Consider the following 57,671-nt stretch of genomic DNA (forward strand, 5'->3'; position numbering starts at 1 on the left):
TTGATCCACCAGCTCGATCGTGGTGTCGCGATCGTCCTTGTCGCCGCGGTTGGCGATGACATCTGCTTCCAGCTGGCGCAGCTTTTCTTCCCCGTACGTTTTCTTCGCATAGGCATACAGTTCTTCGTAAGTCATGACGGAAATGGACAGATCGCGCGGGCTAAAAGGCGCAAAGTTGGCAAACTGGCTCGCGTGTTTGAGATAGTTTTGTTTCATGCGCTCTGCGACATTTCTTGCGGATTCCAGCAGCGGCTCTACGACATCCTCCATTTGCTTTTCCAGCAGGAACAGGTTGAACAGTGTCACAGCACGATGCGGAATTTGCACAGAGTACTCTTTTTTCAGATCCTTTTGAATCAGGTTCGTCGGCGGAGGAGATGCTTCTCCCTCGACGACCTCGCAGAAGGATGTGTTCAGCTCCAGCTCACATGTCATTTGAGAGGCCATGTAATTGCCGTTTAACCCAGCAAAAGGCTCGCCGACATGTGTTTCTTTGCCGTAGCAGAGGAAGCCTGGCAGCACTTTTCCGATGGAGCCTGTGTACAAGTACGTATTCGTATCCCCTGGATAGCGGGTAAACATCGGCTCGGAGTTGAGCACGGTCGTGTAGCTCAGGTCGAACTCTTCGGCGATTTTCAACAGTGCTGGGACTGCTGCACGCATCCCGACAGAATTCACCTCTTCGTCAGGGACGGTCAGAAGCAAAATGTTGCCGTCGAACTCTCCCGCAATCGCTTGCTCAATCATCGACATGTGCAGCGTCAGTCCGCATTTCATATCCATGGTGCCACGGCCAAACAGCCAGTTGCCGGTACGAATATCCTGTTGAACGTCTGCTGGCATATCCGCTTGGTTTTGCAGGAAGAGAGGAGTGAGGGTCTTCGGATCAAAAGCATGCTTCATCCAAGCACCGTAATCCTCGACATCGACCACATCAAAATGGCTGACGAGAATGACGGTGTCCCGTACACCTTCTTTTTTAACCAGAGCAGTGACAAAATGGCGCCCGTCCCCGGTCGGATTCGCACGCACATGATCGGGATTGGCTTGATAATAAGGCAGGGTGCGCAATTGATCGACGACGTAGCTAGGCAAGTCCTTCTCGGCAGCTGATCCTGTAATGCTTGGAATGCTTACCAAATTGCACAAGAGATCAACGAGCTGCTCTTTTGTTTGCCATTTTTGCATAAAAAACGCCTCCGTTTTCCGTATAGTGAAAACTGTTTCCGTTTAGTGGGCAAAAAAATTAAGGTAAGGCACCGATCTTGTGGGAAATTTCTTGGGCACTTTGTTGGGTTTGTTCAATGAGTGAGGACAACAGTTGTTCGTTGATCCGATAGCTCGGAACGCCGATACTCAAAGCGCCCACGACCTTTTGGTTGACACCGAAGATAGGAGCGGCAATGGATGCGGTACCCTCGGTTTTCTCACCGTAGCTTGCTGCATAGCCGTTTTGTCTGATTTCTGGCAGTCGTTCTAACAGCTCGCGACGTTTTTCTGCATCCGGGATTAAATCGGTCACGATTTGCTCTGCTTCGGTCGGATTCATGCTGGCGAGAATCGTTTTGTTTGCCGCACCGATATGTAGCGGAATACGCTCGCCCAGATTATCCATGCTTCTGACAGACATGGGACCTTCTACTCGTTCGAGTACGATGGCATGAGAGCCCTGTGGAATGTTCAGATAGACGGTTTCTCGTACATCTGCTGCCAATCGCTCCATGACAGTTCGGGCGACAGCGCGCATGTCCATCTTGTCCAGGATACGCAGCCCGATTTCCATCCACGTATAGCCGACCTTGTACTGCTTGCTCTCAGGAACCTGGAGGATGAGTCCATGCTTGATGAGGCTGCTTATTAAACGGTGTACGGTACTCAGTGGCAGGTTCGTTTGTTCAGCAATTTCCGAGATGGACCAATGCTGCTTGTTTGGATCTGATACCAGGACGGAGATGATGCTCATCGCCCGGTCAATCGATTGTACCAACGTACGTTACCTCCTGGCTTTGTTGCATAGTGACTGCTTTTCGAATGTCACGCCAGCTTAATATGACCTCAATCTATCAGAATTTTTCAGCCGAATCAATATAATTTAGACCAGATAAAAATTCGTTGACAAAAAATTTGAAACTATTTTACATTAAGAGTGTAATTTTGTATTGCAGAAGCGATTCCACAATGCGGAATATTTCTGAGTGATTGCTCAGAGGAGAATGAATGCAACATGGTGGCGATGAACAAGCAAAAGTAGCAGAAGCGGAAGCGTTTACATGCTCGTTTCTCCGTCGCCCACTGTTAGACAAAAGCAAGATTCGAAAACAGAAGGGAGATCTATCATCATGAAATTTTCACGTGCGATTGTAAGAAAACCGGGAAATAGCTATGTAAATGGTTTGACGACTTCTGATTTGGGTACACCTGATTTTGAACTTGCTCTTAAACAGCATGCCGCTTATGTAGAAGCGCTGAAACAGACAGGTCTGGATGTAACCGTTCTGGAAGCGGACGAGCGTTTCCCGGATTCTACGTTTGTGGAAGATTCAGCTGTCCTCACGGAAAAGTGCGCCGTCATCACCAATCCCGGTGCAGAAAGCCGCAATGGTGAAATTGAGGATATGAAATTGGTGCTTCCTCGTTTCTATGACACGATTGAATATATTCAGGCCCCTGGCTTCCTCGATGGTGGAGACGTTATGCAGGTAGACAACCATTTTTATGTCGGTCTGTCGACACGCACGAATGAAGAAGGAGCGATCCAGTTCCGCGAGATTCTCTCCAAATACGGATATGAGGTCACGATTGTCCCGTTGAAAGAGTTTTTCCACCTGAAAACAGGTATTGCCTACCTCGGCAATGACTTGCTGGTTCTGGCTGGGGAGTTCATCGATTCTGAAGTGTTTAGCCAATACAAGCATCTGATCGTGGAAAAAGAAGTCGAGTACTCTGCGAACTGCATCCATATCAACGACTACGTCATCATTCCAAAAGGCTTTGAGAGCACGAAAAAGCAAATCACTGACGCTGGCTACAACGTGATTGAGCTGGATATGTCTGAATTCCGTAAACAAGACGGAGGATTGAGCTGCCTGTCCCTGCGTTTCTAGCGCAGGCAGTTCTCTCTTCTTTTATAGACCCCTGATAGACCTCTTAATAAGCTGGTGAAAGAGAGGAATCATATGAACACTGGGAATGAAAGAGACACACAGCTACAACGCTCCATGAAAAGTCGCCATTTGTTTATGCTGTCGTTAGGTGGCGTGATCGGGACAGGGCTCTTCCTCAATGCTGGCTTCACGATCAATCAGGCTGGACCTGGTGGGGCGCTTCTCGCCTATATTGTCGGCGGGGTTCTGCTGTATCTGGTCATGACGTGCCTGGGTGAGCTTTCTGTAAAAATGCCAGTAACAGGCTCTTTCCAAGCTTATGCCAGCAAGTATATTGGTCCGGCGAGTGGGTTTACACTGGGATGGATGTATTGGCTAGGGTCAGCTACAACGGCCGGGGTAGAGTTCACTGCCGCGGGCATGGTCATGCAAAGGTGGTTCCCGGATACGCCGATCTGGATTTGGTGCGCGCTCTTTATCGTTTTGCTCTTTGCCTTCAATGCGCTAACGACAAAAGGGTTTGCAGAAACCGAATACTGGTTTGCCGGAATTAAAGTATTCGCTGTACTTATGTTTATTATTGTCGGACTAGGTGCTATATTCGGTATTGTCAATATGGAAGGAAGACCCGCTCCGTTTCTCTCCAACTTCTCGGCAGATGGGGGACTATTCCCGTTTGGCATTGCGATCGTCTTTGTGACGATGATGAACGTCGTATTCTCTTATCAAGGCTCTGAATTGATCGGAATTGCAGCCGGTGAAGCAGAAGACCCGCAGAAGACCATTCCGCGGGCGGTTCGCAACGTTGTGTTTCGCATTCTCGTGTTCTATGTGGCGTCAGTCACGATCTTGTCTGCACTCTTTCCATCGAGTGAGCTGGGACTCTTGGAGAGCCCGTTTGTGACGGTATTTGATGCAGTGGGGATTCCTTTTGCAGCGGATATCATGAACTTCGTCATCTTGACGGCTTTGTTGTCTGTCGGTAACTCATGCTTGTACGCAGCCACTCGCTTGTTGTGGTCACTTTCCCATAGCAATATGGCGCATCCTGTTTTTGGGAAGTTGACCAAGCGTAAAGTGCCCTTGAACGCACTCTTAGCGACGCTGGCGTTCTCGCTTCTGTCTCTGTTAACCAGCGTGGTTGCAGCGGATACGGTATACGTGCTGCTCATGTCTGTATCCGGTATTGCGGTCACCTTCACGTGGATGGGGATTGCTCTCTCTCAATTTAATTTCCGTCGTCAATACTTGCGAGAGGGTGGAAAAATAGAAGATTTGCAGTTCGTAGCCCCGTTTTACCCGGTGATGCCGCTCCTGTGTCTGGCTCTTTGTACATTCATTCTGATCTTCCCTGCGTTTGACCCGACACAGCGAATTGGACTCTTCTACGGAATTGGTGCGCTCGTGCTGTTCTATACCTTCTATTATGTGCGCTATGGACGCAAAAAGGCGCATCAACCGAATCTCCCAACGCAAGGCTAAGTCTTCCTGCTCAATAGAAAAATGCCCCTGCCATGATGATATGGTCGGGGCATTTTTGTGGCGTAAGGTTTGTCTTCAGGAGATGCCGAACAGCTCGGCTAAATACGGGTTCACGAACAAACCGTCAGGGTCGAGCACAGAGCGAATGGCGAGGAAATCAGACAAGCGAGGATAGACCTGATGGAGCTGTTCGGCGGTCATGCTGTGCATTTTCCCCCAGTGTGGACGTCCGCCATATCGGGCGAAAATCTCCTCCATCCGGGCAAAGTATGCTTCGTACGGCATGCCCTTGTACATGTGGACGGCAATGAAGGCACTATCCCTTTCGTAAGCGGGACTGAGCCAGATGTCGTCCTTTTTGACGTACCGGCATTCCAGCGGAAAATGAACGGCAAAGCGTTCCTGCTCAATCGCCTGACGCAGCTCCAGTATGGCATCGCCCATATGCTCAGCGGGTAGGCAGTATTCCATTTCGTAAAAACGAACAAGGCGAGGGGTGGCGAAAAGCTGATGGCTGTAGCCGCTCTCATGGACAGAGGGAACGCTTTGGGCGGACAGCCTGCTGACGCTTTTGGTGAGAGAAGGGCGCAATCGGCAGCTCTCGGACAAGAGCCAAAATAGCCCATTTTCCACCACCATTTTTTTCAAATAGCTCCATCGTTGATTGCCGCTGGGGGGATCGTTGGTCTCGTTCATGAATTTCACCTGAACGGTATCCGAATAGGGGAAGATAAAGAATTCGAAATGCCGATGCTCGGTTTTAAACGTCTCCAGAGAGGACAGGCACTCCTCTAGCTGCATGCGACGGCTTTGGTAGCGCAGGCGATAGGCTGGGAGGACACGCAGCTTGACGCGTACGATGATGCCCAAGAGACCAAGAGAGACTTGCATGGCTTTGAACAGCTCCGGACGGGATTGCTCAGATACTTCCAAGACTTCGCCGGAGGCGGTCACGACTGTCAGCCCGACGACTTGCGTGGAGATGCTGCCAAAATGAATGCCTGTGCCATGCGTTCCGGTGCTGACGGCCCCTGCAATGGACTGGGCGTTAATGTCTCCGAGGTTTTCTTGGGAGTAGCCCGCTTGATGCAGGAGGTGTCCGAGTGTCTTGAGCTTGGTGCCTGCCCAGACTTCAACGGTATCAGAGGCAGGATCTACACTGACGATTCCTTGGAGATGATCTAGGGATAGCAAGCAATCTTCTGTCTGGACGAGCCGCGTGAAGGAATGACCGGAACCGACGACTCGAATCCGTGTACCTGCCTTTTGGCAAGCAAGGACAAGCTGCACGACCTCATCTACGGACTCTGGCATCGCGATTTGCTTTGGCTGGCTTTGTACATTTCCTGTCCAATTGGCCCAGTGATTCGCGTGCTTCTTTACAGTGAGCATAATCCATCCCCCCGATAGGTGGTCACTTCCTCGATGATTTTCCCGCCAGAGATGCAATACAGCCGGGTAAAACGTTCGCAGAGCTCTCCTGCTTTGGCATGGCGGAAAAAGATCGGGTCTCCCAACTCCAGCGTTTCCATGCCTTGATAGTGGATCGGTGTCTGTACTTCACCTGCTCCTTCGTTGGGGAACAGCTTTGCTCCCGTTGGCAAGTAAGGCTTGGGGAGTCTGTCACGCCCAGCAGAACCAGAGGCGATGTAGCCTCCGCCGGCACATGTGTAGATATGCTCTGTGGGCTTGCGGATAATCTCCAGAGCAAATCCGGCAGCAGGATGAAACCGAAAATCTTGAAAGTAGTCAAAGAGCCCAGGCGAAAAAAATCCGGAGCCTGCTGTCACCTCTGTAACAGCGTCTTCTTTCCCGGTCAAGTGCAAGCTGCCCGTTCCTCCACCGTTTACGAAGCGCAGAGAAATGCCTAGCTCGCGAATGGCATGCACCAGTGTGGCACGTCGAGCAGCCACTTCTTTCACGGAATATTGCTTGAGAAGACGAATGATGCTGTTTTTCAGGAATTGACGAGGGTATCGATCACCTACGCCAGCAATTTGAGCTTCGTACCCCATGACACCATCTAGGTAGAGATGATCGGAGGAAGCAACGCGCTTGGCAAGGGAGAGGGACGCCTCGAGAGAGCGAAGAGGAGAGCGCCAGACGCCGAAATGCAGCCCCAACACATCTGACGACATGTCGATATCGAGACAGACCGGCAGTCTGGTTCCTGTTTCCCGGGCGATTTGTTCGAGCTGTTCGACATGAGGGAGAGAGTCGATCATCAAAGTAATGGAGCGTCCGTTTTTAATCTCAGAGGCGATGGACAAAAGCCAGCTTTTTTCCCAGAGGGGATAGCCAAGCAGCAGGTCATCGAAGCCTGCCTCGCACAGGTGAAGCACCTCAGGAGCGGAATAGCACATGAGACCACGAAAGCAATCGTCCAACTGCAATACATGTTTGAGAATGGCAACGCTTCGGATCGACTTGCTCGCGATTCGAACGGGTTTTCCATTGCTTTGCAAACTGATTTGCTCCGCATTTTCCTCCAGCAGATCTAGGTCGACGAAAGCGAACGGCTTGGGAACACCGGCAAAGGCAGACTGATAATAGCGATAATCCCGCATGTACAGGCCTCATCCTTTTTTAAGAGGTTGTTCAAAAAGTCGTCTTTTGATCATGGAGTAGTCCTGAAAGCTGATTCGACTTCGAAAGAGACATTCACCTTCGAAGTCCGGTGCTCATGTAGGTTCCCTACACTCCGCTCCTCCTTCTTCAGGTTCTCGCCCCTTTCTCGATGCTGAAAAGACGACTTTTTGCACTCGATTTGAGTGAAATAATGATCAGAAATATTTCTTAAAATTCTTTCTATTCTATTCGTTTGTGATTGATTCCTTCCTGAGCAGATGAGCGTCATGTATAGAAATAACGAATGTTCGCTTTTAAATGTTCGGGTTTTGGTGTGTTAGCGGATTGTAAAGTCATGTTTACGATAAAAATAACTTTAAAAGACGAATAAATAGGCTGTTTTCGGTTGACTTGATTCACCTTATAAGCTACTATACATATTGTTGTGAAGAACAACACAGGCTTGACGAATGAAATAGTGATTTGTATTCGTATATCCTCAGAAATATGGTTTGAGGGTCTCTACAGGGAACCGTAAATTCCCGGCTACGAATAGGGCAGGTTTGGTATACCCTATTCGTCGGCCGGGAATTTTTTGCATTTTTTTGGGGAGGGAACGAAATGAACAAGTATGATGTGATCGTTGTAGGAGCAGGACCAGCAGGGATTTTTACATGCTACGAGGTAATGCGAAAAGCACCGAATGCCAAGGTGCTGTTGATTGATAAAGGGCATGACATCTATAGCAGACGCTGTCCGATCTTGGAAGAAAAGATCAAGCTCTGCCCGCCGCCAGCAGGAAAAAAAGAATTCGCAGGCTGTTTGCCGGCCTGTTCGATTACCAGTGGTTTTGGTGGAGCAGGCGCCTATAGCGATGGCAAATTTAACATCACCACCGAATTTGGCGGTTGGATGACAGACTATCTCAGCCCTTCCGCTGTACTTGGGCTGATCAAGTACGTAGATGAAATCAATTTGGAGCATGGGGCTACCCACTCGATTACGGACCCGACCACAGAGACGATCAAGAGCATCGAGCAGCGCGGCTATGCAGCAGGACTCAAGCTGTTGCGAGCACAGGTACGTCACTTGGGAACGGAGCAAAACCTGGAGATTCTCCAGTCGATCTTCGAGCATTTGAAAAAGCATGTCGACATGATGTTCAAGACGGAGGTCGAGGACATCATTACGGTGAAAGAAGCAGACGGACATCAGGTAAAAGGTGTCGTCTTGAAAAACGGCCAGGAGTATGAAGCTGATTACGTGGTAATCGGACCAGGACGCGATGGCTCCGCTTGGTTGACGGATATCCTGAAAAAGCGTCGCCTGAAAATGTACAACAATCAAGTCGACGTAGGCGTACGTGTGGAGACGTCCGATGTCGTCATGCGCGAAATCAATGAACACTTGTACGAAGGAAAATTCATTTTCAATACATCTGTCGGAACGCGTGTACGGACGTTTTGCAGCAATCCATCCGGTCACGTAGTCGTGGAAAACCATAGTGGAGTGATGGCAGCAAACGGGCACTCTTACAAAGACCCAGCGCTGGGCTCGATGAATACGAACTTTGCGCTCTTGGTATCGCATACGTTTACAGAGCCGTTTGACAAGCCGAATGAGTACGCGAGAGAAATTTGCAAGCGAGCGAATGATCTGTCAAACGGTGGGGTCATCGTACAAAAGTACGGCGATATCTTGCGCGGTCGCCGTTCTACTGAGTCGCGTATTAAGGAAGGCTTCTTGGAGCCTACTCTGAAGGAAGCGGTACCGGGTGATTTGGGACTCGTGTTGCCTTACAATACGATGAAAAGTTTGATCGAGATGGTGGAAGCTCTGGACAAGGTAACACCGGGAATTGCCTCCGAGCACACATTGTTCTACGGAGTGGAAGCAAAATTCTACTCGGCACGTCCGAAACTGACGGAGGAATTCGAAACGGAAATCAAGGGATTGTTCTGTGGCGGGGATGGTGCCGGAATTACACGTGGTCTGGCACAGGCCGGAGCTGCTGGGGTCTGGATGGCTCGCAATATCGCAAAACGCATGCAATAACGAATACGATCATAACGAATAGGCTTCTTGCTGGGCACGAGTGTGCTTGGTGGGGAGCCTTTTTGCATGACAGAACAACATCAGGAAAGTAATGATCCCGATGTCACGAGGAATTAGGCAGAAGCGTATTGTATAGAAGGGCCACTTATCAAACCACGACCTTTTGTTGGCATGGAGGTATCTATGTTTTTTTGTGATGATGATGATACCGCTGTAATAGCACTTTGGATTATTTCGATTGGCTTTGTCATACTCGCCATTGATAAAACAACCAAATTAAGTCAAAAGCCTGCCTGCGAAAATGCGACTTCGGCGCAACCGCTGATCCAATCGAACAAGAAAGCCAATGGGAAGAATAAGAATGGCAATGACAATGATAACGATGATGATAGGCAATTCAAACGAATTGAACAGCAAATTGCTCAATTACGAGACAGTATGCAAGATATAAAGAAGAATTTGCAGGAGAAGCCATCCAAAAACGGAGGGAAGAAGGATGATTGACAAAAATCTGGCGAATGAGCTGGTAGCGGTAGGCGGGTGGATTGCAGTTCTGGGTGCCTTCCTCACTGCTATAGGCTCGACTGGACAGGTGGAACCGGACCAGGATACTTCTACAGCGAAAGAGGCAAATGACAAAGAATCAAATGATTTGAAAAAACAAGTGCTGCAACAGAAAAAACAATTGCAAAAGCAACAGATACAGCTTGAACTGATTCAATTGGAACAAGAGCTCAACACCATCATCCATAGCACAAGGAAAAATGGCTAACAAAAAATGACTTCACCAAACTGCTTTTGGGAGAAGTCATTTTTTACTTGCTACAATGGCTGCAAATTATCGTTCATTTTCTTCAGTACGCGGTTAAAGATAGCGAGTTCTGCTTCGTCAAGGCCGCGGAGTGCCAGTTCCTCTTGCTCTTTGGCAGCTTCCAGCCATTCCGGGAAACGTTCGACTGCTTGCGGAGACAAGGACACATAGCGCTCACGCTTGTCATCACCCTCTGAGCGAATAATCCAGCCCATCTCTTCCAATCGGGTGAGTGTCCGGGTAATCGTCGGCGCTTCCACATTCAGGTAGTTACTCAATTGAACCTGGGTGAGCGATTCACGGTAATGCAAGCAAAGGATAATCCCCCATTGCGAACTGTATAATCCCATGGGAGACATAGTCCCATTTAACGATTTACTGAATATTCTTGCGGTTTGGCTAATTCGATGACCATAATATTGCATGAATATATACCTCCAGGAAAGCTGGTCCGATATATCGTACACTTTATTGCTTAAGTAAATATGTACAATAACATACTAGCAGTTCGGGACATATAAGTAAACGTTTATTCGGTGGCGAAATAATGGATTTTCTGACACAAATAGAATCAGGCGACTGTCATGGAAGAAGACACTCACCTGGCTGAAAAATATGGTGATGCATTAATCTGCGGATAAGATACTCAATGGTCCTTTTTCATTGATGAGCGGCTCCAGTTCATAAACCGAAATGGGGAACATGGGGAAACCGACGTAGTAAGGCGTAATTTCGTACAACTGGAAGTAGATGACCAGTGCTTTGTCGGCTAGGTAATAATCTTGATCGGGCTTAATCGAAGTAAAGCCATTGAGTGTGGGGATGCTTCTTTCTTTGATTTGACGCTTGATGTTTTCAGAAATCACCTTGACGTAATCGCTTCCTGGCTTGAATAATTCACGCAGCGTATACAGCTTGCCTGTTTGGATATCTGCGGTGATTGACCCGAGGAAGGTCATGCCGTGAGCCATTTGCGGTGTGTAGGCGTAGTTGCTCAACACGACACTGAAAATGCCGCGTTCGTTTGTCTTGATTTCGTAGCTTCCTTGCATTTCTGTATTTCCTGGTACCTGGACCCGTTGCTGCTCGTGAATTAAGCCTTGAACCGTTTGATAAATCGCCCGGTTGATATCTTTTTCCGCTTGCTGGTTGGCTAGGCCTGCCAATTGCGGGTAGTAAATGGTGGTGTTCGGTCGGCTAATTGTCCGTGTCAGCACGGTGGCTGGCAATTGATTGAGTTCCACTTTTCTCCGTTTGCCTCCTGTACGTGTGAGTTGTGTAATAGCCTATTCGAAATTGTTTTTGGCTGTTCTCACTTTTTTCACAAATTTGGCAAAGGTTTGGCTATATAATGGGGAAAGAATCCGATACATAAGTAAAGAGGAAAAGGGGGGCAATTATGATTCAATTGATTCGCAATACCTTGACTGACAAAGAAGGCTTTATGATTTTCATCCTATGGAATCATTTGTGGATGGCGGGACTCATTGCCTACCAAGTGGATGTGAACTTCTGGAAAGTGACGTCCTTGGGATTGCTGGTCACTTTAATTGTTTCGCCGTATTATTTCATTCGCAAAGATAGTCATGTCATTCGTTATCTGGTAGCAATCGGACTTATGTTTTATGCTATTTCCTTCGATCACTTTACCGATTACCAGGAGGTTACCTTCCTCGCCTTTATCGTCATGGGCTTTTTGGCAGCCTATTTGGACTGGAAGCTGGTAGTTACAGCGGGAATTGCCCAAATCATCGTTACGATTGTTGGATTTTATACGGGAACCTACGAGATTTTCGAAGGTGATTTTTCGGAGCTCAATTTGCTTATGCGTATTGTCACGATTCTCATGATGATGGGAGCCGTCACGTATCTATGTCTCGCCGGACAAGCCTCCTTGCGAAAAGCTGATGACGCAAGGCAGGAAGCGGAAGAGAAGGAGCGCCGTCTGGGAGAAATGCTTTTGAACATCCAGCAAATGACGGAACAGCTGGATCGTACGAGCGATCATGTGCATGAGCATGCGGAAGGTACGAAGCGCAATACAGATGAAATGATGGTGGCCTTTAAGGAAGTCGCTACAGGTATGGAATCGCAGGCGAATTCTACGGTGAAAATCGAAGAAGAGGTTCAATCCATCGACCAGGAAATCGAGGCAGTCACAACACAGACCAACGCAATGAAAACGGAATCGCAACAAAACAACCGTCGTCTGACAGAAAGCGTTCAGATGATGAACGAGCTGTCCTCGCAGATGGAGCAAATTGTGCAGGCAGTCAATGTAGCAGCCTCCACGATTCACCAGCTCAATCGGCAGGCGAACCGTGTAGAGGAAATTGTTGGCGCTATTAATCAGATCGCGACACAAACGAATCTCTTGGCGCTCAATGCGGCGATTGAATCGGCGCGTGCAGGCGAACATGGACGGGGATTTGCTGTTGTAGCGGACGAGGTACGAAAGCTGGCAGAACAAAGCGCGACAGCTACGCAGGAAATTACCGACATTCTGAAATCACTCCACCAGGAAAGTGAGAATGCGGTGCAGCATATGAACAATGGGGAAACGTCTGTTGCAAAAGGCCAAGAACTGGCCGTGAAAACAGTGGCCTCCATCGAAGCAGTGCGTGCCGGGATGATGGCCTTCCTGCAAGCAGCTGATCAAGTAAGCTCCAGCATGGACCGGGTAAAAGTGCGTTCCGGAGAAGTTGCCATCGAGATGTCGACCATTACAGCCGTAACCGAGGAATCGGTAGCCAACTTAGAAGAGCTGTTTGCGACAGCAGAAAACCAGCATCAAAAAGTGCGTGAGATTACGGAAGAGCTGGGCGAGCTGAATACGTTGTCTCATCGTCTCCAGCAAACCTTTCACGTGAAATAGGTTGTTTCTCGATGCTGGAAAGACGACTGTTAAACTTTTATTCACTTTTAGAAGTGTTTGGAATTGAGAAAAAAGAATTGCATTTTCGAACCGTTCTGCTAGAATGAATTCCATTGTAACTAAATATATTCACCTACCTTATCAAGAGCGGCGGAGGGACTGGCCCGATGATGCCCGGCAACCACTGATCATGTCTATGCATGAACAGAAAGGTGCCAATTCCTGCAAAACCTGTACCATGGTTTTGACAGATGAGGAAGAGAACGGCTACGTACGCAAACTCTTCCTCCGGGAAGAGTTTTTTTGTTGTATTTGTAAAAGGGGAGGAGTAAATAAACGAACGATAAATTATTTTTATAAGAGAATATTCGTAAATGGTATTGAAAAAATAGGTAAAAAGCCGTACATTACCTAATAGGATAAAGAAAAACGTAAAGTTCGGATAGGGAGAGATACATCATGAAGAAGTTATTGCTGGCATTAACGACATTCGCAGTATTGGCAACAGGGTGCTCGACTGGCACAAGCGCACCTGCAGATCAGCCAGGAGGACAAGCAGCAGGACAAGAGGGCGCGGACAAAAAGCGAATTGCCTTGATTTTGCCCGAGAAAATTGGTGTGAATCCGTTCTTCCAACAAATGGATGAGGGTGCAAAGAAAGCCGCACAAGAGCTGGGCGCAGAAGTGAAAACGATTGAATCTACGGACCATGGAGCGATTGAAGAGAATTTGCGCGTGGCTGTTGCAGAAAATTATGATTTGATCATCACTTCTTCCTTTACATCAGAGGATGCATTGAAAAAAGTAGCAACCGAAAATCCTGACCGTAATTTTGCGATTATTGATACCGTAGTGGATTTGCCAAACGTTCGCAGTGTTACCTTCCGCGAGCAGGAAGCGGCTTACCTGGTGGGAGCAGCAGCAGGTCTGGCAACGAAAACGAACAAAGTAGGTATGGTTGTCGCTCTCGATATTCCGCAGTTGAAAAAATGGACAGTCGGCTTCGAAGAGGGATTGAAAGCGACGAATCCAAAAGCAGAACTGATGGTCAACTATGTAGGAAGCTTCACTGACCCGGCAAAAGCGAAAGAATTGGCTTTGCTCCAAGCTTCCAAAGGCGCTGACTTCATTAACGGTGCAGCAGCTGTAGGCGACCTCGGCGTTTTCGAAGCGGCGAAGGAAAAAGGCTTCTTCACAGCAGGTCAGGACGTTGACCGTACGACGATCGATCCAGAGCATATCGTTCTGTCCCAATTGAAAGGGACCGACGCGGCAGCTTATGAAACCGTGAAGAACTTTGTAGAAGGAACGTTCAAACCAGGTGTTGTTGCGTACGGCTTGAAAGAAAAAGGTGTTGGCGTAACCTATGTCACGCACGAAAGCAAAACGCCTCTGAACGCTTTTATTGGACAAGAAGTAGTGGATAAAGTGAAAGCGATCAGCGATGAAATTGTAGCAGGCACCCGCCAAGTACCAGATAAATTCTAAAAAGGTAGTTCGGTGCTGAAAAGCCAACTTTTTGAACGTTTATTTAAAGCTTGTGCACAGTGATGGATGTGACCGACTACGGCTGTGTAGTCGGTCTTCCATTTTCATAAAAGGACGTACAGAAATGAGGGAGTGGGAATGACCGATCGCTTGGAAATGAGGGCCATGACCAAGAAGTACGGAGATTTTACCGCCAACGACAAGGTGTCGTTCTCACTGGCAGCAGGAGAAGTCCACGCGATTGTCGGGGAAAATGGAGCGGGAAAAACGACACTGATGCGGATGCTGTACGGGATGGAGCAGCCGACGTCGGGAGAGATCGTGTTAAACGGAAAGCCAGTTGTTTTTCGCGGACCAGAGGACGCGATTCGAAATGGAATCGGGATGGTTCACCAGCACTTTATGCTCTTCGGAGAATTCAGTGTGACTGAAAATATCGTGATCGGCTACGAGCCGAAACAAGCGGGTTTTTTCAAAAGAAATGACGCGGAGGACAAGGTGGGTGCGCTTAGTGAGCAGTATCGCATTCCGATTCATCCGCAGACCAAGGTAGCGAATTGCTCGATTGGGGAACAGCAACGGGTCGAAATTCTTAAGGTCCTGTATCAAGGGGCGGATATTATCGTGCTGGACGAGCCTACCGCTGTACTTACTCCGCTGGAGGTACGCGACCTGCTGCAAACGATTCGAAACCTGGCAGAGAGTGGCAAGAGCGTCATTTTGATTACACATAAGTTGCAGGAAGTCATGGAGGTAGCCGATCGTATTACGGTACTGCGCGGAGGCAAAGTGACGGGAACGGTTTCGCGGAATGAGACAAATGCGGATGATTTGGCAAGATTGATGGTTGGACGTGAATTGCAGGAGCTAGCTGAGCGAGTTCCTCTGGATAAAGGCCCCTTGTTGCAGGTGGAGAATCTCACGGTTCGAGAAAAGCAGACATTGCTCGATCAAGTCAGCTTTACCGTGCATCACGGCGAAATCGTAGGAATTGCAGGTGTTTCCGGGAATGGTCAATCCGAGCTGCTACAAGCGATCAGTGGTTTGCGTGCGGCACAGGAGGGTACGGTGCGGTTAGGCGGCAAAGATGTGACGAATAAATCAGTAGCCACCATTCGGGATGCCGGCTTGGCGCATATTCCGGAGGATCGTTACCTGTGGGGAACGGCCAAACTCTCAAGCGTCGAGGAAAATGCGTTGATGGGCTATCAGCGAAAGCCTGCTTACAACCGCCGAGGCGTCGTTTTGCGGGAGAAATTCCGCCAAGTCGTAAAAGGCTGGGTTGAGCAGTTTGCCATCAAGACTGGCTCTCGACAATTGCAGGAGCTGGCAGGGAATCTGTCAGGTGGAAATTTGCAAAAGCTGATCGTAGCAAGGGAGCTGGGACATGAAACCCCGTTTTTGATTGCGGCTGAGCCTACGCGAGGGGTGGATATCGGTGCCATGGAGTACATCCATCAGGCGCTGATTGAAAAGCGCAATCAGGGAGACGGGATCTTGCTCGTCTCCTCCGAGTTGTCCGAAATTCTCGCCTTGTCTGACAGGGTTTTGGTCATGTATAAAGGGCGAATCGCTGGAGAGCTTTCACGCCTGGAGGCAACCGAAGAAAAAATCAGCGTGATCATGGCGGGGGGAAGCATTCATGGCAGCAATCAAAGAGCTATCTAAGTCATTGGTTCAGCCGTTCTTGGCTGTCGTCATCGGTTTGTTGACCGGGGCGCTGGTCATTGCTGCAGTTGGCGAATCGATCTTGGGCACCTACCAGGAAATGTGGAAAGGGGCCTTTGGCAGTTTTTATTTCTTTACGTCTACATTAGCGAGAGCCACGCCTATCATGCTGATTGCCTTGGGTCTTTCCCTCGCATTTCGGGCAGGGGTATTCAATCTTGGGGCGGAAGGGCAAATGGTGCTGGGTGCCGTCAGTGCTGCGTTAGTCGCGATCTACTTGCCAGCACCGGGAATGATCAAAATTGTGGCGGGTATTTTCGCAGGGATGGCAGTCGGTGGGTTCTGGGCGTTGTTGCCAGGCTTTATGGAAGCCCGCTTTCGTATTCCGTTGCTCATCTCTACGTTGCTTTTCAACTATATCGCGGTATTGTTTGCGAGCTATCTCGTGACAGAGCCATTCCGGGATCGCTCGGGTTCTGCGGCACTGGCACAGACCGTTATGCTGGAGAAAAGCGCTTGGCTTCCGAAGCTGTTTGCCGGGATGAGCGTGCATGCAGGGTTTTTGTTTGCGATCGTTGCAGCGCTTCTGTTGTTCTGGGTACTTCGTTTTTCGCCTTTTGGCTATGAAGTGAAGATGCTAGGTCAAAACTCGCTGTTTGCTCAATACGGAGGAATTAATCGCATTCGGGTGATGCTGACCGGGATGTTTGCCAGTGGTGGACTGGCTGGCTTGGCGGGAACCGTAGAGGTAATGGGGGCGCACTATCGTTTTGTTGACGGTGCCCTGACTGTACCAGGGTTCGCCTGGACGGGGCTGATGGCCGCTCTACTTGCGAACTCGCACCCGCTTGGCATCATTGTGACTTCGATCCTGCTTGCTGCTTTTCAGACAGGAGCCATGGGTGTAGAGCGCAATACGGATGTGCCGCTGGAGCTGGCAAGTGTTATACAAGCCGTATTGATATTGTTCATCTCCGCCAAGTTCAGCTACGACTGGTGGAAAAAGCGGAAGGCAAAAGGAGGGGAATCGCATGGAGCTCTTTGATTGGTCCCTCCTCAGTTCTACCATTCGGATGGTCACGCCGATCTTATTGGCAGCTTTGGGTGGAGCGCTCTGCGCACGTGTCGGAATTTTTAATGTTGGCTTGGAGGGATTGGTACTGGTCGGTGCCTTTTCCGCGATCGTCGGCAATCATTTTACCGGGAATCTCTTTCTGGCCGTTTTGATTGCAGCGCTGGTCAGCATTGTCTTTTCTCTCTTATTCGCGTACATGACGATCAAGCTTAGGGCGAATGAAATCGTCGTCGGTGTGGCGATTAACTTTCTCGCGCTGGGGTTGACGACATTTGCACTGCGGGCGATCTTTGGCGTCAAAGGGGCGTTTTACGATAAGGATATGGTTGGCTTGCCAACCGTCGAGATTCCTTTCATTCACGATATTCCAGTCATCGGAGGCATTGTCTCTGGTCATTCGCCGCTCGTGTATTTTGCGTTTTTGGCTGCCATTCTGTTGTATGTGTTCTTTTATCGGACGGTTACGGGCTTCCGCGTCCTCGCAGTTGGTCTGAATCCCGTTGCGGCACGCAGTCTCGGTCTGAAAGTGACGGGACTTCAGATGCTGGCGATTGTGATGAGTGGTGCATTGTGCGGGATTGCAGGGGCACAGCTTTCACTGGGGCAAGTCACGATGTTTACAGAAGGAATGACGGCTGGCCGGGGCTTTATCGCATTGGTAGCGATGATGATGGGGCAGTCGCATCCACTCGGTATTTTGGCTTCGAGCTTTTTGTTCGGGTTGATGGATGCCCTTAGTATTCGGTTGCAGGGCTTTTCGCTTCCGACCCAGTTCACTGCCATGCTACCATACGTGCTGACGATTGTGGCGATGTTCTTCTTGAAAAACAAGAGTCAGATCGGCAGCGATAATCAGCAGAGCACCCGTTAAACACAGGTCATATAGACAGCGAAGACAAGGGGAAATGCGCTATGAACAAGGCAGATCGGATCAAAAGAATGAAAGTACCCGCCCCAGTGGGACCGGGACTCGCCAGACGACTTCCGCCAGGACAAATCCTGACAGAGCGGTTTCCCATTTTGCATGAGGGAGACGTGCCGGTGTATGACATGAGCGAATGGACACTGCGTGTTTTCGGTGAGGTAGACCGAGAAGTGACGCTCTCCTACGAAGAGATCATGGCGATGCCACAGGTGACAGTGACGAGCGACATTCACTGCGTGACGCGCTGGTCCCGTTTTGACAATGCATTTACAGGCGTGCGTTTTCGTGATTTTTTGCAAGCAATTGGCGTGACTCCACGAGCGAACTTCGTCATGCTGCACGGTGATCACGACTATACCGCCAATGTGCCGCTTGCGGATCTGGAGCGTGATGATGTGCTGCTGGCTCACTCCTTTGATGGAGAGCGACTGACGGACAAGCACGGTTGGCCGCTTCGCCTGGTTGTTCCTCATCTGTATTTCTGGAAAAGCGTGAAGTGGATCAGAGGAATTGAATTTATGACCGAAAACAAGCCCGGCTTTTGGGAGCAAAATGGTTTTCACTTGATCGCAGACCCGTTTCGTGAAGAGCGGTTCTCCGGTGAAGCGTTGCCGATCCCAGAGGATGAGTGGGAGAAAAAGGAGTTCGATTGAGATGTTGACGAATCTAAAGGTAGATCCAGAACAACTGCCAAAGCGCGTCATCGTGTGCGGTGATCCAAAACGTGCAGCTTTGATTGCTTCGAAACTCGACGATCAGCGTCAAATCGGGGAAAACCGTGAATATCACAGCTATGCGGGTACGTGGAAAGGCGTTGAGGTAGCGGTAGTGAGCCATGGGGTAGGTGCACCGGGAGCGGCCGTATGCTTCGAGGAGCTGGCGAAGGGCGGCGTTCAGGTCATCATTCGTGTAGGAACTGCCGGGTCATACCAAAAAGAAATCGAGACAGGCAGCCTCGTCATCAGCTCCGCAGCGGTTCGCCAAGATGGCTTGACCAGTCAGTTGGTTCCGGCGGGATTCCCGGCTGTTGCCAATCGCCATGTCGTGGACGCGCTTGTACAAGCAGCAGGAGCAAACGCATCAGACTTGAAGGTATTCGAAGGAATCACACTGACACTCGATGTCTTTTATAGTGGGGTGTTGGAGTTCCCGCACAAGCTGTACCAAAAAGCTGGCGTTTTGGCAGTCGAGATGGAAAACACCGCTCTCTTCGTGATTGCGGCTCTCCGTGGTATGAAGGCAGGCTCTATTTTGGCGATTGACGGGTATGCAGATGCAGACCTAATCGAATCCTATAACCCGCACACCGATGTGATGGCAAAAGCCATTGAAGCAGAAGCGCTGATCGCATTGGATGCAGTCATTGCCGTTTCCCAGTAACAATAGGTAAGCCCAGGACGATTACAGATCCTGGGCTTTTTGGTAGTTTTAAAAAGTATCGATAAACCACTAAAGCTGGTGAGAAGAAAAAGCACAGAGCTCGTAGACCTTGACAACGCCTACCCAGTCGGAACTTCAAAAAGGGGACCCGCTTGTCGAACACTTCTTCCTCGAAAAACTTCCGCCCGTAGGGTGGCTTTGGCTCGACGGTCCCCTTTTTGAAATGGAGACGAGCAGTCAATCATCCACGCTAGCGTGTCAGAGTCGAAGAGAACTGTGCTTTTTCTTCTCCTCCCCTATGTTGACTCAAGCGATGATTCCTCGTTAAAACGATCCAGCATAGAGATCGTATCAATCAGGTGATTGTTAAAAATTTGTCTGGCCACACTCAATAGCTCGATGATCATCGGATCACGCAGCGAGTAGGTGACTTTGTTTCCGTCCTTCGTTCCGTACACGATATTGTTGTTCCGCAAAATGGCGAGCTGTTGGGAAACAGCGGAGCCTTCACTCCCGATGAGTGTCTGAAGCTCGTTTACATTCTTATCTCCTTCCGCCAGCAGTTCCAGAATCCGAATCCGCAGGGGATGACCCAACGCCTTGAAAAAATTCGCTTTAAATTGTTGTAGTTCCAAATTCAATGATAGGTTCCTCCGATCGTAACATCATGTGGAAGTTTCAGTAGGAGCGGATAGACGCGTGCATTCGCGGAAGGCAAAATGCTTGCATCCGAGGCACTTCCCAGTATCCAGTAAACTGAGGGCATACGTGATCGCGTCTCCAGTATGAGCAAAAAAATGAGCTTCGCCTACGAGGCCATATAGCCCCGTACGCTGCAAGATTTTCTTGGGGCCAGATTGGATTCCGGAAATAAGGACTGTTGTCCCTTGGTCCATACATTGTTTCACAATCCGCGACAAATTCGCTTCCCCGGTCATGTCCATCAGGGGGACTTTTCCCATCCGCAGCAGCAATACCTTTGGTTGTCGTTGAAGGGTTTGCGTGAGGGAGCTTTCAAACAAGTCGGCATCCCCGAAAAACAGCGGACCCTCAATCGTGTAGATGCTGATTTGCGGGCAATCGTGCCCCTCGGTAACCATATGCGGCATGACTTTGTCGTGTTTGGACGAGGGATCAGGCAGCACCTGAGCTACCCGCAAGCTATCGCGTGTTCGTTTGACAAATAACAGGATAGACAGCACCAACCCCACTTCAATAGCGACAGTTAAATTGGTGAAAACGGTCAAAAGGAAGGTGAGCACCAGCACAAGAGAATCGCTCGTCTTCGCTTTTAGCATGTGGGTAAATTCCTTGCGCTCACTCATATTCCAGGCAACTAGCATCAAGATCGGCGCCATACTCGCCAACGGAATGTGCGAGGCGTAAGGGGCGAACAGCACCAGGATGAGCAAAACGACCAGACCATGAATGATGCCAGACATGGGGGAGGTTGCCCCGGTTCGAATGTTGGTGGCTGTTCTCGCAATCGCGCCAGTAGCCGGAATTCCCCCAAATAACGGAGTCACGATGTTGGCAATTCCTTGGCCGATTAATTCTCGGTTGCTGTTGTGGCGACTGCGTGTCATCCCATCGGCGACGACAGCAGACAATAAAGACTCTATCGCTCCTAGTATAGCAATGATCAAGGCCGGACTCAGTAACTTTTGGACACGTTCCCATGTGATTTCAGGAAATTGAAACCCGGGTAATGTACTCGGTATCTCTCCAAAGGTAGAGCCAATCGTCGCTACCTTTCCTTCCAAAAAGAGGACGGAAACGACACTGGAGACTACGAGTCCGACGAGAGAGGCCGGTATGCTTCGGAAGAATCGGGGAGTCACCAAAATAAGGGCGAGACTCAAAATAGCGATGGCTACGCTGTATAGATTGATCGTATCCAGATGAAGGACGAGTTCCCCCATGTTAGACAAAAAATCCTCGTGTCTTTGCAGTTGTTCCAGGCCGAGAAAGTTGGCAATTTGACCGGAGAAGATGATAACAGCAATCCCCGAAGTGAATCCGATGATGACGGGGCGCGGAATGAATTTGATCAGCCCTCCCAGCCGTAGAGTCCCCATGAGAACAAGGAGAATTCCTGCCATGAATCCAGCGAGGAGCAAGTCTGCATAACCGTATTGCATGACGATTGCAAATAATATCGGGATAAACGCGCCCGTAGGTCCCCCGATTTGATAGCGGGAACCGCCAAAGAGAGAAATCAATATTCCGGCGATAATGGTCGTGTAAATCCCGTACTCAGGCTTTACTCCAGAGGCGATAGCAAATGCCATGCCCAACGGTATCGCGATAATGCCGACGATTAAGCCTGATACACAGTCTTTTCGAAAGGAAACGAGATCGTAGCCTTCGAATCTTGGTGCCCACTTCATGATTGCAACCCTTCTTTTCGTATTTTCGAATATTTGATTATTTGAATATAGATGGATCATACATCCGCTCTTCCGTTCCGTCAATTCCATCCTTACAGGAACTTTTCCGTTTATTAACATTTGCTTCAAGATTCCTTAACGCTCGTACAGTACCATTCAAAGTAACAAGTGAACAATCCCTTCGGTTGGAGCCATGGAGAAACCCCCGACAGCCTTTCCAAGCACTTTCATCGAGAGTTCTTTGGCATTGTCATGTCGCAGGGTTTTTTGTCTTGGGCATAAGGAGGCTTAAGCGAGTGAACCAGGAACAATTTCATGCAAAACTGGCACAGTACAAGCTAATCGCTTCCGTAAAAGAAGCGAAGCACCTGGAAAAAGCGGCAGAGGCAAATTTGAGTGCTGCGGTACTCTCGATTGGTAACATTGGTGTAATCAAAGGCTACGTGGATTATTTTAAGTCGAAAAATATCCCTGTATTTCTTCATTTGGAGCGGATTGGCGGAATCAGTCATGACCGGGAAGGAATCGCATTTCTGGCGCATTACGTCAAGCCAGACGGGATCGTCACTACGCGCAACACACTGGTCAAGCTGGCGAAAAAGCAAGGCCTGCTGACAATTCAGCGTTTGTTTTTGGTCGATAGCGACTCGATTAAATCAGGCCTAACCTCCCTGCAGGATACACAGCCTGACGCCGTTGAGCTGATGCCTGCTTTGCTGCCGGAGTTTATCGAAGAATTTCGAAGTGTTATCGATACCCCGATCATTTCTGGCGGGCTGATTCGCAAGCGGGAACAGATGGAGGAAGTATTAAAGCATGGGGCGACAGCTGTTTCAGTCGGTAGTCCCCTGCTGTGGAAGGAGTGTGTGAACCTTGATTCAAGCGTTGTTATTTGATTTGGACGGGACTTTGCTAGACAGTCGGGATGCGGTCGTGGATGCCGTTGCTTTTACGGCTGAGCAGTACGCACCGGGACATTTTAGCAGGGAAGAGCTGCTCGCGCGTTTTGGCGAATCGTTTGATGATTTTTTGGCGGCAGTTGCTACAGCAGCAGGCGTACCTGACAAAAAGGAAGTGCTGCAGAGATACTTCGCCTATGTACGGGAGCATCATGAAGAACATGTCAAACTGTTTCCGTTTGTTCGCGAAGGGTTGGAAAAGCTGAAGGCGGTGGGCTTCACGATGGCGATCGTCACGAACAAGCAACGGGAGTTTACATTGGCTGGTCTAAAGATGGCGGGGATTGAGCATCTGTTTGAGGCAATCGTCACGGTCGATGATGTATCACGAGGCAAGCCGTCGGCTGAGCCTGTACAAAAAGCACTGGTGGCGCTAGACAAACGTCCCGAGCAAGCCATGATGATCGGTGACAGTCGCTATGATGTACTGGCTGCGGTAGGAGCGGGTGTGCAGTCTGTCGTTTTGGAGTGGTACGGACAAGAGAACTGGCTCTACGCTTTTCCGGATTACCGCTACGCTAATTTCGAGGCATTTGTTACGGAAATGCTGGCCGCAAAGGCACAAGGAGGGAAATAAAAACAAATGGCACGTGTGGTGTTGGAGCAGGTAACGAAAGCCTTTCAGAATCAAAGCGTGGTCAAAGGATTGGATTTGGTCATTCCAGACGGCTCCTTTACGGTTCTGGTAGGTCCGTCCGGCTGTGGGAAATCAACCACACTCAGGATGATCGCTGGCTTGGAAACAGTGACGGACGGCAAAATCATGATCGGTGATCAAACGGTGAACCAATTGCCACCTGGCAAGCGTGATATTGCGATGGTTTTTCAAAATTACGCTCTCTACCCAACAATGAACGTGTATGACAATATCGCTTATGGGTTGAGAAACCGCGGAATATCGAAAAAGGAATGCCAGGTGCTGGTAGAGGAGATCGCGGAAATCGTCGGGCTAACCGATTACCTCAAGCGCAAGCCTTCTCAGCTCTCCGGTGGTCAACGGCAACGTGTTGCACTCGCGCGGGCCATGGTGAAAAAGCCAAAGGTCTTCCTGATGGACGAACCGCTCTCCAATCTCGATGCGAAGCTGCGGAATCAGATGCGTGTGGAATTGACGAGCCTGCACAAGCAGCTCGGTAGCACTTTCATCTACGTGACACATGATCAGGTAGAAGCGATGACTATGGGCGATCAGATCGTCGTCATGAATGACGGACACATTATGCAAGTAGCGGCCCCAATGAATTTGTATCAGGAGCCGGAAAATCTGTTTGTCGCCCAATTTATCGGTTCTCCGCCGATGAACATTGTTTCTGCGGAGGGCAAGAGTGAGCACGTATGGGGATTCCGCCCGGAAAAAGCAGTGTTGTTGCCTATGGTTGTCTCTGCCATTACGAGCGAAGAGATGTGGAACGCACGAGGTCAGGTCGTATCCAGAGAAATTCTCGGCTCAGATACGCTCCTTCATGTAGAGACAGAAAAAGGCAGGGTCATCGTCAAAGCGGACTCGGAGGTAGCGATGCAGGTCGGCTCCTCGGTCACGGTCACTGTACCGTGGGAGTACATATATGTGTTCGAAAAAGGGAGCGGAAAACGAGTGGGGCGCATGAGTGGACGAGAGCCTGTATCGACACGTGCAGGAGGGGATAGCTGATGCGAAAAGCGGCAACTGTACAGGAGTTGCCGGGTGTAAGCCAGTCGAAAACAGAAGTGCGTCCGTCGGCATTTGCCTGGTCTGAGCTCGCATCCCGACTGCGTCCGTACTTGTATCTGGCACCCGCATTGATTTGCTTTGTCCTGTTCTTCTTTTACCCGATTGGCTCGATCATTTATTTGAGCTTTCAGGACTGGTCATTGATCAATTTGGAGCAAATGGAATGGGTAGGCTTGCAAAACTATCAGGACTTGATGGTAGACGGAGATTTTCATCAAGTATTGGGAAACACCGCGGTCTTTACCATTGCGACAGTGGGGATTGGCCTGACGCTATCCTTCCTGCTCGCACTATGGCTGAACAAAAAGGCAAAGGTGTACGGCATTATTCAGGCGACTGTCTTCAGTCCTCACATCATTTCCCTGGTATCCGTCTCGATGCTGTGGATGTGGCTGATGGACCCGCAGTTTGGCCTGTTGAACGCAGGGCTGGAAGCGGTCGGATTACCTGCTTATACGTGGCTGACTGACCCGAAAAGCTCCTTGCTGTCACTGATTATCGTCAGCATTTGGAAAGGTGTCGGCTATAACACGCTCATTTTCATCGCAGGTTTGCAAAGCATACCGGGCGATATATACGAGGCAGCAGCGCTCGATCAATCACCGTGGTGGCGGACGCTGAGACGGATTACCATACCGATGCTGTCGCCGACGATTTTCTTTTTGCTCATTATCAATACGATCTCATCCTTTCAAGCATTTGACACGATTGCCATTATGACGCAGGGTGGTCCAATCAATAGTACGAACATGCTTGTCTACTACATTTACGAGCAGGGAATGGACTTCTACAATGGCGGGATTGCTTCGGCTGCCTCTGTCATTTTGCTGATACTGGTAGGGATTTTAACAGCTTTGCATTTCTTAGTGATGTCCAAGCGCGTACATTATCGCTGATGAACTCGTGAGAAAGGAGGAGCAGCATGTATCGAGTGGTTTTGGCTTCACGCAAGACCGTGGAATGGATTGGACTTTTGATCGTGGCTTTCCTGTTTGTGTTCCCGTTTCTGTGGATGGCATCGACGGCTTTCAAAACGATGCCAGAGGTCCGGCAATTTCCCCCGACGCTTTTGCCTGAGACGTGGGAGTGGAGCAATTTCGCCCAAGCGTGGGAATCAGGTCCGTTCCTTATGTATACGTGGAACAGCATTCTGGTTGCGGTAGGGATCTTGATCCTGCAATTTTTGACGGCGGTGCCTGCGGCTTACGCTTTTGCCCGCTACAAGTTTCCGGGTCGCAATCTGTTGTTTGGTCTTGTCTTGATTGTCTTGATGATTCCTGGACAAGTCATTTTTTTGCCGATCTACGTGCAATTGAGCGGTTGGGGACTCGTTAATACGCTGTGGTCGCTCATCTTGCCGTACGCAGCCAGTGCTTTCGGAATCTTCCTGCTCAGGCAAGCATTCATGCAGGTGCCCGATGAAGTGATCGAGGCAGCACGTCTGGATAACGCGTCCGAATGGAAGATCATGTGGACGATCATGGTCCCGATGGCGAAACCTGTGCTGGTCACTTTTGGACTATTCAGCTTTATTTACCACTGGAACGACTATTTCTGGCCGCTGATTATGACCAACAGCGACGAGGTGCGCACCTTGCCGATCGGAATATCCAGCTTGCACATGTCCGACGGCGGAACCTTGTGGAACGTCATGATGGCGGGCAACATGATCCTCATTCTACCGATTCTCGTGATTTTCTTTGTGGCACAACGGCATATTATCAAAGCGTTCATCTATCAATCCAAATAATAAAAGGAAGTCAAAAAGTTGTCTTTTGATCACGAAGATGTACTGAAAGCTTATTCGACATCGAATATGGCGTTCACCTTCGAAGTCCGGTGCTCATGTAGTTTACCTACACTCCGCTCCTCCTTCGTGCGGTTCTCGCCATCTTCTCGGTGCTGAAAAGCCAAATTTTTGAACACTTATTAGATCACAATAGGGAGGAAATCAAACTATGTTTTCCATGAAAAAGACGGGAACGATTCTATGTGCATTGACTATTGGTTTATCAGGAGTGTTGGCTGGATGCGGATCATCTGGAAAAGAACAGTCTGCTAGTACAGGCAGCACTTCTCAGCCAGCAGCGTCTACAGCATCCAGCGGCCCAGTCCAAATTGATTTCTGGTATGCGTTGGGTGGCGTTCGTGGGAAAACCATCGAGGATATGGTCAAAAAATTCAATGAAACACATAAAGATATTATCGTGAAACCAGCCTACCAAGGTGCGTATCAAGAAAACCATTCCAAAGTACTGGCATCTGTAGCAGCGGGCAACAATCCGGATGTGACGATGGTCGAGATCGCTTCGATAGCAGCATTTGCGGATGCAAAGGTTTTGGAAGATTTGACGCCCTATTCGCAAGGGGATGAAAAGAAGTACATTCCAGGTCTCATGAAAAACTCTTATTGGAATGACAAACTGTACGCAGTGCCATTTAACCGCTCCACTCCACTGCTGTACATCAACCGCGATATGTTAAAAGAAGCAGGACTTGATACAAACGGTCCGAAAACATGGGATGAGCTCGTCAGCTTTTCTCAAAAGCTGAGCAAGAAAGAAGGAGACAAAATTACTCGGTACGGCTTCTCGACGCCCGTGGATATCTGGTTCTACGAAGCGCTTGTTTTCCAAGGCGGGGGCAACATCCTGAGCGAGAACGGCAAGGAGCTGACGATCAACAACGAAGCAGGAAAAGCACCGCTTGAGCTCTGGTCCAAAATGGTGAAGGAAGGCATCATGAAAAACCCTCCAGGAGAGAACTACAATGCGTGGGATGTAGCGGAGCAAGACTTCCTGAATCAAAAAGTGGGTATGATTTTTACCTCGACAGGCTCCTTGACGGAATTGAAGAAAAATGCCAAATTTGACATGGGTGCAGCTTTCTTGCCAGCCAATAAAACGTTTGGTACGCCAACGGGCGGTGCGAATCTTGTGATGCTGGCGAAGTCGACCGATGCGGAGAAAAAAGCAGCGTGGGAATTCATGAAGTGGATGACCGACACTGAGCAAACGGTTCCGTGGTCAATCGCTTCCGGTTATATGCCTGTCACGACAGAAGCAATCGATTCAGCTGAAATGAAGGCTTTCTATGAAAAAGAACCAAACTTCAAGGTTGCGGTAGATCAACTGCAATACGGCTATCCTCGCCCAATGGCTCCAGGCTACAAAGAATTGCAGGATGTGATTCAAAAAGAACTGCAGCGTGCGATGCTTGGCCAAGCGACAGTAGATGAAGCGATGCAGGCGGCGACGGAAAAAGGCAGCAAGCTTTTGAAAAAATAACAGAAACGAAATGATAGAGGAGCTGGCGAAATGAACATTTGTATGGCACATCGCGGGTGGTCAGGCAAAGCCCCGGAGAATACAATGACAGCGATTCGACTGGCTTTGGCAGAGCCAGCTATCAAAGCAATGGAAATTGATGTACAGCTGACGCGTGATGGTGTTCCGGTGCTGATTCACGACTTTACGTTGGAACGCACGACCAATGGCCACGGTCTGGTCATGGATCATACCTTGGCAGAGCTGCGTGAGCTGGATGCAGGGAGCTGGTTTGGCGACAAGTTTTCAGGCGAAAAAATCCCTACACTCGAGGAAGTACTAGTCGCAGTAAAAGGTCGCTGCACGCTAAATATCGAGTTGAAAGCAACAAGTGATATGTACCCGGGTATCGCTGAAAAGGTGCTCGCGCTTGTAGAAAAGCATGGAATGAAGCGAGAGGTGTACCTGACTTCCTTTGACCACGATTTGATCCGTCACGTTCGCACGCTCGACCAAGAAGTACAGACAGGCCTGATTGTATATGGCCGACCTGTACTCATGCTGGAACAGATGGAGGCAGCAGGTGCCACGATCCTCTCCATGGGATATCCGTTTCTGACGCGTGAGCTAACTGCAGCCGCGATTGAAAAAGGCTTCCAAGTCATCGCGTGGACGCTGGATGATCCGAAGCATATCCGCGAAGTCATTTCGTGGCATCCTCAGGTTCAAATTTGCACGAACCATCCTGACCGGATGTGGGAGTTTGTGTAAGCGAAAGCAGGAAAGAGCCGCCGTGCACATGCAAGGCGGCTTTTCTTGTTTTCGTTGTTTGGACTATATCTTGAATTTGCTTACATGAGATTGCAGTTCTTCGGCTATTCTTGCCAGAGAAGTAGCTGATGAACTGACTTCTTCCATAGCTGCCAGCTGTTCTTCTGTGGCGGCTGATACGCTTTGTGTTCCATCAGCAGAATTCTCCGCTACTTCTTCAATGACACTGACCAATTCTACCACCTGTTTAGTACCAAAAGACATTTGCTCAGAATAAGCTTTTACTTCTTGAATTTGGCTTGCTACCTGCGTGACAGCATCTTGGATCTGTTCGAAGGACTTGCCTGCATTGTTAACGACTGTAAGTCCAGTGGCGACCTCTTTGGTGCCCTGTTCCATCGAAAGGACAGCCTGGTTTGATTCGAGCTGAATCGTCGTAATCAACAGTGTGATCTGTTGCGCGGATTGCGCGGACTGCTCAGCCAATTTGCGCACTTCGTCTGCAACAACGGCGAATCCGCGCCCCTGTTCACCAGCTCTCGCCGCTTCAATAGCTGCATTAAGTGCTAACAGATTTGTTTGCTCAGCGATACCGGTGATGACTTGTACGATTTGTCCGATTTCCTGCGAGCTGTTTCCTAATCGTTTGACGATATCGGCAATGTTGCCGACAGTGTTCTCGATCGATTGCATCTGGCTGATAACGACCTGAAGGGCCTGATTTCCTTCCACTGCAATTTGGGAAGCGCCCAAAGCTGATTCAGCAGCTTGCTGTGCATTCGTGGCAACCCGCTGGGCCCCTGTCGATACACCTTGAATTGCGGTGACACTTTCCTCTACACTCTTCACTTGCTTTTCCGCACCGTAAGCTACTTCCTGAATCGTTATGGCGATTTGCTCGGTAGCCTTGCTCGTATGGTCGGAGTTGACCGACAATTCCTCTGCTGAAGAAGCAAGATCTGAAGCTGTATCATTTACTTGTTGAATAATCGTTCGCAGGTTGAGCACCATTGTGTTTACGGATTGGGATAGCTGTCCAACCTCATCCTTGGTTTGAATCTGCAAGGGTTGTACAGTCAGTTCACCCTCGGAAATGCGGTTAGCCACGGAGGCAACTGCCGCAATAGGGCGGGAGATTTGTCGGGAAACAGCGTATGCGATTGCGATCACGACAGCAACAACAATGATGACAATGATCGTAACCATGTTGGTAACGGATGAAACCGCAGACGTTATGGATTCGACAGGGATATGCAGATACAAACCAAAGTTGGTCTTGGGAATGGGGGAATAGGTGACAACGTATTCCTTGCCATTGTCCGAGTAGCTGTATGAGCCCTTTTCTGTTTTTCCTGATTTCAGGATTTCCATTAATGGTTGCGGCAGAGCGGATTCCTCAAGCGGTTTTCCGATCAGATCCTGGGTAGGATGGTACTGAATCTGGTCCTTGTTATCAACGAGAATCGGATAGCCATCGTTGCCTACTTTCAAATTCTTGAGGAATGTAGCTGTGAAGTCATCTACATTGACGAGCCCGGTCAAGACACCAAGCTTCTCATTGTTTTTCGCTTTTACAGGGGAAGCGACGATGATAGAGCGATTGCCGGTTGTCTTCGCAACAAGAACATCGGAGAAGCTGGGCTTGTCCTGCATACCGTCTTTGAAGAATTGGCGCTCGCCAAGATTGATTCCAACGCTTTTGGGGAACGTATCAGCCGTTACTTTTCCATCACTTGCGATAAAGGTATTTCCGTCATACAGTTTCATTTCCTCGGTAAACTTGCGGATGAATTCATTTTTTGCCGCTGCATCATCGGATTGAATATCCGAGGTACGGGCTAAAATCTGAATTTCTGTCATACGCCTGTCCAGATATTGATCCATAGCTATGGCTGTACTGGAAGTAAGGTCAACATAGGAAGATTTTTGTTTATCAATCAGAATGGATGAAAAGCTGTTCGTGATAAACACTGAAACGGCAGTAAGTGGAATGACGGCCACGACGAGAAACCAAAGGATCATTTTGTTCCTGAGTTTGTTGAACAAAAACATAGGATTTTTCCGCTCCTAATCCGTGATTGAGATATTTCTTTCTTTGTGAAAAGCGGTCTGCCACAAGGAAATATAATACAGGTAGACTGCTGAGATTAACTCAGCAGTCTGACAAAATATCAATATCCCATTGCTGCGCCTTCACCGCGAGGGTCAGCACCGCCAAATTTTACATTGGTTTGCGGGTCAATCAGGATTGCGCCGGACTGTCCCATCGTATCGGTATAGGCTGCTTCCAGCTTTTCGACTGGATGCCCACGTTTTATTAACTCGTCCAGGACGTCTTGAGGGATGCGGCTTTCCACCTTGAGATTGTTGGAATCAGATCCCCAGTTGCGTCCATGCAGCCATCTTGGCGCTTCGATTGCGTCTTGTACGCTGAAACCAAAGTCGACGATACGCGTGACGAGAGCGGCTTGCGTTTGCGGCTGTCCTTCTCCCCCTTGTGTTCCGTAGAGAAGATAAGGCTTGTCCCCTTTAAAGAGCATAGCTGGGTTAATGGTGTGGAAGGTACGTTTTCCTGGTTCCAAGTGATTGATGTGTTTGGAGTCCAAAGAGAAATAGCTTCCGCGGTTTTGCAAAAGGATGCCCGTATCTTTCGCTACGATGCCGGAACCCCAGTCAAAATAGTGACTCTGAATGATGGACACGGCATTTCCATCTTTGTCAACGATCCCGAACCAAGTTGTATCGCCTTTTGGATCAAGCGGTTCTACGGATTTGGCAGCTTGCTTCATATCAATGCGCGCAGCTAAATCTTTCCCGTGCTGCTTGGACAACAGCTCATCCACAGGGATATCCGCAAAGGCAGGGTCAGTCAGCCATTTGTCGCGGTCAGAAAAAGCCTGTTTGGTAGCTTCCACAATCGTGTGATAGTAATCGGGTGTTCCTTCACCCATGCTCTTGAGGTCAAAGTTATTCAAAACATTAAGAATAGAGAGGGATGCCATACCTTGTGAGTTAGGCGGAACGTTGTACGCTTTATAACCGCGGTAGTCTACCGTAATTGGATCTGCCCAAGTGGAGGTGTGCTTCTCAAAATCTTTCAACGTGAGCAATCCGCCGTTGGCTTGCATGTCTGCTACGATTTTTTTAGCTACTTCTCCTTTATAAAAACCGTCAGCGCCTTTTTTCGCAATGATTCGCAAAGTATTGGCAAGATCCTTTTGTTTGAGAATTTCGCCTGCTGCATAGGGATCACCGTTGGGCTTCAGGAATGTTTTACGGAATCCATCAAAACGTTGAAGATTCTTCAAGTTATTGTCAGTTGGATCTGTCGCGTATTTCGTCCAATATACTTGGTTGGGGGAGACTGGATATCCGTTCTCGGCGTATCCAATAGCAGGCTCCAGCAGTCTGTTCCATTGAAGCTTACTGTTGCCCATGCTTTTATGGGCGTAGTTGTAAGCCTCCCACCAGCCGGAGACGACACCAGGGACAGTGTTTGCCGATTCATAACCGCGGGACGGGATTTTTTCGTAGCCTTTGTTTTTGTAATAGTCGATGGTTGCCTTTTCGCCTGCGCGACCACTGCCGTTCAGTGCTTTCAGCTCTTTTGTTTTGGCATTGTAGATGAGCCAGAAGTTATCTCCACCAATGGTTGTGTAATGAGGATAGACGACAGCTAATGTGGAAGCGGCTGTAATAGCAGCATCTACTGCATTTCCACCGTTTTCTAATGTCTTTAGGGCCGCAGCCGTAGCCAGATAGTGAGGAGTCGTCACCATTGCGTTCGGTGACATCGTTGTTGGACGGTTAGCAGCTTGTGCCCCTGAGAATGTTGATACCCCGATGACAGCAGTCAGCGCGACGGTCGAGAGTTTCTTCCAGAATGACATTCCTATGAAACCTCCTTCATGATGAATAGAATAACGAATTCATTAAACCGGCTATCCGCTGTTGCCTCACCTCCTTCAAAAGTCAAAAATACACAATCATACAAAAATAGACAAAAATAGACATTATGTGCGCAAAAAAAGACCAATGATATAGGATCACTGGTCTCGTCCTACATCAATACTTCGGTAGCTGGCAAGCGTGTCCGCTGTTGCGGAGGTAGCCCCTGTAGCTTTGCGTCGCCGGATTTCCCCGGGTTTGCCGTTTCGATATCAATGGATGAAGCATAAAATTGACACATTTACTGATGCGATCGTTGTGGGAAAATGTTCCTAAAACACCGTTTGCCAATAATATAGACTATTTACCATTTGTGGTAAATAAGAAAAAATTTTTTAATCCAGAAAAATAGTCAGGAATGCTATGGGGAGGGGTGTTTTTCGCAGACATTCACACACCTCATGGGGCTGAATTGCTTATGATGATAAAAAGGCACATAAGCCAAGGAGTGAAACAAAGACCATGATGCATCCCGATACAGAATTGCGCTATATCAACGATGAGATCGGGTACGGTGTGTTTGCGACAAGGTTTATCCCAAAAGGAACGATTGTATGGGCACAGGACAATTTGGACCAGGTATTGGACCCTGCATTTGTGGAAAAACTTGACTCATTACGGAAACAGGACGTGCAAAAATATTCATTCAAGAACCAGTTCGGAAAGTACATTCTTTGTTGGGATAAGGCAAGGTACGTGAACCACAGCTTTCATGCGAATTGTGTGCCGACCATGTATGATATGGAATTGGCTGCACGGGATATTTTTCCGGGCGAAGAGCTGACCGATGATTATGGAACGTTAAATCTGGATGAACCTTTTGATTGTTTGCCCGAGTCTGACACGGATCGCTCCCGTGTAATGCCCGATGACTTGCTTCGGTATTACCCACAGTGGGATCGGATTGCAGCGGAAGCATTCCAACGTTTCAATCATGTTGAACAGCCTTTGTTGCATCTGATTTCCCCGAAGTATCTCGAAACGATTCGAGGGATCACGGAGCAGCGCTTAGCCATTGATTCTGTCATTCATCTGTATTGCAGGCCACAATGGCAAACGAGGCAGCAATGGAAGACGTGAGCGGGTCGGTCCACGACCCGATTTTGTTGAACTCTGGGTAGAGAATCAGTATTATGGAATGTAAAGGTGAAGTGAAAGGTTGATTTCATTGGAAAACAAGGTAGCGGCATCCAATTTTATCCGCAATATCATGATTGATGACTTGCAAGAGGGCAAAGTAAAAGAAATTATTACCCGCTTTCCCCCAGAACCGAACGGGTATCTTCATATTGGACATGCAAAAGCGATCTGCCTCAACTTTGAGTTGGCACGTGAATTTTCCGGCAAGGCCAACCTGCGTTTTGACGACACCAACCCGGTGAAGGAAGACATCGAATACGTAGAGGCCATCAAAAGGGACGTTCAATGGCTTGGCTTCGAATGGGATGGGCTGTTTTTTGCATCTGATTACTTTGAAGAGATGTACAACCGTGCGGTGCTGTTGATTAAAAAAGGTCTGGCTTACGTAGACGATCTGTCTCCCGAAGAAATGCGTAAAATGCGTGGAACATGGACAGAGCCAGGCACAGATAGTCCGTTCCGCAACCGATCTGTGGAGGAAAACCTGGATCTGTTTGCACGGATGCGCCAAGGGGAATTCAAGGACGGAGAAAAGGTGCTGCGTGCGAAAATCGATATGGCTTCTCAGAACTTTAACATGCGTGATCCGGTTCTGTATCGAATCTCCCATGCAACGCATCACAACACGGGCGACAAATGGTGCATCTATCCGATGTACGACTTCGCTCATCCGTTGGAGGATGCCATCGAGGGCGTGACACACTCCCTGTGTTCACTGGAATTCGAAGATCATCGTCCGTTGTACGACTGGGTAGTCCGCGAGTGCGAAATGGAGAGTGTACCACGCCAGTACGAATTTGCCCGCTTGAATCTGACCAACACCGTTATGAGTAAACGTAAGCTGAAACAGCTTGTTGATGAGAATGTAGTAGACGGCTGGGATGACCCGCGCATGCCAACCATCGCAGGCTTCCGTCGTCGCGGCTATACACCGGAAGCGATTCGTACATTCGCTCGTGAAGTAGGGGTAGCGCGCGCTAATAGCACGGTTGACGAGAAAATGCTGGAGTATTTCATCCGTGAGGACCTGAAGCTGAAGGCACCACGTACGATGGCTGTTTTGAATCCGTTGAAGGTCGTCATCACGAACTATCCGGAAGGACAAGTCGAGATGCTCGAAGCGGAGATCAATCCAGAGAACCCAGAGATGGGCAATCGTCAAATTCCGTTCTCCCGCGAAATCTACATTGAGCAGGACGACTTCATGGAAAACCCGCCGAGCAAGTATTTCCGCCTGTTCCCGGGAAATGAAGTGCGTCTGAAGCACGCGTACTTCATTAAATGCAATGACGTCGTGAAGGATGCAGATGGCAACGTGATCGAGATCCATTGCACGTATGACATTGAGACGAAGAGCGGCAGCGGTTTTACAGGTCGCAAGGTAAAAGGGACGATTCACTGGGTGGATGCGACCAATGCGCTTCCTGCTGAATTCCGTTTGTACGAGCCATTGATTATGGATGATGAAGACGCAGAGGGCACATTCCTCGACAACGTTAACCCGAATTCGTTGGAAGTGCTACAAGGCTATGTGGAGCCAAATATGAAAGAAACCAAGCCACAAGACAAGTATCAATTTTTCCGTCATGGCTATTTCAATGTCGATCCGAAGCATACGACAGATGATAAGCTCGTATTCAACCGGATTGTATCGTTGAAGAGTTCCTTTGAACTGCCAAAAGCATAGGAAATACGCATATAAATCAAGCGCTGCTGTGCATGGAGAACCCGTGTGCAGCAGTGCTTTTTTCTTTCGTGATTATAAATCAACGTGTATAATTATTCTGTTACATAAAGGGGGACAGGTAGTGAACGGGAGAGCAGAACTAACACGTAGTTTGAAGTTGCGACATATTGTCGTAATTGGACTGGGCTACATGGCCCCGATGGCCGTTTTTGACACCTTTGGCATTGTATCTGGAGAAACGGGGGGGCACGTTCCTGCTGCTTATGCAGTCACACTTCTTGCGATCCTGTTTACGGCGGCAAGCTACGGAAAGATGGTACGGCTATTCCCTTCAGCAGGGACCGCGTACACGTATACGCAACAAACGATTCATCCCTATGCAGGATTTTTGGTAGGCTGGGCGTCTTTGCTAGATTATTTATTTTTACCGATGATTAACGCCTTGTTGACGGGAGTATACTTATCATCCGTGTTTCCTGACGTGTCGACAGCGTGGTGGATTATTGGTTTCATTGTATTGGTGACGGGGTTAAACGTATTTCGCGTAACGGTAACCGCATCCGTTAACTCGATTCTAGTGCTGTTTCAAGTCGTGGTCGTCGTATTATTTGCGGGATTGGCAATCCGTGGTCTTATGCAAGGTGACGGGCTTGGTCACGTATTCAACCTGCGTCCATTTTTGTCACCGGATATGTCTGTCATTGCACTGCTTTCCGGTGCGTCGATTCTTTGCTTTTCCTTCCTTGGCTTTGATGCAGTAACTACGCTAACGGAGGAAACCGTCGATGCGAAAAAGACGATTCCTCGCGGGATTATGCTCGTAGCGCTCGCAGGAGGGGCGTTATTTATTACGGCCTCTTATTTCATGCAATCATTATTTCCTGATGTTTCGGTATTGTCTGATCCAGAAGCGGCCTCTGCGGAGATTGCTCTGTTTATCGGTGGGACGATCTTTCAATTGATATTTTTGGCGGCAGCGTTATCTTCGACACTGGCATCCGGACTCGTATCTGTCACGAGTGTAACGCGCTTGTTGTACGCAATGGGACGAGATGGATTTTTGCCGCGACGCTGGTTCGGTTATGTACATCCGAAGCTGAGAACACCTCTGCTTAACGTCTTACTGGTCGGAGCGCTGATGCTGTTCGCTTTGTATATGGATTTGTTAACGGCAACTTCCTTTATTAACTTCGGCGCACTGATCGCCTTTAGCTTTGTGAACATCAGTGTAATGGCGTACTATTTCCGCAAACAAAAGAACAAGCATATTAAGGATTGGTGGGGCTTCGTGCTGTCTCCACTCATCGGGACAACATTCATCGCGTTTCTGTGGGTCAACCTGGAAGCGACGTCCATGATGCTCGGCTTGCTCTGGACCTTTGTCGGCCTGATCTATTTGTTGTACTTGGTGAAGGTTAAGAAAACCAATTTGGAAATGGTGAAGTTTGAGGAGTAACATGTGGAACAAAAATAGCCCTACACCCATTACTGGATGTGGGGCTACTTTTTTGGGGAAGATTAGACTGCTAATCAATTCTCTTCTGTAGGTAAAATCTTTGATGGGAAAGAGGGCAATCATCGAGTACACCATGTATCTCGTACCCGTGTTTTACATAAAAGTCCTTTGCTTGAAAATCAAAAGTATCTAAATGAATCAAATGAATGCCATACTCCCTAGCTGTGTTTTCAATTTCAAGAAGAAGCTTGCTTCCCAATCCGTTCTTTCTCATATCATCTCTGACCCATAAAGCATCAATGTACAAACATCTCCAAGAATAGTACACACAGTTTATTCCCGCAATGATAGTGCCATCTTCATCACGAACGTGTTTATTGATTTTTGAAAAAGGAATGGTCAGTTCAAACGGAACACTCGATTCATTGTATTCAACGATTCTTTGCTCAATAAAATCAGCGTCATCTCTCGTGCTTTCTCTGACTAAATATTGTCCCATGATAACTCCTTTATCACTCGTGTCGTAAAACCCCTTGCTTTAGCTATGGGGATATAAGGCACTTTGCTCTGCATCCCCTGTAGGGGGTGCTAAGAGCAAACAAAAATAGTTCTTTTTTTGTCGATCTCTGTTAGATATGTCTTCTCTATCTAACAAAATGGTATAATTAACCATAGGTGATGGTTTTGAGTAGATCAGTAGAAAGTAACCACAATGTCGTATTTGACTGTACATATCACGTTGTTTTTTGTCCGAAGTATCGTAAAAAGGTTTTGAAAGAGCCAGTAGACATTCGATTAAAAGAGTTGTTTCTTGAAAAGGCAGTGGAACTACGTGCGGAAGTTGTTGAAATGGAAATCCTGCCTGATCATGTTCATTTGCTCATCAAATGCGATCCCCAATTCGGAATCCACCGAGTCGTAAAACATTTGAAGGGCTATACATCCAGAGTATTGCGGATGGAATTTAGACATCTAAAAAGCAGACTTCCCTCTCTATGGACAAACTCCTACTTTGTTGCAACGGTTGGCACGGTGCAACTCGATGTGATTAAGAAATACATGGAGTCTCAAAAAGAAAGGAATGATTGAACTTGCATAGAGCCTACAAATTCCGTTTGTATCCAAACAAAGAACAAGCAACACTCATCAACAAGACAATTGGATGTACTCGCTTTGTATTCAATCACTTTCTTGCGAAACGAAAAGATGCTTACGAACAAGAAAACAAAACGCTTACTTACAACGACTGTTCTGCTTTGCTCACGCAACTCAAAAAAGAAATCGAATGGTTGAAAGAAGTGGACTCCACTGCCCTGCAATCAACCTTAAAAGATTTGGATTCTTCCTACAAAAAGTTTTTCAAAAAGAAAAAAGGCTATCCCAAATTCAAAAGCAAGAAGAATCCAAAGCAATCCTATACATGCAAGATGAACATCAAAATAGAAGGGAATCGCATCAAACTTCCTAAGCTGGGATGGGTATCGTTTGCTAAATCCAGAGAAGTTGAAGGGCGAATTCTATCGGCTACGATTAGATGTAATCCTTCAGGTAAATACTTTGTGTCAGTATTGTGTGAAACAGAGAGTCAATTACACCCAAAAGTAGAACAAACAGTTGGGATTGACCTTGGGATCAAGGATTTCGCCATTCTCTCTACTGGTGAGAAGGTGGCAAATCCCAAATACTATCGCAAGTATGAAAAACAACTGGCGAAGTGGCAACGGATTCAATCTCGTAGACAAAAAGGCAGCAACAACCGGAACAAGGCGCGTACCAAAGTAGCTCGACTCCACGAAAAAATTGCAAACACCCGTAACGATTTCCTACATAAGCTGTCAACCAAGCTGATCAACGAAAGCCAAGTGATCTGTTTGGAGGACTTGCAAGTGGAAAATATGGTCAAAAATCACAAGTTAGCCAAATCCATTGCAGATGCTTCGTGGTCTATGTTTCGTGCGATGCTGGAGTATAAGGCAGAATGGTATGGAAGAAGGGTCTCCATTGTTGGAAAACAATTTCCTTCAAGCCAGCTCTGCTCAACTCCAAACTGTGGATACCGCAACAAAGAAGTGAAAAGTCTCAACTTGCGCAGTTGGATATGCCCGCACTGTGGCGTACAACATGATCGTGACCAAAACGCTGCTATCAATATTGAGCAAGAAGGACTTCGATTGTTGGCATAGTCAACTAAACTGTGGGACACACAGGGATAGCTTGGTAACATTCACCCCGTTAGGAGTGACTACCCAAGAATCCCCCTGCCTTTAGGCATGGGGAGTGTCAATTAGTTATCTTGAATATTTGACTACTAGTATATCACGAGGGAGAGAACAATGATTCTCTCTCTTTTTTATTCATTTTGATTCTCCCTAAGAAAGCAGGGGGAAAGCAAACAGCTCGCAGAGGAAACAGGAGAAACAAGCGAAGATCTTAGGGACACCGACCGAGACGGAATGCAAAAAGCGAAACACGCCCTTAAGCGTCCACCTCTGAAACACATCCTGAACCGGCCACTTTGGACGCGGTTTCGCTTTTTGCATGGAGGCGGGCAGTCAATCCCCCAGCGGGTGGCCCTAGAAGCTGAGCGTTTTCTCCTGTTTCCTCCCCACCCTACCGCTAGAACCAATGGTTTTACCCACCCTCTTCTAGACGATCCAGAAAAGAGAGAGTAAACTGGCTACAGGAATATTCCAAACATTAACACTTGACACAAGGAGGAGTTATTCTGATGCTCTCGAATCTGTTCCGGCGGAAGTGGACGACGGTAGATTACGTCCTGATTGTCGTCACTGCCGCGCTCTACGCTGTTGCCATTATCATGCTTGCCAATATCAAGCTCATTCCTTCCGTACCGATCCGTCCGGCCAATGCCCTTCAGCCCGTTTTTGGCATGTTATTCGGCTTGCCGGGATGCATAGGCCTTGCCTTTGGAAATATGGTCAGTGATTTGTTAACCGGAAGCGCACCGCCTCATGCGATCGCGGTCGGTTTCTTTTCTAATTTTATGGGGGGCTTTATCGGGCTACTTGCTGTGAGTCACCCTGCCCTGAAAACAAAACGCAGTGTGCTTCAATACATCGTGTTTGTAGTCATCATCAGCTCGGCAGTAGTAGCATGCGGGATTCTTGTTAACTTTGCACTGGGCTTAACTCCGAAAGAGGTAGTTGCTGTATTCATCCCGACGGTGTTCTTGAACCAAGCCATATCAACGGCAGTTCTGGGACCGATCCTCTTAAAGCTGTTGTACCCATTCGTGAAGCGCTCTGGACTTTACCGGGGTCGCCCCTTGCAGGATTTTAACTATCTCGGGAATGAAAGCAGGATCGCAAGGTGAAAACAGAACCATTGCTACGAGTAAACGGAGTCTATTGGCATTATGAAGAGGGAGCACAGTCTGCGCTAGCGGACATTCATCTGGCGCTTTATCCAGGGGAAGTAGTCGGCGTAGTCGGGCCTGCTGCCGCAGGGAAAACGACGTTGCTTTTGACGATGTCAGGTCTGATTCCAGCTAACTATGGTGGACATTTCGTGGGGAGTGTCGAGTCCAATGGCGAGCAAGGCATCGTCTTTCAGGACCCGGAGACGCAGTTCATCGGGCTAACCGTCGAAGAGGAGCTTGCCTTTTCGCTTGAGAATGCCGGGTGGTCGGACGAGCGAATCGAAAAAAGAATGGCAGAGGTACTCGATCTGATTGGATTGAACAGCTTTGCTAATCGTTCGCCTCTTGAGCTGTCGGGCGGAGAAAAGCAGCGGGTGGCAATTGCATCCGCTCTTTCCCACAGCCCACAGGTACTCATTTTGGATGAGCCTACTTCTGAGCTGGACCCTGTGGGGGCGCGGGAGGTCTTCTCGCTTCTTTCACGTTTGAAGCGAGAAAAAGAAATGACGATTGTGGTATCGTCCCATGCGACAGAAGAGCTCGCAGCCTTTTGCGACCGAATGATTCTGATTGCCGAGGGGAAAATCGTATTGGATCAGCCAACTCGCCAATTTTTTGACCAAGTGGACGTGTTGGACGAGCATGGCATATTGGTCCCGGATGTCATCCGACTCTATCACATGCTATGCCAGCAAGGCGTCTTGTCGGCGTCCACTGCTGGTGTGCCTCTGACTGTTGAGGAACTGGCACTCTACTACAAAGAAGCACGGCTCGTTCGGGAGGGTAGCCTGTGAGTGTCGTTATTGAACTTAATGATGTCTGGTATAGTTATGAAAAGGAAAAGCTGGTGCTGCAAGGCGTTTCGCTCCAACTGAAACAGGGAGAATTCGTCGCCATCATCGGGGGAAATGGTTCCGGTAAAACGACATTGGCCAAGCATTGTAATGGTCTATACAAGCCAACGCAGGGTACCGTCAAAGTGAATGGTCTCGATACCAAGACGATGAGCGTTGCCCAGCTATCGAGAATCGTGGCCTATTGCTATCAAAATCCTGATCATCAAATCTTTCATTCGACCATAAAGGCAGAGGTAGCATTTGGGCCCAAAAACATGGGCTGGCCGCCTGAAAAAATAGAGCAAGCTGTCGCGGAGGCGTTGGCAGCAGTGGGGTTATCCGACAAGGGTGACGAAGAACCCCATTTCTCGAGCAAAGGCACGCGGCAAAAGATTGCGGTGGCTTCGATCTTGGCGATGAAGCCGCAAGTGATCGTGCTGGACGAACCTACGACCGGTCTCGATTACCGAGGCATGCAAGAAATGATGGAGCTGGTGCGGCATTTACATGCGGAAGGTCATACGATCATCGTCATCACGCATGATATGCGTCTGGTAGCGGAGTATGCCCAGCGAGTGATCGTTATGCATAAAGGAAAGCTGTTATGCGATGGGGACCCAGTGCACGTATTTTCGCAAACACAAGTATTAGCTGCTGCCCAAGTAGAAGCGCCTGCCATTTATCGTTTTGGGAAGGCTGCTGGGATCGACGACCCGATTCCCCTCACGCTGACAGCGATGAAAAAACAGGTGCTGGGAGAGGGGATCTAAGATGAAGAATGCCCATCCGAGCTACACGCTGCTTGTATTCGTACTGCTGGGCTTGCTCCCTTTTTTATTCCAGGACCCGCGTGCGCTAATTGTTCTGTTGGCGATAAACATCGCACTGATTGCCAAGCTGGGCTGGGAGCGCTCTATGATTAAGGCGTACATATTGGTTGGTGGAATCGGTTCGTGCTTTGCAGTGATTACGTGGCTACCGTTTACCAATGTAGGCACTCCGTACTGGAGCAGCACCATTCCGTTGATCCATTATCCCGTGCAAATCACGGATGTCGGTGTCTTATGGGCATTGGGAATGGGACTTCGACTGGCAAATGTCGCGTTATTGTCCATGTATTATGTGTTTACGACATCGCCCAGAGAAATAGCAATGGGACTTCGCGGGATTGGCGTTCCGTTTTCGATCAGCTATTTGCTCTCGCTCATTTTTCGCTTTATCCCCCTCGTCAAAAATGATTTGGCGATCATTCGGGAAGCGCAGATGGTACGAGGGATGTCGACGAGCGAAGGAAATGTTCCGGAACGCATCAGGAAGTACAGCTACTTGCTCGTACCGCTCATCTTCAACTCACTCAAGCGTGTACAATTGATTGCTAATGCATTGGATGCTAAAGGCTTTCGCATGCGTAACAGTCAGCATCGGTTTTACCGCAGCAAACGCTGGAAAAAAGCAGAAGTATTCACACTAGTGGCTGGTGTATGTATCGTCTCGGCACTGTTTTACATCGCCAGGCTGCATCCAGATCATATTGGCGTGCTGATTCCGGGGCGTATTTAGTGAGGAGGTAGGCAAAATGGACGAAGCATTGTTTTCGCAGGTCAATCGTTTGCAGGTAGAAGAGGGCACGCTGGAGTACGGCGTAACAGGAAAGTCAGATGCACCTGCCTTGCTGCTTTTGCATGGCATTCGCAACACTAAGCTGCTATTTGCGCCCATCCTGCCACGATTGGCAGAGCGATATCGGGTGATTGCGGTAGATATCCGTGGTCACGGGAATTCTGTGAGCGATGGTTCCTTTTCGTTTGAGCGGATTGTAACGGATTTGATTCAACTTTTGGATGCAGAGCAGCTTGAACAAGTGACGATTGTCGCAGCGTCCTTTTCTGCTGTGCCTGCCCAGATGCTTGCGATTCGCGAGCCCAAGCGAGTAGCGTCGCTCGTATTGCTGGATGGAGGGTATTATTCCTTGGGAGAAGTGCCTGGATTCAATAGGGAGAAGGTTGTCGAGCGGCTGGCTACCACGCGTTTTTCTTCCGTAGAGGAAGCGGAAAGGCAGTTCGCAGAGCGGTATGGTACGAGAGTGATGCCAGAGGGCTGGATGCGAGACGAGCTTTTGAAAAGGGAAGACGACAGCTACGGATACCGTTTGCCGAGGGAAGCTTTCTCCGCTTATTTCAAAGAGTACAGCGTCCATAGCCAACCGGAAATGTTCCAACAGCTGACATGCCCCGTGCTATTACTGCTGGCTGACGACAGCTTATTGTCAAAAGAAGAGCAGCAGTTTCATCATCAGGCAGTCGCCAATTATCAGGGGATTGTGAAGCAGGCCAAGGTGAAAATGATACAGGAAGCTCAACATTTGCTGATGGTAACGCATCCGCAAGAGACCGTGAACGAAATCCAAGATTTTTTATTGAAATAAGGAAGGGACAAGCGAGGATGCTTGTCCCTTTTTCTTTGTTTACCGCTTTGCTTCGCGTATGAGCACGCTCAGCTGTTCGGCCATGGTTTGATTATTTTTGTGATTCTTCATTTGCTTTTTCACTGTTTCTAGCGCTTGGATGCCTTTTTTCGAGTTCACGACCTTCACCGGTGTATCCGTTCCGTAGATACGCTCGATTTGGGTGCGTGCTTGTGCGAATGTGTTCTGATGATCACTCGTACCCAATGTACCTGCGGTTCCGCTCCCTGATTTTGTATGGGCAGCATCATGCCCTCGACTGGAGCTTCCCGAGTAATTGCTGATGAGATGGGACTGCATCGGGTCCATTTGATTGATCGATTGTGTATTGGCAGTAGAAGGGGCCAAGTAGATGGCATCGTTCACGATCAATGCCTGAACGCCGTGAACGCCCGCTGCCTTCAGTTGGGCTTCCAACTTTGTAGAAGGACCGCCCGTGTGCAAGTGTGAGCTGCCCATGGAGCTGTAGAGAGCATTGCCCATTCCGCTATACGTATGGCCGTGCGCGTTTGTCGTGAATTTCTTATCACGATCCACGCTTGGAATAACATTTGCGCCTTTGGGCGTCTGCACGGTGGACTGTGTGTGTGCTGGCGGATGCGGCTTCGTAGGCGGAGCAGCCTGATTCATACAAGCTGTCATTAGAAGTACAGCCCCTAACCCTGCGGTTCCTACCCATGTATGGAAGTGCTTCATCACGATCCCTCCAAGTCTTCCTACCTAGATAAACTTATCCTTTGTTCGCGGCATGAAGTTATGAGTGGAGTATGTTGGAAAAAATTCCGGTGATCACGAGTATCTTGTGGAAAAAATGCACAAACCAAAGGAAGGAAATCACTGGAGGTGGTAGATTTGGCAGATTCAAACAACGTGAAGGAGCAGCCAGTATCCCGAAGGAACTTCTTGAAAAACTCCGGCCTGGTGCTGGGAAGCTTGGTCGTGGGTGGCGTGGCAGGGAGCTTGCTCCGCAAACCAGAACCTCCGGCGCAGCCAGCAGCACCGCCCCCTGCTGCCGATTACAATCAGGCACTCATGTTTTTTACGCCTGAGCAATTTAAGGTAGCGGATGCCGCCTGTGAGCGCATTTATCCTGAGGATGAGCTGGGTCCGGGCGCGAAGGCACTCGGTGCCGCTTATTTCATTGACCACCAGCTAGCGGGTGATTGGGGCTTTAATGCTCGTGAATACATGCAAGCGCCCTTTTTTCCAGGTGAGATCACACAGGGCTATCAAGGCAGGTTGAAACGTAGGGAAATATTCGATATCGGCCTTCAAGAGATGAACAACTACAGTAACAGTACCCATGGAAAACGGTTTTATGAACTCCCGGCGGAGCAGCAGGACGCGGTTTTAAAGGCTTTTGAAACCGATGAAGTAAAATTGACGACCATTTCGGCGAGTACTTTTTTCAATATGCTGCGGGCCAGTACGATCGAAGGCGTTTATGCAGACCCTCTGTACGGAGGTAATAAAAATATGGACGGCTGGAAAATGAAGAATTTCCCAGGTAATCAGATGGCGTATACACAGCTGATCGATAAGCCTGAGTTTGTGAAGATGGCTCCCTTAAGTCTGCGGGATCATCAACAACATTAAGGGGGACTGTACATATGGCCAAAAAGCTGCCCAAGGTTGACGTCGTAATCGTGGGGGTGGGCTGGGGAGGAGGCATTATTGCTTCCGAGCTAACCAAACAAGGTTTGACAGTAGTGGGCCTAGAGCGAGGCAAGGAGCGGAAAACCGAAGACTACTTCATGGTACACGATGAATTGCGTTACGCTCTTCGTTACGAGATGATGCAAGATTTGTCCAAGGAAACGATTACGTTCCGCAGTAAAATGAACGTTCGCGCGCTTCCCATGCGGTCATACGGTTCCTTTTTGATCGGGACAGGACTCGGGGGAGCTGGTATCCACTGGAACGGACAGACCTTCCGCTTCCTGCCGTACGATTTCGAAATCCGTTCGAAGACGATTGAACGGTATGGGGCAAAGAAAATTCCTGAGGGAATGACGATCCAGGATTGGGGCATTACCTACGATCAATTGGAGCCGTACTTCGATAAGTTTGAAAAGATGGCGGGAATCGCAGGCGAGGAGAATCCGTTGGGGGGGAAACGCTCCAGTCCTTATCCGATACCTCCGATGCGTACGACACCGAGTATGAAAATGTTTGCAGATGCTGCGAAGAAGAAAAGCCTGCATCCATACATCCTACCATCTGCAAATCTCTCGCAAGCGTATACCAATCCAGACGGGGTGGCTCGGGCAGCTTGTCAGTACTGCGGCTTCTGTGAAAGGTTTGGTTGCGAGTACGGAGCAAAAGCCGATCCGGTGGTGACGGTGATCCCGGTAGCGAAGAAGACAGGGAAGTTTGAAATTCGCACGCATTCCCATGTCCGCAGAATTTTACATACAGGGAACAAGGCGACAGGCGTCTTGTATACGGATGTCACGACAGGGGAGGAATTCGAACAGCCCGCCGATATTGTGGTGATGACCAGTTATGTATTCAACAACGCGCGAATCTTGCTCATGTCCAAGCTGGGGAAACCGTATGATCCAGCAACGGGAAAAGGCGTAATCGGAAAAAACTACGCCTACCAGGTCATGAGAGGAGGCGCGGTCGGCTTCTTCGACGACAAGGAGTTTAACAATTTTGCAGGCGCAGGCTCGTTGGGAATGTGTTTGGATGATTACAACGGTGATAACTTCGATCACTCCGATTTGAAATTTATCCATGGGGCGAATATCGCTGTCACACAAACTGGCTTTCGACCAATCGGCACGAACAAGGTGCCACCGGGAACGCCTAGCTGGGGCAAGGATTTCAAGGCTGCATCGATCAAATACACGAATCGGTTCATATCCGTAGGCGCCCAAGGAGCTTCCATGCCATTTCGACAGCACTTCCTTGATCTGGACCCGACGTACAAGGACGCATTTGGTGATCCATTGATGCGCATTACGTATGATTTCGTCGATCAGGACAGGGAGTTGGCGGCTTTTTGTGCGGATAAGTGCGCGGAAATTGTGAAAGAAATGGGTGCGAACGAGAAGCTCGAAATCAACCGCAAGCTCGGACCCTACGATATCACACCATACCAATCGACGCACAATACAGGTGGCGTCATCATGGGAGCCTCTCCAGAAACCTCGGCCGTTAACAACTACTTGCAGATGTGGGATGCGGAAAACGTATTTGTCGTCGGGGCTTCTGCCTTTGCGCACAATAGCGGCTACAATCCGACAGGAACGATGGGTGCTCTCTCCTATCGAGCGGCAGAAGGCATTTTGAAATACAGGAAAAGCGCGGGCGGCATGATCGTATAAGCTATTTTTCTAGTAATGCAAAACATAATTGCAACTATGCGAAAAGTCGTTGGGGCAACTAACGGCTTTTTCTCGTGAATTCGAAAAAAATCATTTGCATGATTGCGAATGTCTGCGAGCGCAGAAAGGGAAGAGCACTGGAATGATGCGGTTTCTCACCTTGGCACGCTCCTTGCTATACCCTTTGGTAACAGCACAAGCAAAAGGGAGAGACGAGAAATGACGACAAACAAGTGGAAGATGGACACCTCCATTATTCATACAGCACAAACGCCTTGCCAAAAAACAGGAGCAGTCGTATCCGCGGTGGTGCCTGCCGTGGCCTACGCGTTTCCAGATGCAGACTCCGCAGCGGCGTGCGTGGCTGGGGAGCGGGAAGGAACGTACTACGGAAGATATGGCAACCCTACCATCACCACTTTGGAGCAAAAAATCGCCGCGTTGGAAAATGGCGAAGCTGCCTTGGGTGTAAGTAGTGGGATGGCAGCCATTTCGGGAGCTTTGCTCGCCTTTTTGAAGCAGGGTGATCATGTCGTGTGTACCCGAGATGTGTACGGGGGTAGCTACAAGTTTCTTACGACCATGGCCCCGCGTTATGGCATTGCGACGGACTTCGTCGATTGCACCGATTTGCAGGTAGTCGAGAGCGCTTTTTTGCCAAACACAAAAGTTCTGTACCTCGAAACACCCTCGAACCCGTGCCTGACTGTTTTAGATATCTCGGCGTTGTCACGTTTGGCGCACGCGCATGGCATTGTGGTAATCGTCGACAATACCTTCTTAACGCCATACTTGCAGCGACCGCTTGAGCTAGGGGCTGATGTCGTCGTGCATAGCGCCACCAAATATTTGAACGGACATGGGGATGTCATCGCGGGCTTCATCGTTGGGAAGCAGGAGCATATCCAATTCATGCGCAAAAACGTCATGGGAGACTTGGGACAAAATTTGAATGCTTGGGATGCTTTCTTGATCTTGCGTGGGCTGAAAACACTCGGCTTGCGTGTCAGACAGCATGGGCAAAATGCGCAGGCAGTGGCGGAGTTTTTGGTGCAGCACCCTGCAATCTCGCACGTCTACTACCCTGGTCTGCCTTCCCATCCACAGCATGAGCTGGCTAAACGGCAAATGGCCGGAATGGGCGGGATCGTTTCCTTTGAAGTAAAGGGCGGCTACGAGGCAGCCAAATCTTTCATTAACGCTCTGCACTTGGCTATGATATCGTTTAGTTTAGGAGATCCCGAGACACTGGTACAGCATCCTGCCTCGATGACGCATTCCTCGATTCCTGCCTCTGAGCGAATCAAGTTCAACATTACGGACGGTCTGATTCGTTTATCGACTGGCTTGGAGGATGTGGAGGATATCATCGCGGATTTGGAGCAGGCGCTAGCTAGTCTGCCAATGGTGGCAGTGTCTAGGGGATAAAGGAACGTGAAACTGGAGGATTGGGCATGACAGAGTTTTCCCGGATCGAGGCATTCATTCAATCGTACGCCGACAATATTTCCAAGGTACTGGGACTCGATGTCACCATCCTGGATGAACAAGGGATACGTGTGAGCGGGACCGGCTACTATCAGGAGTTGATTGGATTGCCTGCGCCGGAGGGATCGTTTTTCCGAATGATCCTGCAAACCGGACAGCCGGGAATGATTTTTGACATGAAAAAGAACGAATCGGAGTGTGGCAATTGCAAGTTTTTGCAACAATGCCGAGAGCTGGCGACGATTGGATTTCCGGTGCACAAACGGGAGAAGACGGTAGGGGTCATCGGAATTATCGGCTTTTCCCCCGAGCAAAAAGAAAAGATGCTGCACCATTCGGAAACATGGATGCCGTTTTTGCAGCATACGAGTTCCTTGATTGAGCACAAGCTGCTAGAGCTGGATGCGCAACGGGAGAAGAGCTGTAACATTCAAGAGGAAATGCCGCAAGCCTCGGTTCATCCGGTGTATTTCGCCCAGCTGATTGGGGCAGAAACAGGCTTGCGCGATGTGATTGCCAAAGCGAAAAAAGTGACGCACAGTATTTCCACTGTTTTGATCCGGGGAGAGAGCGGAACGGGCAAGGAGCTGTTAGCAAAAGCCATTCACTGCGAGAGTGCGCGCAGCAGACAGCCATTTATCGCAGTCAATTGCGCGGCGATTCCTGAGACCTTGTTAGAAAGCGAGTTGTTCGGGTACGAAGGTGGCGCATTCACAGGCTCCAGACGCGAAGGGAAGCCAGGGAAATTTGAATTGGCCCACAAGGGAACGATTTTTCTGGATGAAGTAGGCGATATTCCGTTGTCCCTCCAGCCCAAGCTGCTGCGCGTCCTTCAGGAGAAAACAGTAGATCGGGTAGGCGGCGTGAAGACGCTAGGCGTGGATGTACGTGTCATTGCTGCTACACACAGAGATTTGGAGAGCATGGTCAGGGAAGGAACGTTTCGCGAGGATTTGTATTATCGACTCAACGTCATCCCCCTGCGGTTAAAGCCGTTGCGCGAACGCACGGAGGATATCGTTCTTTACTTGCAGCATTTTCTGTATCGATACGGGACGTTGCTGCAAAAAGGTAGACTGGAGCTCGAAGCCCAGCTCGTCCAACGACTACAGGCATACGAGTGGCCGGGGAATATTCGTCAGCTGGAAAATGCCGTCGAGTATATGGTCAACATGGCGGAGGGGCAAGTCATCGGCAACGAGGAGCTTCCTGAGTATTTGCTGTTCGAGGATGAACCGACGACGGTAGGCAGCGATTTGGGATTGGAAAAGCTGGTGGCAGAATATGAACGCTCCATTCTGCAACGATATTTGAACGCAGGCAAGTTTGGACAGGACAAAGCCGTGATTGCCAATGAGCTGCAAATCAGCTTGTCGACTTTGTACCGGAAGATGGAGAAATACGGTTTGGAAAAAGGATAGAGGAAAATAAAAAACCAGCCTGGATTGATCGGAGTTTTTCCGAGGTCTGGGCTGGTTTGTTTGTATTTACGAAGGCTGCGGTTCTTTTTTCGCTTTTAACTCGTAATGGCCGGTATTGCCGCTAATGTACCACTCAGGGGTCTTTTCTTCGCGCGCTTCGCGGTGACCTGCCAGATGAACATCACTCAGCTCCCACTGCTTCCACGCTTCTTTTGATTCCCAGCGGATTATGACGACCACTTCTTCTTCACCTTTGCGTGGCTTCTGTACTAGCACGCTCAAATCTACAAAACCAGGAGCCTTCTCAACAGCACCAGGCTCGCTAAAGCCTTGTACAATTTTGTCAGAATGACCTTCCTGAACGACGTATGTTTTTATCTCCATCATCATGAAGTGCGACACTCCTTATATCCCATTTCCCTACTTTTCCATATTATTGAGAAATATTATCATTGTCAACCAGATATTAGCAAATGGTAGGGGGATCGAGAGCTTCGTTTTCAAGTGGGACTTCTTTTTTCTTGGGGGCAGAGAAAATATCAATACCACGTTCGAGCAAGATTTCTACCGCCTCGCGAACAGGGAGAAGTGGCAATTGCATTTCATCGGCTACGGCAGCTTCTATATCAGAGATCGTGTGGAGGGGTGTTATCTGGTCTGTGCCATCTGAATAACCGATGTGGAGAGTGTTGTTTTTGAGGACCACGAAGCGATCTTGCTCTAGCTGAAAACGATGAATGTGAAGTCGATTCAAAAAGAAGGCGTCTGGTAAAAAAGAGGAGCGGATGACTTCCGACAAGTCGGACAGTTCTTTTCGTTCATTCGGATGAAAATCCCACGGAGGAATTGCCACTTTTCCGTTTTCATACCGCGTAAAGCGATAGTGTTCAGGATGATCGGGACTTTTGGTCAATTCCATCGAAACAGTGCCAAAAGGCCTGGTATGGTTCCCCTCTTCCAGAAAATGAATCGGCTCAAAGATAGGAGCGGTAGCCCCCGTATCCACATAGACGGGTGTCTTTCCTGTGTTCGGACCATCGATCAGGATGGCAGCATGCCCACCGCCTGGCAAGATGAGCTGACCGAAGAATCCAAGGGTGCGAAGCAGTGCGAGAAAGCTGTGATTGCTGGTATAGCATGTGCCGCCGAAGTTATAGTGGATCGCATTGTGTACATATTCCTCAGGGGTGGGTACCTCATGTTTTCCGTCACGGAAAAAGAGCAGTTTGCTTACATTTTCATAAGGGAAGGTCTGCAGATGCGCGCGACAGAGCTCACTGAGATAAGAGAGGTTAGGGGACTTGTGATCTAGCTGTAAACGTTGAAGGTATAAACTCGCCCAGTTCGGTAAGGTAGACATAAACAAGTTCACTCCTTATATAAAATAAATAGTAAATAAAAATGTTTATTAAATAGCGGTATGGAGATAGTATCACAACGGACAAGTGGTAATCAATCTAAATTTTTCCAGAAAATAAAAAGGCACCGGAAGGATATCCTCCGGTGCTAGCGGGTCCCTAGTCCGCTGTCTTTTTCGTACGAATAAATAAGTGCAGAAGAAATTATAATAACGACTTAATTTCCCCGGTATTCGGGTTCACTACGAACCAGCCATACGTACTGGTGTAGCTGTCGCCAGATTGGAAGTTGTTCACGACCGTTTGGTACACTTGGATGACATAGTGACCTTTTTCGTCGTCATGAGCGTACTCGACTACATGTGTCGGCGAGAGTTTGCCAGCGAATTTCTTTTTCACCAGCTCGATCGCTTCCATTTTGGAGTACATTTTTGCTGTTGGAATTTTACCGATGAAAATCGATTTGGTTCTCGCATCGTAAATGACCGGTTTGTTCAGGTTCTCTGCTACGAAGCGGATTGGTACATAGACGGAGTTTTTGTACATGATGCCTTGTACGTCGCTGTTTGGTGATTTCGGCATCCCGTCAAAGTAGTAGGTGAACGGTGTTTTCATTCCTTCTTCCGCGTCTGGAAAAGCGGGTGCTGCAATGGCAATTCCGGAAAAGAGCACCGAACCTACAACAATGCCCCCCAAAAATGACTTTATGTCCCATTTCATGATGTGAAACCCTCTCCCTTTCTCTTTTCTCTAAATCTTCCCAGCAATCATTATGTCAAAGATCATAGGAGAAAAGCTATCAAACGAGGGTACTAGGAAACAAAGACTAGGAAACATGGGAAAGATAGGACCAAATCAGAATGGTCCTAGTTCTCGAATCAGTGGTTCAGTGATGGGGTGGTTTGTGGTAAGGTAGAAAAAAACAGCGGACAAGGTGAGGAACATGACTACCATATTGCAAAATGACTGGGCCCCCGTATTGGCCGATGAATTCGAAAAGCCCTATTATGTAAAGCTTCGTCAGACGTTGAAGGAAGAGTATCAGACGCAGACAATTTACCCAGATATGTTTCATATATTCACAGCGCTGCACCTGACTGACTATCAGAATGCAAAGGTTGTGATTTTGGGGCAGGACCCGTATCACGGACCGGGACAAGCACATGGATTGAGCTTTTCGGTCAAGCCGGGAATCAAGCCGCCACCGTCTCTGGTCAACATCTACAAAGAACTGAAAAGCGATGTCGGTTTTGAAATTCCCCAGCATGGTTACCTGAACCATTGGGCGAAGCAAGGCGTCATGATGCTGAACACCGTTCTGACGGTTCGTCGCGGCACTCCGAATTCGCACAAGGACATTGGGTGGGAGACGTTTACGGATCGAATTATTCATTTGTTGAACGATCGGGAGACTCCACTTGTTTTCATCCTGTGGGGAAAGCATGCGCAGGAGAAGGCGGCATTCATTGATCGAAACAAGCATTTCGTCATCGCCTCCCCGCATCCGAGCCCATTTTCGGCGAATCGCGGCTTTTTTGGCAGTCGTCCTTTTTCGCGGACCAATGAGTTTTTGCGTTCGCGCGAGCTTCAAGAGATTGATTGGCAGTTGCCGATGCAGGTAGAGGAAGAGTAGCCTGCATTTGTTTCAGGGAAAAGGAAAAGGATCTCCATTGTTTTGCATCATGCAGGGAGATCCTTTCTTTTTCTAACGATTAGTCTTTGCTTTTGACAACGAGCAGCTTGCCCGTTTGAATCGTGATCGTTCCAGTCTGTTCCGTTAGCAGATTGCTGATGCCAAGCGTGTCGCCGATCCGCAGGGTCGCGTCCTTCAACGGATAGAGGAATCCAGTTAAGGTGATCCCTGTGACTTCCGATGTAAAAGGCAGCAGAGAAATATGATCAAAATGATCCTGCGCGATAGTACTATGGCGGTCAATCAGACGGATTTCATTGGTCTCATCGAGGATGAGGCAGTTGGTGCCCGTCTGCAACGCTTTGTTCAGCAAGTGTACGTTTGCCAGCATATGGTCAAAACGAGAGCCGAGCACACCAAGCAGCACAATTTCCTCGGGCTGTTGCTCGATTGCCCAAGTAAGGGCCATCTCTGTATCAGTCAAATCTTTCATGACGGGATCGCAGGAGGAGACGTGCATACTGTGGCGTTCAATTTCTGCCATTTCCTCGGTGCTGACAGAATCGAAGTCACCAATCGACAATCTTGGCACAAGACCGTTGCGAATGAGGAACAAGGCACCTCTGTCAACGCCGACGAGCCAATCATTTTCGCGAATCTCTTGGATCGCCCAGTTGCCCAGATTGCCCCCAGCGAATAGTAGGATGCGTGTAGGATTCATGCTACGGCCACCTTTATCTATTAGAAATACCCTCTATGTAGGAATCGAAGAGCGAAATGTGCTCTGACAAGCGAGGCGATAGCCTGTAGCGAGTTTTTCTCCCAGCTTTGCTTTTTCCTGTCCGGTTGGGGTGTCGAGTAATGATGCACCAGCTACGATCTGTACACTGCACTTGCCGCAATGCCCTTGTTGGCATTTGTAAGTGATGGGTTGATCTTGCGTGAGCGCAGCTTGTAATAGTGTCTGAGAGGGAGTGTACCGGACTGGCATCGTTTGTGAGCGCTGCTTCACCTGTACGAGCTTCTGCTCTGATTGGGGGCGAGCCGGACTCATTTCTGTTTTTTTCAATGATGTATGCGTCTGCACGGGAACGGGGGCTGGACTCGACATCTGTACGTCAGATCGTCCAGGAATGAGCGAGCCGACCGTAAGCTGTTTGCGCATAGGAACCTCCCGAGTAAGTGATTATTTAATTTTACCATGTCAGGCGTGTGGGTGACAAAGCTGGAGAAAGGTGTTCCGAGATGATTGAATTTTTAGATTTTATCGATTAAAATATTTTTATCAAAAACTAGGAAGGTGATACCATGATTACCATCAAACGGATGAGCGACTGTACCTTTGCAGAAGTGACCAAAGCGTGGAACCGAGGATTTGAAGGCTATTTTATCGAGTTTACGATGACAGAAGAAATGCTTGTCCAACGACTGGGGGGCGAGGGATACGTGCTGTCCCTGTCTGTGGTTGCTTTTGACGGCACGGAGCCGATTGGCGTAGTGGCCAGCGGGATGAGAACCATTGCAGGGCGAAAAGTCGCGTGGAATGGTGGAACGGGTGTCGCCACGGAATATCGTCGACAAGGAGTAGGGAAGCAACTGATTGAGGCGACATTGGATTTGTACCGGGAAGCTGGGGTGGAAGTAGCTACCTTGGAGGCATTGAGCCAAAATACCAAAGCGATTGCCTTGTATGAGCAAAAAGGCTATGACGTTGTGGATCGTCTGTTGTTTTTACAGCAGAGTGGGCCGCTGGCAGAGAATGCCTTTCAGACAAATGTACAGGCTGATTATCGGGTTCGGCGCATTTTGGCTCCGGAAGTCGCCATGCTGCCGTTTTACGTGACCGATGTCCCATGGCAAAATTACTGGCTGAACTTGCGAGATGCGCAGGCCGTGCTTATAGAAGACAGAGAGGGTCAGGCGGTCGGCTATGCAATGTACAAGTGTTCGATAAACGAAGAAGGCAAAGTGAGTGGGATCGTGCTGCGTCAATGTGTTGCACAGCCAGAGCATCCTGATGCCCAAGACATTTTGAAAACCGCACTCGCGCACGTGTATGGGCCGCTTGCACACGATTGCCGCCGTTCTACGTTTAATTTGCGCGCGGCTGATACGTTGCTTGTTGAAATCCTGCAAGCGGCGGGATTCAGTCCTTCCGAGACGGAGCAGGTGTTTATGATCAAGCAGATGGAAGCCGCAAAGACTCCTGTCGTCTAGGGAGTGAATACGCTCCTGTCAATGCTGGCAGTTCGTGCAGGCGAATACTTTGCGGGAGGAGAGCTCGCTCTTTTCGATAGGCTGTCCACAGCGCGGGCAAGGCTCTCCGCCTCGATCGTACACCTGGCAGCGCTCATCGAAGCCACCTGTCAGGGAATCACCGGAAAAGAGCGGCTGCATGTAACCGCCGAATCGAATGGCTTCTGTAAGCACGGTTTGCATGGAATGATACAGTTGTTTTTGTTCCTCGAAAGAAAGCGTCGGGATCGTCCGGGTAGGAAGGATAGCGGCCTGAAAGCAGATCTCGTCCGCATAGCAGTTGCCGATGCCCGCCAGCAAATGCTGATTGACTAATGCTGTTTTGAGGACGCTGCGCTTGTCAGTGAGCAGCTCCGTAAATCGGGGAAAGGTAAACAGCGGGTCCAATGGCTCCGGACCGAGAGGAGCCAGTCTCTCGTCGATCTGAACGTTGGTGAGCAAGTGCAGGTAGCCTAAGCGGAGGCCGTGAAAATATAAAATGCGCTCGTCAAAGGCAAGAGTCACTTGAGCGGTTCTCTTCAGCTTGTCTTCCGCAGAGCCCAGGTATAGAAAGCCGCCGAGCATCAGATGAAGCAGCAGGACATGTCCACTTTCCAGATGGAAGAGAAGATGCTTGCCACGTCGGTCGACAAGTGTCAGGCGATTGCCTTGCAAGAGACGAGCAAATTCCGCAGGTGGTAGATTAATCGTTTTTTCCCGCTGAACATGTGTGGCAGTAATTGTTCCGCCACCGATTTTTTCCTGTAGCAGTCGGCGATAGGTCTCCATCTCAGGTAATTCTGGCACCCTGACTCCCTCCCGTACGCAAAGTTTTTCGTAGGATGTCCCATATGGGGGATCCACATGCCGTACCCCGTCACTGTTTTTCGGTGATGGGTCTTTTGAATTTAGACAAGTTTACCAACGCTATTCGTAAATGGGGTAATATAATATGTAAGGTAGTAGGACTGGGCATTTGCCCGAAGGATATCGGACGGACAGGAGATTACATATGCAAAAAGTAGAATTGATCGCTACGGCGACTTTTGGTTTGGAATCAGTAGTAGCAGAAGAAGTAAAGGCACTCGGATACGGTCCGGTACAAGTGGAAAACGGCAAGGTAACGTTCACCGCAGATATTTCTGCGATTCCCCGCACAAATTTGTGGTTACGAACTGCCGACCGCGTGCGTCTTAAGATAGGGGAGTTCAAAGCGACTACGTTTGACGAGCTGTTTGAACAGACAAAAGCACTGCCGTGGGCCGATTGGATCACAGAGGATGGGACGTTTCCAGTGGAAGGGAAATCGGTCAAATCTACCTTGTTCAGTGTGCCGGATTGCCAAGCGATCGTGAAAAAAGCAGTGGTAGAAAGTCTGAAAAAGACCTACAAGCGCGAGTGGTTCGATGAGCAAGGGCCGCTGTACAAGATCGAGGTGGCACTTCTCAAGGATGTGGCGACGCTGACGATTGATACGTCAGGACCGGGCCTGCACAAGCGCGGCTACCGGGAATTGATCGGACAAGCGCCACTGAAGGAAACCATGGCTGCGGCGATGATTATGCTGTCTCGCTGGAAGCCTGATCGGGTATTCATGGACCCATTCTGTGGTTCGGGTACACTTCCGATTGAGGCGGCGCTGATCGGACAAAACATCGCTCCGGGGATGAATCGGGAATTCGTTTCCGAGACGTGGCCTATCATTCCGAAAACAGCTTGGCGTGAAGCGCGCGCAGAGACCCATGATTTGGCTCGTTATGATCAAAAGCTGGAGATTATCGGGACAGATATGGATGACGAGATCTTGAAAATTGCCCGCCACAACGCCACTGAGGCCGGTGTAGATGACCTGATTCATTTTCAACGCATGGATGTGAGGGATGTGCGGACCAAGCGCAAGTACGGCTACTTGATTTGCAACCCACCTTATGGGGAGCGCTTGGGAGAATGGAAGCAGGTTGCCAAGATGTATGGCGAAATGGGGGAAACCTTTGCTGCCATGGATACGTGGTCTTTCTATGTTATTACGTCCGATGAACAGTTTGAGGAGCATTTTGGTCGTACAGCAAGCAAAAAGCGCAAGCTCTACAACGGAAATATCAAGGTAGATTACTATCAGTTTTTCGGACCTAGACCGCCGCGTGGGCCAATGGTTACCCCGACCGAATAGACATAAGAGTATTGTTCAAAGATGACTTTTTGAACTACCTCTAAAGAAGGGGCATAATTGGAGGAGAAAATGCAATGAGCAAGAGTAGATTCGGGAGCAGAATGCTGGCTGCGCTATTGGCAGCGACGACATTACTGGTCCAAAGCACGCCGTTGACTCATGCTGCGACAGAGCCAGAGAAACCGGCGGTGGAGAGCGAGAAACCAGCAGACCAGACCAAGAAGCTGGAAGATCAGTTCAAAAAACAAGAAGAAGCGCAGACGGAGTTTACGGATTTGGGCAACAGCTACGCCAGTAAAGCCGTAACCAGACTTGCAGCCCTTCATATGATCAGTGGTCAGGGAGAAAACCGCTTTAACCCGCAAAACACGATTTCTAGACAGGATATTGCAGTGCTTTTGACAAAAGTAATCGGTCTTCAACCAACAGAAATCGACGATGCCGCTTTTGAAGATGTACCATTGGAAAGTCCTTATGCACCGTACGTATATGGACTCTCTGAGTTGGGTGTGATGAACGGTAGAAGTGAGCACACGATGGGTGCTCTAGACCCGCTTACACGACAAGAGCTGGCTGTCATGCTGTCTCGCTTGATG

At 48.9% G+C, this 57,671-nt stretch carries 55 protein-coding genes and 3 riboswitches (2 of these 58 cut by a window edge); of the genes, 37 read left to right on the forward strand and 18 right to left on the reverse strand.

Annotated features, from left to right (window positions below; genetic code table 11):
- Together C7R92_RS14235 and C7R92_RS14240 are read right to left on the reverse strand one after the other, a co-directional pair.
- Positions 1-1,188: the 5' portion of a M20/M25/M40 family metallo-hydrolase gene (locus C7R92_RS14235; RefSeq protein WP_106834713.1), read on the reverse strand. The gene continues 450 nt to the left of window position 1, outside the view; 1,188 of the gene's 1,638 nt are visible here — the first part of the coding sequence; the start codon lies at positions 1,186-1,188; its stop codon lies beyond the left edge, outside the window.
- Between the two features lie 58 nt (positions 1,189-1,246).
- Positions 1,247-1,987, reverse strand: coding sequence for an IclR family transcriptional regulator (locus tag C7R92_RS14240; protein WP_106834714.1), 741 nt, complete (start codon positions 1,985-1,987; stop codon positions 1,247-1,249).
- 352 nt (positions 1,988-2,339) lie between these two features.
- Between C7R92_RS14240 and C7R92_RS14245 the strand changes: the two genes are divergently transcribed.
- Both C7R92_RS14245 and C7R92_RS14250 read left to right on the forward strand, forming a co-directional pair.
- Positions 2,340-3,104: a dimethylarginine dimethylaminohydrolase family protein gene (locus C7R92_RS14245; protein ID WP_106834715.1), complete on the forward strand. Its 765-nt coding sequence runs from the start codon at positions 2,340-2,342 to the stop codon at positions 3,102-3,104.
- Between the two features lie 72 nt (positions 3,105-3,176).
- Positions 3,177-4,586, forward strand: a complete 1,410-nt coding sequence (locus C7R92_RS14250; RefSeq protein ID WP_106834716.1) for an amino acid permease — start codon at positions 3,177-3,179, stop codon at positions 4,584-4,586.
- A 75-nt stretch (positions 4,587-4,661) separates the two neighbouring features.
- On the opposite strand, the gene C7R92_RS14255 is transcribed toward C7R92_RS14250, so the two are convergent.
- A complete protein-coding gene (locus tag C7R92_RS14255) occupies positions 4,662-5,978 on the reverse strand; it encodes a D-arabinono-1,4-lactone oxidase (protein WP_106834717.1) in 1,317 nt (438 codons plus the stop codon).
- The gene (locus C7R92_RS14260; protein ID WP_106834718.1) at positions 5,966-7,153 is read right to left on the reverse strand and encodes an amino acid deaminase/aldolase; all 1,188 of its coding nucleotides are present in this window, start codon (positions 7,151-7,153) and stop codon (positions 5,966-5,968) included. Before C7R92_RS14260 ends, C7R92_RS14255 begins: the two co-directional genes overlap by 13 nt.
- Before the next feature lie 470 nt (positions 7,154-7,623).
- Positions 7,624-7,723, forward strand: a riboswitch (purine riboswitch).
- Positions 7,724-7,775: 52 nt separating this feature from the next.
- Between C7R92_RS14260 and C7R92_RS14270 the strand changes: the two genes are divergently transcribed.
- From C7R92_RS14270 to C7R92_RS14280, 3 genes are all read left to right on the forward strand, one after another.
- Positions 7,776-9,209 (forward strand): NAD(P)/FAD-dependent oxidoreductase, encoded by a 1,434-nt coding sequence (locus C7R92_RS14270; RefSeq protein WP_106834720.1) that lies wholly within the window; start codon positions 7,776-7,778, stop codon positions 9,207-9,209.
- 183 nt (positions 9,210-9,392) lie between these two features.
- Complete coding sequence (locus C7R92_RS14275; RefSeq protein WP_106834721.1) at positions 9,393-9,713, forward strand: hypothetical protein; 321 nt, start codon at positions 9,393-9,395, stop codon at positions 9,711-9,713.
- Entirely contained in the window at positions 9,706-9,981 is a 276-nt protein-coding gene (locus C7R92_RS14280; protein WP_106834722.1) for a hypothetical protein, read from the forward strand. The genes C7R92_RS14275 and C7R92_RS14280 overlap by 8 nt, the downstream gene beginning before the upstream one ends.
- A 50-nt stretch (positions 9,982-10,031) precedes the next feature.
- Here the strand turns inward: C7R92_RS14280 and C7R92_RS14285 are convergent, their stop codons facing one another.
- Both C7R92_RS14285 and C7R92_RS14290 read right to left on the reverse strand, forming a co-directional pair.
- The gene (locus C7R92_RS14285; RefSeq protein WP_007720039.1) at positions 10,032-10,445 is read right to left on the reverse strand and encodes a MarR family winged helix-turn-helix transcriptional regulator; all 414 of its coding nucleotides are present in this window, start codon (positions 10,443-10,445) and stop codon (positions 10,032-10,034) included.
- A 201-nt stretch (positions 10,446-10,646) separates the two neighbouring features.
- A complete protein-coding gene (locus C7R92_RS14290; protein ID WP_017252478.1) occupies positions 10,647-11,264 on the reverse strand; it encodes a DUF3298 and DUF4163 domain-containing protein in 618 nt (205 codons plus the stop codon).
- Positions 11,265-11,419: 155 nt separating this feature from the next.
- Between C7R92_RS14290 and C7R92_RS14295 the strand changes: the two genes are divergently transcribed.
- The 7 genes from C7R92_RS14295 to C7R92_RS14325 all read left to right on the forward strand — a co-directional run bounded on the left by C7R92_RS14295 (position 11,420) and on the right by C7R92_RS14325 (position 19,431).
- Positions 11,420-12,895: a methyl-accepting chemotaxis protein gene (locus tag C7R92_RS14295; RefSeq protein WP_106834723.1), complete on the forward strand. Its 1,476-nt coding sequence runs from the start codon at positions 11,420-11,422 to the stop codon at positions 12,893-12,895.
- A 135-nt stretch (positions 12,896-13,030) separates the two neighbouring features.
- Positions 13,031-13,153, forward strand: a riboswitch (SAM riboswitch).
- A 201-nt stretch (positions 13,154-13,354) separates the two neighbouring features.
- Positions 13,355-14,383, forward strand: coding sequence for a BMP family lipoprotein (locus tag C7R92_RS14300; protein WP_106834724.1), 1,029 nt, complete (start codon positions 13,355-13,357; stop codon positions 14,381-14,383).
- A 138-nt stretch (positions 14,384-14,521) separates the two neighbouring features.
- Positions 14,522-16,051: an ABC transporter ATP-binding protein gene (locus tag C7R92_RS14305; protein WP_106834725.1), complete on the forward strand. Its 1,530-nt coding sequence runs from the start codon at positions 14,522-14,524 to the stop codon at positions 16,049-16,051.
- On the forward strand, positions 16,026-17,096 hold the full coding sequence (locus C7R92_RS14310) for an ABC transporter permease (RefSeq protein ID WP_106834726.1): 1,071 nt from the start codon (positions 16,026-16,028) through the stop codon (positions 17,094-17,096). The genes C7R92_RS14305 and C7R92_RS14310 overlap by 26 nt, the downstream gene beginning before the upstream one ends.
- Entirely contained in the window at positions 17,083-17,997 is a 915-nt protein-coding gene (locus tag C7R92_RS14315) for an ABC transporter permease (RefSeq protein WP_017252473.1), read from the forward strand. The genes C7R92_RS14310 and C7R92_RS14315 overlap by 14 nt, the downstream gene beginning before the upstream one ends.
- 41 nt (positions 17,998-18,038) lie before the next feature.
- A complete protein-coding gene (locus C7R92_RS14320) occupies positions 18,039-18,704 on the forward strand; it encodes a sulfite oxidase-like oxidoreductase (protein WP_069851175.1) in 666 nt (221 codons plus the stop codon).
- A 1-nt stretch (position 18,705) separates the two neighbouring features.
- On the forward strand, positions 18,706-19,431 hold the full coding sequence (locus C7R92_RS14325; protein WP_069851173.1) for a nucleoside phosphorylase: 726 nt from the start codon (positions 18,706-18,708) through the stop codon (positions 19,429-19,431).
- Between the two features lie 296 nt (positions 19,432-19,727).
- On the opposite strand, the gene C7R92_RS14335 is transcribed toward C7R92_RS14325, so the two are convergent.
- Positions 19,728-20,072 (reverse strand): ArsR/SmtB family transcription factor, encoded by a 345-nt coding sequence (locus C7R92_RS14335; RefSeq protein ID WP_069851171.1) that lies wholly within the window; start codon positions 20,070-20,072, stop codon positions 19,728-19,730.
- A 24-nt stretch (positions 20,073-20,096) separates the two neighbouring features.
- Complete coding sequence (locus tag C7R92_RS14340; protein WP_106834727.1) at positions 20,097-21,821, reverse strand: SulP family inorganic anion transporter; 1,725 nt, start codon at positions 21,819-21,821, stop codon at positions 20,097-20,099.
- A 296-nt stretch (positions 21,822-22,117) separates the two neighbouring features.
- Here C7R92_RS14340 and C7R92_RS14345 point away from each other — a divergent pair, with 296 nt between their 5' ends.
- The 7 genes from C7R92_RS14345 (at position 22,118) to C7R92_RS14375 (ending at position 28,528) form a co-directional block, all read left to right on the forward strand.
- A complete protein-coding gene (locus tag C7R92_RS14345) occupies positions 22,118-22,717 on the forward strand; it encodes a glycerol-3-phosphate responsive antiterminator (protein ID WP_069851166.1) in 600 nt (199 codons plus the stop codon).
- Positions 22,695-23,357, forward strand: a complete 663-nt coding sequence (locus C7R92_RS14350) for an HAD family hydrolase (RefSeq protein WP_106834728.1) — start codon at positions 22,695-22,697, stop codon at positions 23,355-23,357. The genes C7R92_RS14345 and C7R92_RS14350 overlap by 23 nt, the downstream gene beginning before the upstream one ends.
- Positions 23,358-23,363: 6 nt before the next feature.
- Positions 23,364-24,431 (forward strand): ABC transporter ATP-binding protein, encoded by a 1,068-nt coding sequence (locus tag C7R92_RS14355; RefSeq protein ID WP_106834729.1) that lies wholly within the window; start codon positions 23,364-23,366, stop codon positions 24,429-24,431.
- Positions 24,431-25,387 carry a carbohydrate ABC transporter permease gene (locus C7R92_RS14360; RefSeq protein ID WP_017252465.1) on the forward strand — a complete coding sequence of 319 codons (957 nt, stop codon included), beginning with the start codon at positions 24,431-24,433 and terminating at the stop codon, positions 25,385-25,387. Before C7R92_RS14355 ends, C7R92_RS14360 begins: the two co-directional genes overlap by 1 nt.
- A gap of 26 nt (positions 25,388-25,413) precedes the next feature.
- Complete coding sequence (locus C7R92_RS14365) at positions 25,414-26,241, forward strand: carbohydrate ABC transporter permease (protein WP_007720517.1); 828 nt, start codon at positions 25,414-25,416, stop codon at positions 26,239-26,241.
- Between the two features lie 208 nt (positions 26,242-26,449).
- Complete coding sequence (locus C7R92_RS14370; protein WP_069851158.1) at positions 26,450-27,778, forward strand: ABC transporter substrate-binding protein; 1,329 nt, start codon at positions 26,450-26,452, stop codon at positions 27,776-27,778.
- 30 nt (positions 27,779-27,808) lie between these two features.
- A complete protein-coding gene (locus tag C7R92_RS14375; protein WP_106834730.1) occupies positions 27,809-28,528 on the forward strand; it encodes a glycerophosphodiester phosphodiesterase in 720 nt (239 codons plus the stop codon).
- A gap of 63 nt (positions 28,529-28,591) precedes the next feature.
- On the opposite strand, the gene C7R92_RS14380 is transcribed toward C7R92_RS14375, so the two are convergent.
- Together C7R92_RS14380 and ggt are read right to left on the reverse strand one after the other, a co-directional pair.
- Positions 28,592-30,580: a methyl-accepting chemotaxis protein gene (locus C7R92_RS14380; protein ID WP_106834731.1), complete on the reverse strand. Its 1,989-nt coding sequence runs from the start codon at positions 30,578-30,580 to the stop codon at positions 28,592-28,594.
- A gap of 119 nt (positions 30,581-30,699) precedes the next feature.
- The gene (gene ggt, locus C7R92_RS14385; protein WP_106834732.1) at positions 30,700-32,418 is read right to left on the reverse strand and encodes a gamma-glutamyltransferase; all 1,719 of its coding nucleotides are present in this window, start codon (positions 32,416-32,418) and stop codon (positions 30,700-30,702) included.
- Positions 32,419-32,600: 182 nt separating this feature from the next.
- A riboswitch (cyclic di-GMP riboswitch) is annotated at positions 32,601-32,689 on the reverse strand.
- Between the two features lie 249 nt (positions 32,690-32,938).
- On the opposite strand from ggt, the gene C7R92_RS14390 reads away from it, so the two are divergent.
- The 3 genes from C7R92_RS14390 (at position 32,939) to C7R92_RS14400 (ending at position 36,759) form a co-directional block, all read left to right on the forward strand.
- Positions 32,939-33,556: an SET domain-containing protein gene (locus tag C7R92_RS14390; protein ID WP_106834733.1), complete on the forward strand. Its 618-nt coding sequence runs from the start codon at positions 32,939-32,941 to the stop codon at positions 33,554-33,556.
- Between the two features lie 79 nt (positions 33,557-33,635).
- The gene (locus C7R92_RS14395; RefSeq protein ID WP_106834734.1) at positions 33,636-35,303 is read left to right on the forward strand and encodes a glutamine--tRNA ligase/YqeY domain fusion protein; all 1,668 of its coding nucleotides are present in this window, start codon (positions 33,636-33,638) and stop codon (positions 35,301-35,303) included.
- 121 nt (positions 35,304-35,424) lie between these two features.
- Positions 35,425-36,759, forward strand: coding sequence for an APC family permease (locus C7R92_RS14400; protein ID WP_106834735.1), 1,335 nt, complete (start codon positions 35,425-35,427; stop codon positions 36,757-36,759).
- A 70-nt stretch (positions 36,760-36,829) separates the two neighbouring features.
- Here C7R92_RS14400 and C7R92_RS14405 read toward each other — a convergent pair whose 3' ends face one another.
- Positions 36,830-37,258, reverse strand: coding sequence for a GNAT family N-acetyltransferase (locus C7R92_RS14405; protein ID WP_106834736.1), 429 nt, complete (start codon positions 37,256-37,258; stop codon positions 36,830-36,832).
- Positions 37,259-37,437: 179 nt separating this feature from the next.
- Between C7R92_RS14405 and tnpA the strand changes: the two genes are divergently transcribed.
- The 7 genes from tnpA (at position 37,438) to C7R92_RS14445 (ending at position 43,399) form a co-directional block, all read left to right on the forward strand.
- On the forward strand, positions 37,438-37,848 hold the full coding sequence (gene tnpA / locus C7R92_RS14410; protein ID WP_146147616.1) for an IS200/IS605 family transposase: 411 nt from the start codon (positions 37,438-37,440) through the stop codon (positions 37,846-37,848).
- A gap of 2 nt (positions 37,849-37,850) precedes the next feature.
- The gene (gene tnpB, locus C7R92_RS14415; RefSeq protein WP_106834738.1) at positions 37,851-38,942 is read left to right on the forward strand and encodes an IS200/IS605 family element RNA-guided endonuclease TnpB; all 1,092 of its coding nucleotides are present in this window, start codon (positions 37,851-37,853) and stop codon (positions 38,940-38,942) included.
- Between the two features lie 545 nt (positions 38,943-39,487).
- Positions 39,488-40,093, forward strand: coding sequence for a QueT transporter family protein (locus C7R92_RS14425; RefSeq protein ID WP_106834740.1), 606 nt, complete (start codon positions 39,488-39,490; stop codon positions 40,091-40,093).
- On the forward strand, positions 40,090-40,932 hold the full coding sequence (locus C7R92_RS14430; protein WP_106834741.1) for an energy-coupling factor ABC transporter ATP-binding protein: 843 nt from the start codon (positions 40,090-40,092) through the stop codon (positions 40,930-40,932). The genes C7R92_RS14425 and C7R92_RS14430 overlap by 4 nt, the downstream gene beginning before the upstream one ends.
- On the forward strand, positions 40,929-41,744 hold the full coding sequence (locus tag C7R92_RS14435; protein ID WP_106834742.1) for an energy-coupling factor ABC transporter ATP-binding protein: 816 nt from the start codon (positions 40,929-40,931) through the stop codon (positions 41,742-41,744). The genes C7R92_RS14430 and C7R92_RS14435 overlap by 4 nt, the downstream gene beginning before the upstream one ends.
- 1 nt (position 41,745) lies before the next feature.
- Positions 41,746-42,534, forward strand: a complete 789-nt coding sequence (locus C7R92_RS14440) for an energy-coupling factor transporter transmembrane component T (protein ID WP_106834743.1) — start codon at positions 41,746-41,748, stop codon at positions 42,532-42,534.
- Positions 42,535-42,550: 16 nt separating this feature from the next.
- Positions 42,551-43,399, forward strand: coding sequence for an alpha/beta fold hydrolase (locus C7R92_RS14445; RefSeq protein ID WP_106834744.1), 849 nt, complete (start codon positions 42,551-42,553; stop codon positions 43,397-43,399).
- Positions 43,400-43,438: 39 nt separating this feature from the next.
- On the opposite strand, the gene C7R92_RS14450 is transcribed toward C7R92_RS14445, so the two are convergent.
- Positions 43,439-44,134 (reverse strand): hypothetical protein, encoded by a 696-nt coding sequence (locus C7R92_RS14450; RefSeq protein ID WP_069851131.1) that lies wholly within the window; start codon positions 44,132-44,134, stop codon positions 43,439-43,441.
- A gap of 156 nt (positions 44,135-44,290) precedes the next feature.
- Here C7R92_RS14450 and C7R92_RS14455 point away from each other — a divergent pair, with 156 nt between their 5' ends.
- The 4 genes from C7R92_RS14455 to C7R92_RS14470 all read left to right on the forward strand — a co-directional run bounded on the left by C7R92_RS14455 (position 44,291) and on the right by C7R92_RS14470 (position 49,679).
- Entirely contained in the window at positions 44,291-45,034 is a 744-nt protein-coding gene (locus C7R92_RS14455) for a gluconate 2-dehydrogenase subunit 3 family protein (RefSeq protein ID WP_026043398.1), read from the forward strand.
- Between the two features lie 14 nt (positions 45,035-45,048).
- Entirely contained in the window at positions 45,049-46,770 is a 1,722-nt protein-coding gene (locus tag C7R92_RS14460; RefSeq protein WP_106834745.1) for a GMC family oxidoreductase, read from the forward strand.
- Between the two features lie 219 nt (positions 46,771-46,989).
- Complete coding sequence (locus tag C7R92_RS14465; protein ID WP_106834746.1) at positions 46,990-48,198, forward strand: trans-sulfuration enzyme family protein; 1,209 nt, start codon at positions 46,990-46,992, stop codon at positions 48,196-48,198.
- A 26-nt stretch (positions 48,199-48,224) separates the two neighbouring features.
- Complete coding sequence (locus C7R92_RS14470) at positions 48,225-49,679, forward strand: sigma-54 interaction domain-containing protein (protein ID WP_106834747.1); 1,455 nt, start codon at positions 48,225-48,227, stop codon at positions 49,677-49,679.
- A 66-nt stretch (positions 49,680-49,745) separates the two neighbouring features.
- On the opposite strand, the gene C7R92_RS14475 is transcribed toward C7R92_RS14470, so the two are convergent.
- From C7R92_RS14475 to C7R92_RS14485, 3 genes are all read right to left on the reverse strand, one after another.
- Positions 49,746-50,069, reverse strand: a complete 324-nt coding sequence (locus C7R92_RS14475) for an antibiotic biosynthesis monooxygenase family protein (protein WP_017252444.1) — start codon at positions 50,067-50,069, stop codon at positions 49,746-49,748.
- A 76-nt stretch (positions 50,070-50,145) separates the two neighbouring features.
- Entirely contained in the window at positions 50,146-51,039 is an 894-nt protein-coding gene (locus tag C7R92_RS14480; RefSeq protein WP_106834748.1) for an arylamine N-acetyltransferase, read from the reverse strand.
- Between the two features lie 202 nt (positions 51,040-51,241).
- Positions 51,242-51,757, reverse strand: a complete 516-nt coding sequence (locus C7R92_RS14485) for a stalk domain-containing protein (protein WP_017252442.1) — start codon at positions 51,755-51,757, stop codon at positions 51,242-51,244.
- Between the two features lie 223 nt (positions 51,758-51,980).
- On the opposite strand from C7R92_RS14485, the gene C7R92_RS14490 reads away from it, so the two are divergent.
- Complete coding sequence (locus C7R92_RS14490) at positions 51,981-52,670, forward strand: uracil-DNA glycosylase (RefSeq protein ID WP_069851122.1); 690 nt, start codon at positions 51,981-51,983, stop codon at positions 52,668-52,670.
- Between the two features lie 79 nt (positions 52,671-52,749).
- On the opposite strand, the gene C7R92_RS14495 is transcribed toward C7R92_RS14490, so the two are convergent.
- Positions 52,750-53,391: a thiamine diphosphokinase gene (locus C7R92_RS14495; protein ID WP_106834749.1), complete on the reverse strand. Its 642-nt coding sequence runs from the start codon at positions 53,389-53,391 to the stop codon at positions 52,750-52,752.
- Positions 53,392-53,424: 33 nt separating this feature from the next.
- Complete coding sequence (locus C7R92_RS14500; RefSeq protein WP_106834750.1) at positions 53,425-53,835, reverse strand: 2Fe-2S iron-sulfur cluster-binding protein; 411 nt, start codon at positions 53,833-53,835, stop codon at positions 53,425-53,427.
- 143 nt (positions 53,836-53,978) lie between these two features.
- Here C7R92_RS14500 and C7R92_RS14505 point away from each other — a divergent pair, with 143 nt between their 5' ends.
- The gene (locus C7R92_RS14505; protein ID WP_106834751.1) at positions 53,979-54,887 is read left to right on the forward strand and encodes a GNAT family N-acetyltransferase; all 909 of its coding nucleotides are present in this window, start codon (positions 53,979-53,981) and stop codon (positions 54,885-54,887) included.
- A gap of 18 nt (positions 54,888-54,905) precedes the next feature.
- Here C7R92_RS14505 and C7R92_RS14510 read toward each other — a convergent pair whose 3' ends face one another.
- Positions 54,906-55,712 (reverse strand): Fpg/Nei family DNA glycosylase, encoded by an 807-nt coding sequence (locus C7R92_RS14510; RefSeq protein WP_106834752.1) that lies wholly within the window; start codon positions 55,710-55,712, stop codon positions 54,906-54,908.
- A 205-nt stretch (positions 55,713-55,917) separates the two neighbouring features.
- Between C7R92_RS14510 and C7R92_RS14515 the strand changes: the two genes are divergently transcribed.
- Both C7R92_RS14515 and C7R92_RS14520 read left to right on the forward strand, forming a co-directional pair.
- On the forward strand, positions 55,918-57,075 hold the full coding sequence (locus C7R92_RS14515) for a THUMP domain-containing class I SAM-dependent RNA methyltransferase (RefSeq protein WP_069851114.1): 1,158 nt from the start codon (positions 55,918-55,920) through the stop codon (positions 57,073-57,075).
- Between the two features lie 74 nt (positions 57,076-57,149).
- Positions 57,150-57,671, forward strand: partial view of a DUF4855 domain-containing protein gene (locus C7R92_RS14520; protein ID WP_106834753.1) — the 5' portion only. 2,214 nt of this gene lie beyond the right edge of the window; the window shows 522 of its 2,736 coding nt (coding positions 1-522); it begins with the start codon at positions 57,150-57,152; its stop codon lies off the right edge, out of view.

Origin of the sequence: Brevibacillus porteri, from assembly GCF_003013475.1 — a bacterium.
In the GTDB taxonomy this organism is placed as follows: Bacteria; Bacillota; Bacilli; order Brevibacillales; family Brevibacillaceae; genus Brevibacillus; species Brevibacillus porteri.

Bases quoted from the DNA above. Each gene is read 5' to 3' on its own strand.
- C7R92_RS14245 (WP_106834715.1), top strand. From the start codon at position 2,340: ATGAAATTTTCACGTGCGATTGTAAGAAAACCGGGAAATAGCTATGTA.
- C7R92_RS14250 (WP_106834716.1), top strand. From the start codon at position 3,177: ATGAACACTGGGAATGAAAGAGACACACAGCTACAACGCTCCATGAAA.
- C7R92_RS14255 (WP_106834717.1), bottom strand. From the start codon at position 5,978: ATGCTCACTGTAAAGAAGCACGCGAATCACTGGGCCAATTGGACAGGA.
- C7R92_RS14260 (WP_106834718.1), bottom strand. From the start codon at position 7,153: ATGCGGGATTATCGCTATTATCAGTCTGCCTTTGCCGGTGTTCCCAAG.
- C7R92_RS14270 (WP_106834720.1), top strand. From the start codon at position 7,776: ATGAACAAGTATGATGTGATCGTTGTAGGAGCAGGACCAGCAGGGATT.
- C7R92_RS14275 (WP_106834721.1), top strand. From the start codon at position 9,393: ATGTTTTTTTGTGATGATGATGATACCGCTGTAATAGCACTTTGGATT.
- C7R92_RS14280 (WP_106834722.1), top strand. From the start codon at position 9,706: ATGATTGACAAAAATCTGGCGAATGAGCTGGTAGCGGTAGGCGGGTGG.
- C7R92_RS14285 (WP_007720039.1), bottom strand. From the start codon at position 10,445: ATGCAATATTATGGTCATCGAATTAGCCAAACCGCAAGAATATTCAGT.
- C7R92_RS14295 (WP_106834723.1), top strand. From the start codon at position 11,420: ATGATTCAATTGATTCGCAATACCTTGACTGACAAAGAAGGCTTTATG.
- C7R92_RS14300 (WP_106834724.1), top strand. From the start codon at position 13,355: ATGAAGAAGTTATTGCTGGCATTAACGACATTCGCAGTATTGGCAACA.
- C7R92_RS14305 (WP_106834725.1), top strand. From the start codon at position 14,522: ATGACCGATCGCTTGGAAATGAGGGCCATGACCAAGAAGTACGGAGAT.
- C7R92_RS14310 (WP_106834726.1), top strand. From the start codon at position 16,026: ATGGCAGCAATCAAAGAGCTATCTAAGTCATTGGTTCAGCCGTTCTTG.
- C7R92_RS14315 (WP_017252473.1), top strand. From the start codon at position 17,083: ATGGAGCTCTTTGATTGGTCCCTCCTCAGTTCTACCATTCGGATGGTC.
- C7R92_RS14320 (WP_069851175.1), top strand. From the start codon at position 18,039: ATGAACAAGGCAGATCGGATCAAAAGAATGAAAGTACCCGCCCCAGTG.
- C7R92_RS14325 (WP_069851173.1), top strand. From the start codon at position 18,706: ATGTTGACGAATCTAAAGGTAGATCCAGAACAACTGCCAAAGCGCGTC.
- C7R92_RS14340 (WP_106834727.1), bottom strand. From the start codon at position 21,821: ATGAAGTGGGCACCAAGATTCGAAGGCTACGATCTCGTTTCCTTTCGA.
- C7R92_RS14355 (WP_106834729.1), top strand. From the start codon at position 23,364: ATGGCACGTGTGGTGTTGGAGCAGGTAACGAAAGCCTTTCAGAATCAA.
- C7R92_RS14360 (WP_017252465.1), top strand. From the start codon at position 24,431: ATGCGAAAAGCGGCAACTGTACAGGAGTTGCCGGGTGTAAGCCAGTCG.
- C7R92_RS14365 (WP_007720517.1), top strand. From the start codon at position 25,414: ATGTATCGAGTGGTTTTGGCTTCACGCAAGACCGTGGAATGGATTGGA.
- C7R92_RS14370 (WP_069851158.1), top strand. From the start codon at position 26,450: ATGTTTTCCATGAAAAAGACGGGAACGATTCTATGTGCATTGACTATT.
- C7R92_RS14375 (WP_106834730.1), top strand. From the start codon at position 27,809: ATGAACATTTGTATGGCACATCGCGGGTGGTCAGGCAAAGCCCCGGAG.
- C7R92_RS14380 (WP_106834731.1), bottom strand. From the start codon at position 30,580: ATGTTTTTGTTCAACAAACTCAGGAACAAAATGATCCTTTGGTTTCTC.
- ggt (WP_106834732.1), bottom strand. From the start codon at position 32,418: ATGTCATTCTGGAAGAAACTCTCGACCGTCGCGCTGACTGCTGTCATC.
- C7R92_RS14390 (WP_106834733.1), top strand. From the start codon at position 32,939: ATGATGCATCCCGATACAGAATTGCGCTATATCAACGATGAGATCGGG.
- C7R92_RS14405 (WP_106834736.1), bottom strand. From the start codon at position 37,258: ATGGGACAATATTTAGTCAGAGAAAGCACGAGAGATGACGCTGATTTT.
- tnpA (WP_146147616.1), top strand. From the start codon at position 37,438: ATGGTTTTGAGTAGATCAGTAGAAAGTAACCACAATGTCGTATTTGAC.
- C7R92_RS14425 (WP_106834740.1), top strand. From the start codon at position 39,488: ATGCTCTCGAATCTGTTCCGGCGGAAGTGGACGACGGTAGATTACGTC.
- C7R92_RS14440 (WP_106834743.1), top strand. From the start codon at position 41,746: ATGAAGAATGCCCATCCGAGCTACACGCTGCTTGTATTCGTACTGCTG.
- C7R92_RS14445 (WP_106834744.1), top strand. From the start codon at position 42,551: ATGGACGAAGCATTGTTTTCGCAGGTCAATCGTTTGCAGGTAGAAGAG.
- C7R92_RS14450 (WP_069851131.1), bottom strand. From the start codon at position 44,134: ATGAAGCACTTCCATACATGGGTAGGAACCGCAGGGTTAGGGGCTGTA.
- C7R92_RS14460 (WP_106834745.1), top strand. From the start codon at position 45,049: ATGGCCAAAAAGCTGCCCAAGGTTGACGTCGTAATCGTGGGGGTGGGC.
- C7R92_RS14465 (WP_106834746.1), top strand. From the start codon at position 46,990: ATGACGACAAACAAGTGGAAGATGGACACCTCCATTATTCATACAGCA.
- C7R92_RS14470 (WP_106834747.1), top strand. From the start codon at position 48,225: ATGACAGAGTTTTCCCGGATCGAGGCATTCATTCAATCGTACGCCGAC.
- C7R92_RS14475 (WP_017252444.1), bottom strand. From the start codon at position 50,069: ATGATGATGGAGATAAAAACATACGTCGTTCAGGAAGGTCATTCTGAC.
- C7R92_RS14480 (WP_106834748.1), bottom strand. From the start codon at position 51,039: ATGTCTACCTTACCGAACTGGGCGAGTTTATACCTTCAACGTTTACAG.
- C7R92_RS14485 (WP_017252442.1), bottom strand. From the start codon at position 51,757: ATGAAATGGGACATAAAGTCATTTTTGGGGGGCATTGTTGTAGGTTCG.
- C7R92_RS14490 (WP_069851122.1), top strand. From the start codon at position 51,981: ATGACTACCATATTGCAAAATGACTGGGCCCCCGTATTGGCCGATGAA.
- C7R92_RS14495 (WP_106834749.1), bottom strand. From the start codon at position 53,391: ATGAATCCTACACGCATCCTACTATTCGCTGGGGGCAATCTGGGCAAC.
- C7R92_RS14500 (WP_106834750.1), bottom strand. From the start codon at position 53,835: ATGCGCAAACAGCTTACGGTCGGCTCGCTCATTCCTGGACGATCTGAC.
- C7R92_RS14505 (WP_106834751.1), top strand. From the start codon at position 53,979: ATGATTACCATCAAACGGATGAGCGACTGTACCTTTGCAGAAGTGACC.
- C7R92_RS14515 (WP_069851114.1), top strand. From the start codon at position 55,918: ATGCAAAAAGTAGAATTGATCGCTACGGCGACTTTTGGTTTGGAATCA.